Origin of the sequence: Polaribacter sp. Asnod6-C07 (assembly GCF_045063625.1) — a bacterium.
In the GTDB taxonomy this organism is placed as follows: Bacteria; Bacteroidota; Bacteroidia; order Flavobacteriales; family Flavobacteriaceae; genus Polaribacter; species Polaribacter vadi_A.
In genome coordinates, this window is the sequence record NZ_JBEFOF010000005.1 from 3,286,875 (window position 1) to 3,344,545 (window position 57,671).

The 57,671-nt window shown below is 29.6% G+C and carries 55 protein-coding genes and 1 pseudogene (2 of these 56 cut by a window edge); 8 read left to right on the plus strand and 48 right to left on the minus strand.

Features of this window, described 5'->3' with window-relative positions:
- From ACJJVK_RS14310 to ACJJVK_RS14435, 26 genes are all read right to left on the minus strand, one after another.
- Positions 1–210, minus strand: the 5' portion of a protein-coding gene (locus ACJJVK_RS14310) for a hypothetical protein (protein WP_405567112.1). 186 nt of this gene lie to the left of the window's left edge; the window shows 210 of its 396 coding nt (coding positions 1–210); the start codon lies at positions 208–210; its stop codon lies beyond the left edge, outside the window.
- A gap of 51 nt (positions 211–261) precedes the next feature.
- Positions 262–516, minus strand: a complete 255-nt coding sequence (locus tag ACJJVK_RS14315; RefSeq protein WP_405567114.1) for a hypothetical protein — start codon at positions 514–516, stop codon at positions 262–264.
- Between the two features lie 161 nt (positions 517–677).
- Positions 678–1,262, minus strand: coding sequence for a hypothetical protein (locus tag ACJJVK_RS14320; protein WP_405567117.1), 585 nt, complete (start codon positions 1,260–1,262; stop codon positions 678–680).
- 156 nt (positions 1,263–1,418) lie between these two features.
- Positions 1,419–1,922, minus strand: a complete 504-nt coding sequence (locus ACJJVK_RS14325) for a GNAT family N-acetyltransferase (RefSeq protein ID WP_405567119.1) — start codon at positions 1,920–1,922, stop codon at positions 1,419–1,421.
- Between the two features lie 13 nt (positions 1,923–1,935).
- Complete coding sequence (locus ACJJVK_RS14330; RefSeq protein ID WP_405567122.1) at positions 1,936–2,172, minus strand: DUF3303 domain-containing protein; 237 nt, start codon at positions 2,170–2,172, stop codon at positions 1,936–1,938.
- Positions 2,173–2,315: 143 nt separating this feature from the next.
- On the minus strand, positions 2,316–3,497 hold the full coding sequence (locus ACJJVK_RS14335) for a hypothetical protein (RefSeq protein ID WP_405567124.1): 1,182 nt from the start codon (positions 3,495–3,497) through the stop codon (positions 2,316–2,318).
- Positions 3,498–3,669: 172 nt separating this feature from the next.
- Positions 3,670–4,089 carry a hypothetical protein gene (locus ACJJVK_RS14340; protein WP_405567126.1) on the minus strand — a complete coding sequence of 140 codons (420 nt, stop codon included), beginning with the start codon at positions 4,087–4,089 and terminating at the stop codon, positions 3,670–3,672.
- A gap of 18 nt (positions 4,090–4,107) precedes the next feature.
- Complete coding sequence (locus tag ACJJVK_RS14345; RefSeq protein ID WP_405567129.1) at positions 4,108–4,593, minus strand: hypothetical protein; 486 nt, start codon at positions 4,591–4,593, stop codon at positions 4,108–4,110.
- A gap of 234 nt (positions 4,594–4,827) precedes the next feature.
- Positions 4,828–5,226, minus strand: coding sequence for a hypothetical protein (locus ACJJVK_RS14350; protein ID WP_405567131.1), 399 nt, complete (start codon positions 5,224–5,226; stop codon positions 4,828–4,830).
- Positions 5,227–5,520: 294 nt separating this feature from the next.
- Complete coding sequence (locus ACJJVK_RS14355; protein ID WP_405567133.1) at positions 5,521–6,315, minus strand: hypothetical protein; 795 nt, start codon at positions 6,313–6,315, stop codon at positions 5,521–5,523.
- Positions 6,308–6,757, minus strand: coding sequence for a hypothetical protein (locus tag ACJJVK_RS14360; protein ID WP_405567135.1), 450 nt, complete (start codon positions 6,755–6,757; stop codon positions 6,308–6,310). Before ACJJVK_RS14360 ends, ACJJVK_RS14355 begins: the two co-directional genes overlap by 8 nt.
- A gap of 132 nt (positions 6,758–6,889) precedes the next feature.
- On the minus strand, positions 6,890–7,897 hold the full coding sequence (locus ACJJVK_RS14365; RefSeq protein WP_405567138.1) for a hypothetical protein: 1,008 nt from the start codon (positions 7,895–7,897) through the stop codon (positions 6,890–6,892).
- Positions 7,898–8,048: 151 nt separating this feature from the next.
- Entirely contained in the window at positions 8,049–8,582 is a 534-nt protein-coding gene (locus ACJJVK_RS14370) for a hypothetical protein (protein ID WP_405567140.1), read from the minus strand.
- A 155-nt stretch (positions 8,583–8,737) separates the two neighbouring features.
- A complete protein-coding gene (locus ACJJVK_RS14375) occupies positions 8,738–9,304 on the minus strand; it encodes a hypothetical protein (protein WP_405567143.1) in 567 nt (188 codons plus the stop codon).
- 152 nt (positions 9,305–9,456) lie between these two features.
- Complete coding sequence (locus tag ACJJVK_RS14380) at positions 9,457–10,365, minus strand: hypothetical protein (protein ID WP_405567145.1); 909 nt, start codon at positions 10,363–10,365, stop codon at positions 9,457–9,459.
- A 162-nt stretch (positions 10,366–10,527) separates the two neighbouring features.
- Complete coding sequence (locus ACJJVK_RS14385; RefSeq protein ID WP_405567147.1) at positions 10,528–11,430, minus strand: tetratricopeptide repeat protein; 903 nt, start codon at positions 11,428–11,430, stop codon at positions 10,528–10,530.
- Positions 11,431–11,572: 142 nt separating this feature from the next.
- Positions 11,573–12,112: a DUF3575 domain-containing protein gene (locus tag ACJJVK_RS14390; protein ID WP_405567150.1), complete on the minus strand. Its 540-nt coding sequence runs from the start codon at positions 12,110–12,112 to the stop codon at positions 11,573–11,575.
- 199 nt (positions 12,113–12,311) lie between these two features.
- Entirely contained in the window at positions 12,312–13,553 is a 1,242-nt protein-coding gene (gene dgt / locus ACJJVK_RS14395) for a dGTP triphosphohydrolase (protein WP_405567153.1), read from the minus strand.
- 290 nt (positions 13,554–13,843) lie between these two features.
- Positions 13,844–14,206, minus strand: a complete 363-nt coding sequence (locus ACJJVK_RS14400) for a hypothetical protein (RefSeq protein ID WP_405567156.1) — start codon at positions 14,204–14,206, stop codon at positions 13,844–13,846.
- Between the two features lie 245 nt (positions 14,207–14,451).
- Positions 14,452–14,934 carry a HEPN domain-containing protein gene (locus tag ACJJVK_RS14405; protein ID WP_405567159.1) on the minus strand — a complete coding sequence of 161 codons (483 nt, stop codon included), beginning with the start codon at positions 14,932–14,934 and terminating at the stop codon, positions 14,452–14,454.
- Positions 14,927–16,024: a DUF262 domain-containing protein gene (locus tag ACJJVK_RS14410; RefSeq protein ID WP_405567161.1), complete on the minus strand. Its 1,098-nt coding sequence runs from the start codon at positions 16,022–16,024 to the stop codon at positions 14,927–14,929. Before ACJJVK_RS14410 ends, ACJJVK_RS14405 begins: the two co-directional genes overlap by 8 nt.
- Positions 16,025–16,199: 175 nt before the next feature.
- The gene (locus ACJJVK_RS14415) at positions 16,200–16,979 is read right to left on the minus strand and encodes a hypothetical protein (protein WP_405567163.1); all 780 of its coding nucleotides are present in this window, start codon (positions 16,977–16,979) and stop codon (positions 16,200–16,202) included.
- Positions 16,980–17,137: 158 nt separating this feature from the next.
- The gene (locus ACJJVK_RS14420) at positions 17,138–18,055 is read right to left on the minus strand and encodes a DUF4240 domain-containing protein (protein WP_405567166.1); all 918 of its coding nucleotides are present in this window, start codon (positions 18,053–18,055) and stop codon (positions 17,138–17,140) included.
- 158 nt (positions 18,056–18,213) lie between these two features.
- Positions 18,214–19,035, minus strand: coding sequence for a hypothetical protein (locus ACJJVK_RS14425; protein ID WP_405567169.1), 822 nt, complete (start codon positions 19,033–19,035; stop codon positions 18,214–18,216).
- A gap of 153 nt (positions 19,036–19,188) precedes the next feature.
- The gene (locus ACJJVK_RS14430) at positions 19,189–19,956 is read right to left on the minus strand and encodes a hypothetical protein (RefSeq protein WP_405567172.1); all 768 of its coding nucleotides are present in this window, start codon (positions 19,954–19,956) and stop codon (positions 19,189–19,191) included.
- Positions 19,957–20,107: 151 nt separating this feature from the next.
- On the minus strand, positions 20,108–21,289 hold the full coding sequence (locus tag ACJJVK_RS14435) for a hypothetical protein (protein ID WP_405567174.1): 1,182 nt from the start codon (positions 21,287–21,289) through the stop codon (positions 20,108–20,110).
- 251 nt (positions 21,290–21,540) lie between these two features.
- Here ACJJVK_RS14435 and ACJJVK_RS14440 point away from each other — a divergent pair.
- Positions 21,541–21,660, plus strand: a pseudogene (locus tag ACJJVK_RS14440) (IS110 family transposase); the annotation flags it as partial.
- Between the two features lie 125 nt (positions 21,661–21,785).
- Here ACJJVK_RS14440 and ACJJVK_RS14445 read toward each other — a convergent pair.
- From ACJJVK_RS14445 to ACJJVK_RS14475, 7 genes are all read right to left on the minus strand, one after another.
- Positions 21,786–22,412: a hypothetical protein gene (locus tag ACJJVK_RS14445; RefSeq protein ID WP_405567176.1), complete on the minus strand. Its 627-nt coding sequence runs from the start codon at positions 22,410–22,412 to the stop codon at positions 21,786–21,788.
- 174 nt (positions 22,413–22,586) lie between these two features.
- On the minus strand, positions 22,587–22,982 hold the full coding sequence (locus ACJJVK_RS14450; RefSeq protein WP_405567179.1) for a lysozyme inhibitor LprI family protein: 396 nt from the start codon (positions 22,980–22,982) through the stop codon (positions 22,587–22,589).
- Between the two features lie 10 nt (positions 22,983–22,992).
- Entirely contained in the window at positions 22,993–23,430 is a 438-nt protein-coding gene (locus tag ACJJVK_RS14455; RefSeq protein ID WP_405567181.1) for a hypothetical protein, read from the minus strand.
- A gap of 307 nt (positions 23,431–23,737) precedes the next feature.
- Positions 23,738–24,964 carry an adenylate/guanylate cyclase domain-containing protein gene (locus ACJJVK_RS14460; RefSeq protein WP_405567184.1) on the minus strand — a complete coding sequence of 409 codons (1,227 nt, stop codon included), beginning with the start codon at positions 24,962–24,964 and terminating at the stop codon, positions 23,738–23,740.
- 186 nt (positions 24,965–25,150) lie between these two features.
- Positions 25,151–25,804 carry a hypothetical protein gene (locus ACJJVK_RS14465; RefSeq protein WP_405567187.1) on the minus strand — a complete coding sequence of 218 codons (654 nt, stop codon included), beginning with the start codon at positions 25,802–25,804 and terminating at the stop codon, positions 25,151–25,153.
- 223 nt (positions 25,805–26,027) lie between these two features.
- Positions 26,028–26,549, minus strand: coding sequence for a hypothetical protein (locus ACJJVK_RS14470; protein WP_405567189.1), 522 nt, complete (start codon positions 26,547–26,549; stop codon positions 26,028–26,030).
- A 3-nt stretch (positions 26,550–26,552) separates the two neighbouring features.
- On the minus strand, positions 26,553–27,818 hold the full coding sequence (locus ACJJVK_RS14475; protein WP_405567192.1) for an AAA family ATPase: 1,266 nt from the start codon (positions 27,816–27,818) through the stop codon (positions 26,553–26,555).
- A 584-nt stretch (positions 27,819–28,402) separates the two neighbouring features.
- Between ACJJVK_RS14475 and ACJJVK_RS14480 the strand changes: the two genes are divergently transcribed.
- The gene (locus ACJJVK_RS14480; RefSeq protein ID WP_405567193.1) at positions 28,403–29,044 is read left to right on the plus strand and encodes a DUF6266 family protein; all 642 of its coding nucleotides are present in this window, start codon (positions 28,403–28,405) and stop codon (positions 29,042–29,044) included.
- 116 nt (positions 29,045–29,160) lie between these two features.
- Here the strand turns inward: ACJJVK_RS14480 and ACJJVK_RS14485 are convergent, their stop codons facing one another.
- From ACJJVK_RS14485 to ACJJVK_RS14520, 8 genes are all read right to left on the minus strand, one after another.
- Complete coding sequence (locus ACJJVK_RS14485) at positions 29,161–29,436, minus strand: helix-turn-helix domain-containing protein (RefSeq protein ID WP_215996127.1); 276 nt, start codon at positions 29,434–29,436, stop codon at positions 29,161–29,163.
- A gap of 442 nt (positions 29,437–29,878) precedes the next feature.
- Positions 29,879–31,099 (minus strand): ABC transporter permease, encoded by a 1,221-nt coding sequence (locus ACJJVK_RS14490; protein WP_405567196.1) that lies wholly within the window; start codon positions 31,097–31,099, stop codon positions 29,879–29,881.
- A 2-nt stretch (positions 31,100–31,101) separates the two neighbouring features.
- Positions 31,102–31,845 carry an ABC transporter ATP-binding protein gene (locus tag ACJJVK_RS14495; protein ID WP_215996125.1) on the minus strand — a complete coding sequence of 248 codons (744 nt, stop codon included), beginning with the start codon at positions 31,843–31,845 and terminating at the stop codon, positions 31,102–31,104.
- Between the two features lie 6 nt (positions 31,846–31,851).
- Positions 31,852–33,060, minus strand: coding sequence for an efflux RND transporter periplasmic adaptor subunit (locus ACJJVK_RS14500; RefSeq protein ID WP_405567198.1), 1,209 nt, complete (start codon positions 33,058–33,060; stop codon positions 31,852–31,854).
- Positions 33,061–33,071: 11 nt separating this feature from the next.
- The gene (locus tag ACJJVK_RS14505; RefSeq protein ID WP_405567201.1) at positions 33,072–34,397 is read right to left on the minus strand and encodes a TolC family protein; all 1,326 of its coding nucleotides are present in this window, start codon (positions 34,395–34,397) and stop codon (positions 33,072–33,074) included.
- Between the two features lie 315 nt (positions 34,398–34,712).
- A complete protein-coding gene (locus tag ACJJVK_RS14510) occupies positions 34,713–35,270 on the minus strand; it encodes a dual specificity protein phosphatase family protein (protein ID WP_405567204.1) in 558 nt (185 codons plus the stop codon).
- 78 nt (positions 35,271–35,348) lie between these two features.
- The gene (locus tag ACJJVK_RS14515; RefSeq protein WP_405567206.1) at positions 35,349–36,263 is read right to left on the minus strand and encodes a bifunctional metallophosphatase/5'-nucleotidase; all 915 of its coding nucleotides are present in this window, start codon (positions 36,261–36,263) and stop codon (positions 35,349–35,351) included.
- On the minus strand, positions 36,263–37,009 hold the full coding sequence (locus ACJJVK_RS14520) for a 5'-nucleotidase C-terminal domain-containing protein (protein ID WP_405567209.1): 747 nt from the start codon (positions 37,007–37,009) through the stop codon (positions 36,263–36,265). The genes ACJJVK_RS14515 and ACJJVK_RS14520 overlap by 1 nt, the downstream gene beginning before the upstream one ends.
- Positions 37,010–37,196: 187 nt before the next feature.
- On the opposite strand from ACJJVK_RS14520, the gene ACJJVK_RS14525 reads away from it, so the two are divergent.
- The 5 genes from ACJJVK_RS14525 (at position 37,197) to ACJJVK_RS14545 (ending at position 48,935) form a co-directional block, all read left to right on the plus strand.
- Complete coding sequence (locus tag ACJJVK_RS14525; protein ID WP_405567212.1) at positions 37,197–41,012, plus strand: two-component regulator propeller domain-containing protein; 3,816 nt, start codon at positions 37,197–37,199, stop codon at positions 41,010–41,012.
- Positions 41,013–41,189: 177 nt separating this feature from the next.
- Positions 41,190–44,159: a SusC/RagA family TonB-linked outer membrane protein gene (locus tag ACJJVK_RS14530; RefSeq protein ID WP_405567214.1), complete on the plus strand. Its 2,970-nt coding sequence runs from the start codon at positions 41,190–41,192 to the stop codon at positions 44,157–44,159.
- 11 nt (positions 44,160–44,170) lie between these two features.
- Positions 44,171–45,916: a RagB/SusD family nutrient uptake outer membrane protein gene (locus ACJJVK_RS14535; RefSeq protein WP_405567217.1), complete on the plus strand. Its 1,746-nt coding sequence runs from the start codon at positions 44,171–44,173 to the stop codon at positions 45,914–45,916.
- A gap of 98 nt (positions 45,917–46,014) precedes the next feature.
- Positions 46,015–47,127 (plus strand): alkaline phosphatase, encoded by a 1,113-nt coding sequence (locus ACJJVK_RS14540; RefSeq protein ID WP_405567219.1) that lies wholly within the window; start codon positions 46,015–46,017, stop codon positions 47,125–47,127.
- Positions 47,128–47,135: 8 nt separating this feature from the next.
- The gene (locus ACJJVK_RS14545; protein ID WP_405567221.1) at positions 47,136–48,935 is read left to right on the plus strand and encodes an alkaline phosphatase; all 1,800 of its coding nucleotides are present in this window, start codon (positions 47,136–47,138) and stop codon (positions 48,933–48,935) included.
- 146 nt (positions 48,936–49,081) lie between these two features.
- Here ACJJVK_RS14545 and ACJJVK_RS14550 read toward each other — a convergent pair whose 3' ends face one another.
- The 7 genes from ACJJVK_RS14550 to ACJJVK_RS14580 form a co-directional block, all read right to left on the minus strand.
- The gene (locus ACJJVK_RS14550; protein ID WP_405567223.1) at positions 49,082–50,089 is read right to left on the minus strand and encodes an LLM class flavin-dependent oxidoreductase; all 1,008 of its coding nucleotides are present in this window, start codon (positions 50,087–50,089) and stop codon (positions 49,082–49,084) included.
- A 208-nt stretch (positions 50,090–50,297) separates the two neighbouring features.
- A complete protein-coding gene (locus tag ACJJVK_RS14555) occupies positions 50,298–51,179 on the minus strand; it encodes a carbohydrate kinase (protein ID WP_405567225.1) in 882 nt (293 codons plus the stop codon).
- Positions 51,179–52,678, minus strand: a complete 1,500-nt coding sequence (locus ACJJVK_RS14560; RefSeq protein ID WP_405567228.1) for a mannitol dehydrogenase family protein — start codon at positions 52,676–52,678, stop codon at positions 51,179–51,181. The genes ACJJVK_RS14555 and ACJJVK_RS14560 overlap by 1 nt, the downstream gene beginning before the upstream one ends.
- An 8-nt stretch (positions 52,679–52,686) precedes the next feature.
- Positions 52,687–53,655 carry an ABC transporter permease gene (locus ACJJVK_RS14565; RefSeq protein ID WP_405567230.1) on the minus strand — a complete coding sequence of 323 codons (969 nt, stop codon included), beginning with the start codon at positions 53,653–53,655 and terminating at the stop codon, positions 52,687–52,689.
- Between the two features lie 24 nt (positions 53,656–53,679).
- On the minus strand, positions 53,680–55,200 hold the full coding sequence (locus tag ACJJVK_RS14570; protein ID WP_405567233.1) for a sugar ABC transporter ATP-binding protein: 1,521 nt from the start codon (positions 55,198–55,200) through the stop codon (positions 53,680–53,682).
- 17 nt (positions 55,201–55,217) lie between these two features.
- Positions 55,218–56,282: a substrate-binding domain-containing protein gene (locus ACJJVK_RS14575; RefSeq protein ID WP_405567236.1), complete on the minus strand. Its 1,065-nt coding sequence runs from the start codon at positions 56,280–56,282 to the stop codon at positions 55,218–55,220.
- Positions 56,283–56,324: 42 nt separating this feature from the next.
- Positions 56,325–57,239 (minus strand): hypothetical protein, encoded by a 915-nt coding sequence (locus ACJJVK_RS14580; protein WP_405567238.1) that lies wholly within the window; start codon positions 57,237–57,239, stop codon positions 56,325–56,327.
- 238 nt (positions 57,240–57,477) lie between these two features.
- Between ACJJVK_RS14580 and ACJJVK_RS14585 the strand changes: the two genes are divergently transcribed.
- On the plus strand, positions 57,478–57,671 hold the beginning of the coding sequence (locus tag ACJJVK_RS14585; RefSeq protein ID WP_405567239.1) for an NrtR DNA-binding winged helix domain-containing protein. Its footprint extends 544 nt past the window's final position; only the first 194 of its 738 coding nucleotides appear in the window; the start codon lies at positions 57,478–57,480; its stop codon lies off the right edge, out of view.

Here is a 57,671-nt window from a genome sequence, read left to right on the forward strand (position 1 = left end):
TATAAAGTTCAGATATGCAATTCCCCAATCATAGTCAGTAAATTGTCCATCGAATGCAACGTATTCAGTTCCGTTTAATTCAATCGTATGTTTCCAATAATTATCTGTCTGCTCACTTTTTACATTCGCATAATCAAGTTTTAATCCTAATTTTTCGAACGATGATTTGACTTTATCCAAATATTCAGTTAATCCATCCGTTTCAAACAATGTTTCGCAATCGACAGCAAAAAATCGGTTGTCAGTATAATCTGTTGTTTCTCAACGCATTGTACTAGAAAAGAAATTCCATTTGTCTTTAGATTCCGCAAATTCTTGCTTAACGGTTTCTAATTCCGATTCGTCAGTTAGATTGAAAAACTCAAGTTTATCTAATTCGGATACGATTTCTTTTCCCGAAATTTTTACTACGATTTCTGATTTATTTTGTTCAGGCTGAACATTATTTTTTTGTTCTTTCTTTTGAGAATTACAGCTCAAAATTCCAATAAAAAGTAGAAATATTAATTTTTGCATAATGTTTTTCTCAAATTGCACACAACGTTGTTGTATAAGCTTTGTTGCGTTGTTTAAGCAGTGAATTTAGTAAATAAAACACGAACGGCGAAATTCCGAAGGAATTTCCCAAGTGAGCCAAAACTAGCAATAAAGTTTATACGGTGTTACCTGTAGTTTTTTTATTCCTCTATAACTTCTGTATAATTAACGGGAATTATTTCAGTTAATTCATTCCACTTTAGATTGTCATTTTTTTCATTCGATTTCATTAATTCATTTAGATTTTTTCCAAATTTTTCAATTGCAAATTCATTTTTCGTTTCGTTATAAGCTGTATAGATTTTGTTCCTAATTTTACTGTACTTTTTATAATTCAGTTCTTGGTGATACGAAGCTGAAATAATAACGTATTTATTCATAAGAATTTTTCCAGAATAAGTAAATTCCTTTTTGATAGTGGTTGGCATTTCCTCATTTTCTGAATTCGGGGATAAGTATTCCTTCAGTTTTTTAACTATCAAAGTGTCATTTACTATTTCTCCTTCAATTTTAACTTCTCCATTTTGATTTACGTTAATTTCAACAATATTCCTTTCCTTAATAATAAATGGTTCAGATTTATTCCTAATATTATTTATATAATTGTCAAAATTGTAATTCAATTCAACAACTTTAAAGTCAGGTTTCAAAGCTTTTTCAACATTTTCCTTACAAGAAAGAAATATTAAAATAAATACTAGTAAGTATATTTTCGGGATTTTCATTTTTTTTAATTACAGGTAACGTTGTTGTGTATGGTTAGTTGCGTGTTTAAGCAACTAATTTAGTAAACAAAAACGAACGCGAGAAAATTCCGAAGGAATTTTCCAAATAAGCAACGACCAAAGCAATTAATTATACACGGTGTTGGCAAATCGTTTTTATTCCGCAATCAATATTTTTTCCATTTTATAATCCTCTACAGAATGTCCATTCGGGAACGAGTTAATAAGCGATTCCACTATTATAAATCCATTTTTCAGATAAATGTCAATCGTATTCTGGTTATGTTGGTTAACAATTAGCTCAATTTTTTCAATTCCGTTATCCGTCGCAAATCCGTTAACATATTCCAACGCTGTTTTTCCGATTTTCAACCCACGAAACGATTTTAAAATATAGAGTTTGCTCAAAATTAGTTTTTTATTCAGTTTTTGAATTCCTAAATATCCAACATTTTTAGTATCAAAATTTAAGAGAAAATAACTAAAATTCTCATTTTTAATTTGTTTTCCAATTGCATTTTCCGATTGGAATTCTGTCAAAAAATAATCGGTATGTTCAGCAGGAATTATTGGGTCATAAACTTCGTGCAAAATCTCTTTTGCTAATTTTTCAATGATTTTAAATTCAGACGTGTTATTAGCTTTGTTAATTTCAATCATTTTGTAAAGGCACTTAATCTATTGGGAAGATTTCAAAATCTGTATATTCTTTCCAATTATTCGTCCATTCATCAAATAATTCAGGTTTATTTGTTTCCATAAGTTGGAAACAAATACTCTGTTCTTTATTAACCCAAGAATTTAAATAGTAAAGACCCTCAGGAAGCATTCTTCCTTTCTTATTCCATAATTCATTATTTTTCTCAAGGCAATTAGGTTTGAATTTTTCAACAACCATAAATTTTTTCATTATTCTCTGTTTTAATGTTTGCCAACGTTGTTGTGTATGATTTGTTGCGTAAATTTAGCTAAAAATAACCAATAATTACAGACTTTTATGCGAGCGAGGTTTTTCGCAAGAAAAACTTAGTAAGCAATAAATTATACACGGTGTTAGGGCACGTTTTTTATTTCAGGCAATAGTTTATTCAATTCAGAATATTTTTTTAAGCTTTTTAAACTATCACTTACTCTAATTAATTGTTTTACAAGTTCAATGTTAACTTTTGGTTCCAAATTATTTATTCGCTCATATATTTCATAATTATTTAATTCAATTTTTGATTTATTAACTAAAATTATTTCTTCCTTTAGAGTTTCAAATAATTCTTTTGTTTCGTTAGAATCACACTCAAAGTACATAATTTGTTTTAAAATATTTTCAGGTAAAGCATATTGCCAATTATTAAGTGGACGTGATTTAGAATGGTATCTATATGAACTATATATTTTATGATTATGAATAATAATTTTTTGAAGGATGATAGTATCAATTGATAATTTCCCTTCTTTTGAAAATATTTCTTTAATATCTCTAACTTGTTTTCTTGCGCTTTGAGTTCGCCATTGTTTGAGTATTTCTATTGTCGTTTTATTGTATTTAACTCCATATTTTTTTTTGGCTTTAGACTTTTCTAATTCAACATAATTATATTCTTTTTCATATCGTGTGAAATACATATCATTTAGTTTATTTTGGTCAACTGTAGTTGTTTTATATAAAATTAGAGTTGTTATGACTGAAACAAATACTGAAATAAATATCCACTTTCCTGTTTTATAAATAAGTCTAACTAAAAACCAATTTTGGGCAAAAATCACAATTGGAATAAGAATGAACAAAATCGAATGGTCTTCGTATAAGTTTATAGAATGACCATAATTAGTTGAGTTTTTCGCCAAAATTAAAAATAAAAAAAGGCAACCCAATTGAGCTATTAGAAATAAAACTAACCAAAAAATTAGTTGAGTATTAGTTCTAACTTGTTGTTTGTAAAGTTTATGTTTTTTCCTTTTATTTATTGAACCTCCCATCCAAACCCAAATAGTAATAGAAAGGCCTAAAACTGTAGAAAGGGAAACAAAAAAATAATTGAAGAAGGTTAATTCTTTATTCTCAAAAGTTAATAAGTCTTCTGATATACTTGTTAAATATCTAATAAGTTCTCTTGTCTTATTAATAATTAAAGAAATTGTTATTGCAGATATAAAACCAGAGATAATTCCAAACCAAAATCGTTGTTTTCCTATATTTTGAATTGAAATTTTATCTTTTTTGAAGTCTATTTTTTTCATTCAATTTTTAAGTTCAAATTTCGATTTTATATGTGCCCTAACGTTGTTGTATAAGCTTTGTTGCGTTGGTTAAGCAGTGAATTTACTAAATAAAACACGAACGGCGAAATTCCGAAGGAATTTCCCAAGTGAGCTAAAAACAGCAATAAAGTTTATACGGTGTTGTGCAACGTTATTCTCTATATAATTTTTCAATTGTTGAGTAATTTCCATTCACAAAATGTTCTAAATATTTCAATGAATTTTCAAAATTTAATGACCAAAAATCATCGACAACCATTTTTTCTTTTTCTCCTAATAGACCAAATAGGACTTTAACCTTTTTTGGCCTGCTATACCACAATGAAAACTCTAATTTTCCATTTTTATCATAACCAGCTGTTAAACAAAAACTCTTTTTATTCTCAATATTGGTGAAATCTAATGATGGACTATATTGTACATTCTCTTGCTTTAAAGTATCAGAAAATTTTAATTTTTCAATCCAAGGATAATTCTCGGCAATCTCCAAAACTTCTTTTTCCGAAATTGGACTATTTATGTATTCAATATCTTCTTTTTCTGGATGACAAATTGAGTATTTAAAATTCATTTTTTTGTTTTAATTATGTTATTTTTTAGTCATTTTTTTTATTTCAATTATTTCAATTATTTCAATTATTTCACTCAATTTATTGATTCCGTTTTTTGAGGCAAGTTTAAATCCTAATTCGAGAAAAATAAATCTCATAACTAAAATTGTCATTGCAAGGTTAAATATTAATTCCCATTCAGTTTTGATTATCGCTGTAATTATTCCCAAAAAAGCAAACAAAACGATCGCTACAAAAATAATTTTAATAATTTTTCCAGTCCGAATTTCCAACGTTCCTTTTTGGTTTTCTAATTTTCCTTTTATAACGCAAAATTCTCCGATTATTTTTTTTGAAATTTTTAATTCAAATTTATTCTTTTCAACTTTTCCTATAAATGATTGATTATTCCAATTAACAACAAATTGATCTTTAGATAAAGTTTGATTTTTCAAATCTGTAATAGCCGATAAACTATCTTTATTTAATTCGATAGAATAATCTTTATTAGGAAATATTTTCATTCAGCTCAGAGTTTTTTGCCAATGTTGCACAACGTTGTTGTATATGGTTTGTTGCGTGTTTCAAGCAACTAATTTAGTAAATAATTACGGACAAAGAAAGTCCGCGAGGACTTTCGTAAGTAGGCGAGAAGCTAGCAATAAATTATATACGGTGTTGGCAATAGTTTAAGTTTCATTCTTTTCTAATATCATATACAAGTATTCAATTCAGTAGACCGAGTTAGAAAATTGATGTTATTTACAAACTTCAAGAATTATTAATTCAGCTGCTTTACTAGGTACAGGAACAGCCGAAGTACTATTACCAATAAAAATATTACCTGGCTCGTCAAAGTAAATTTCGCTTGTTGCTTTTAATTTAAATTTGGGTTCTGGTAAAAAATGTGTTCCGGTTTCAGTTTCATAAACTAATACCTGACCTAATTTTAAATTTTCATTATAAGTAAGTTCTAGTAAATATGGCCTATTTAAATAAATCAGTTTAATTATTATTTCATCTTTATAATAAGCAATATCTTCTGTGTTTAGAACTTCTTCTTTATGAAAATAATTAAGTAACTGATTGAAAATTCTTTTTCCGTTTTCAATATTCTTTTTAAATGTGTTGATTCTGTATTCTTCTTGATGTGTCATTTTAAATTATTTATTAAAAAAATTATATTATTTAGCTTTAAAAGTTATAAGTTTAAATCCTTGGTTTTTCAATTATGGATAATCTAGTTTGGCGTATTTGTCTTTTTTTTAATTTAGTCTTTATGATAGTTTCCCTCGGCTAATTCAAATTATTGCCAACGTCTCTGTGTATGAGTTGTTGCGTTGTTTAAGCCTGTAATTTAGCAAATAAAAACCGAACAGAAAATCCGCTAGGATTTTCCAATTACACACAGACCAAGCAATGAATTATACACGTTGTTGTAAGTAGTTTTTTTAAAATGGTATTGGTGTTAAATTTCTATATTCTTTTGATTCTTTTGAAAGATATTCCATTTTACCATCTAAATTGTGATAGTAAACTCCATCATTGTCTACCATAGCAAGTTTTCCTAAATGTTTATGGTTTTTCGTATTGTCAAATAAATCCTCTCCAGATTCTATTTCAGTTCCATTTAAATTATACCTTAATTTAGACAAACTATTATTAAACTTTCCATTCATTTCGATTTTAGAAAGGCGCTTGGATAAATCTTGTAAACCATCAAGAATTAAATTTGATTCTTTAGATATTTCGTAATTCTCAGGATAGGTAGCTGGTTGTATTGATAATAGTTGTAATAATGAATTGACTTCATCGTTGCTTGATTCATTAGTCGCTATTAACGTATCTGATATTTTATTTATTTTTTCTTGTACGTCATCTATTCTAAGATTTTCGTCATAATCTATTGTTCTTAGGCCTTGAATGTCGAATACTCTAGATGTTTTGTTATCTTTTATTAGTACAGTTTTTTTATTGAAAGCTTGTCGAATTCCTAATTCGTACATGACGTTTGGATTCTTAGAACTTAAATCACAAATCACAATATCTGAATTAAGAATTTTTTTTATTATATCTATGACAATGTGATTTGTTTTTATTTCATCATCTGCTCGAATAGGTTCAAATCCTGCTTTTTTACATGCTGGAATAATTAAGTAATTATAAACACGAGTAAAATGACCTTTATCGTAACCATCTTGGTCAGATATTGGCATAATTACAAAACATTTTTTTTCTTTACTCATATTTTCTCGTAGTTACTAATTTCGTTAATTTATCCAGTTTTATTTTGTCAATTTTATTCCAATCATCTTTATCAAATTCTAATGTACTAAACTTTTTTAAACTTCGATACATTGGTAAAATTATAGACTTAAAATTTCCAGTCAGTTTATATTCCAGAATTTCGTTTTGAGATGTTTCGCTACTTTTTGAAATTAAAATATCGATTCCTTTTCCGCTTGGTTTGAATTTGAAAAAATAACATTCAGGTTCCAAATTCCAACATATTTCTGATTCAATTCCATTAATAGTTAAAATCAGAGATTCACAAAGTTTGTCAGTCGGAATTTCAGGTATATTTGAGGCGATAAATTCCAATTCAAAGTCAGCCGATTTTAATTCAATCGGAAGCCATCCATTTTTCGGATTGCCTAAATTTAGTTCTATTTTCGTTGGTTTGGTCAAATTACTTACAACGTTGTTGTATAAGCTTTGTTGCGTGGTTTAAGCAGTGAATTTACTAAATAAAACACGAACGACGAAATTCCGAAGGAATTTCCCAAGTGAGCTATAACTAGCAATAAAGTTTATACGGTGTTACCCAACGTTTTTTTTCCATCGTTTCATTTGTTCGCAAAAATTATCTTCAAATAGATTTATGATAAAAAACTTTCTTTCATTATTATTCTGATTCGAATAATTTGCTGCCATTCCAAAATATGATTCACATTTTTTTACTCTTTTTCTATATAAATTTTCCGACATAACCCAAGTTTCACATCTGAACATTAAAAGGTTAGTTAACTGCCTTAAAAATCTTTTTTCACTTTCTTTAATGAGTGTATTTACATAACTTTTCACATCCGATTCGTGAGTCTTTTTGTAACCTAATATTATTGTTGTTTTATCGTTATATGGAAAAACATTAATAAAAATATCTATAACATCTTCTTTGTCTTTTCCATTTTTCTTTCTGTAAGTTTCTAATTCTCTAGTAGTTTCATAATTATAAAATCCAGTCAAACACAATTCAATTCGTTTTATTTCTCTTGTCTCGAAAACAAAACTTTCCGAACCTTCATTAATATCTTTCCAAATAAGATTTTCTGTTTTTTCGATATCTGATAGTCCAAGATTTTCTCCTTCGTTTTGAATATTCAAAAAATCAATGTCAAATAAATTGGAATGTTTAGCGATTAATAATTCGCGCATTCTAACGTTTACTTGTTTTCTGAACTTTTCGTTATAAATAGTTCTTAAAGTAAATAGAATTAAATGTTTATAATTCGAAAAATCAATTTCTTTTGTTTCAATTTCTTTGAATAAATCAGTATCGTGTGAATTACAAAAGCAATTAAATGAAAACGCATTCTTAATTCCAATTCTATTAAAGTAGTGAATTTCAGTTTTAAAAGGGTCTATTCCCATTTGCATTACGTGTCCATCTTTAATTAATGTAGATAGAATTCCGTTTTTCTGAAGTATATGCGAGTTTATAGATTTTTCTTTACATTCAGGATGAAAACAAATACTAATTTCATTTATAGCCTTTAATTTACATTTTTGAAATGCTGCTGCTCTTTTCTTTTCCTGCGTTGTTTTCATAAATGTTGGGTAACGTGCTTGTATAAGCTTTGTTGCGTTGGTTAAGCAGTGAATTTACTAAATAAAACACGAACGGCGAAATTCCGAAGGAATTTCCCAAGTGAGCAAAAACCAGCAATAAAGTTTATACGGTGTTGTGCGTAGGTATTTTTCATTCCGCTTTTTTCAATTTTATTTCATTCAGACTTTTTGGAAATCCAATTAGTTTATTTTCAAATATAAACATTTTGTACTTTCCGTCTGTTAATTTTATACTGTCTCCAATTCTTTCATATTTTCCAAAATAGAGTCCAGTTGTAGTTCCATTTTTTTGATTTGTGTTGTCAGAAATTGAAAAGTAATCAGAAGTTTTTGATAAACTAACTTCAAGTTTTCGATTGTCAATTCCAAAAGAGTATTCCTCATAATTCCTTTCAGCCCAATTCATAAACCACAGATTCCAAAATGCGTAGAAAATTAACGGACAAACTATTGAATTAACAAAAAATATTTTCGATAAAGGTTTTTTCAACAAGTAAAAAATAATTCCTAAAATCAAATTTATTCCAAAAAGTATAGGAATAATTAAAACAATTCCAATTGATATACTTGGGTCAGGTTTTAATTCATAAATCCATAATCCAAGAAGAATAATTTCAAGGATAAGAATTCCAATTCCGTATTTTAATGTTATTTTCGAGTTCATTTTTTACTTACGCACAACGTGATTGTGTATGGTTAGTTGCGTGGTTAAGCAGCTAAGTTAGCAAACTTTTACGAACCCGTGAATATTCCGCAGGAATATTCGCAAGTAGAGAATAATACAGCAATTAATTATACACGGTGTTGGCAACAGTAATTTTAACAATCGTTCACGTGATATAAAGTCAGATACCATTGACCATCTTTTTTTTCAAAACCTAAAATTCTAAAGGTTCCAACTTCTTTGATTACATATTCAAAATAAAAAATCGAATCAGAAAAGTTAAATGTATTTTCCATTTCATCATCAATTCCGACAAAGTTGATAAAATCCCAATCATCAAAAACCCAATTTTTTCTGCTCATTACAAAGGTTTCGTCGCAACCATTGTCCACAGCCACTAAATTGTCAAAATCGATATGTTTTTCTTGAAAGGAAATGTCAGATATAAACTTTTTTGAAAACTCAAGAAAGTCTTTTGGTATATTGTCTTTGGTAGAAAATTGTTCAGAAACAGAGTTGTATTTTTCAGCACGTTCAGAAATCAAGTTCCAATCATAAGATTCTACTTGTCCTAATTTATATCTTTCGTAAATAGAGTCAGAGTCAGTTGCGATAACTTCCGTTTTTTCTATTTCGACAGGAAGTTCAACTTTGGTTTTTTCTTTATTCTCTTTACAAGAAAAGACGATAATAAAAAGTAAAATCAGTTTCGGTATTTTCATTTCGCTTATTGTTGCCAACGTTGTTGTATATGGTTTGTTGCGTGTTTTAAGCACTAAAGTTAGCAAATAAAAACCGAATAGAAAATCCGCGAGGATTTTCGTAAGTAGGCTAGAACTAGCAATAAATTATATACGGTGTTAGGCAACGTTTTTTATTCATAATAACTATATTCATAATCAATTATTTCTTCTTTTTTTCTATTTGAAAAAGCTTTTGAGTTGGTTATTCGTTTATTTATTTGACGAATTAATAAAGTATCTTTATATAAATATTCATAAGTAAATGCTAAATCATTATCGTGATAAAAAAATGTTTTAATTAGTTTGTCATTATCGTAATTATGCACTTTTCTTTGAAAACCATCACTTTCAATGTCATATTTTTCTAATTCTTCAATTAGTTGACCATTTTCATTATATTTAAAATTATTAATTCCTTCATTATATCTTGTTCTTTTATATTCAGATATTAAAAGATTTTGGTTATTATATTTTTCGATAGTTTTTGAAATTTCAATACTGTCGATAATTGTCCAAAATTCTTTTGTCAAATTCCCGTCTTTATCTTTATAGTTTAGATAAAATTTTTCCTTTTTCCTTTTTGAGTTAACGGTTTTTCTTAAAGTATCTAAAATTACTAATCGTGAATCAATATACTTTTTTAAAGAATCAGAACTATTGATTCCATATATTTCTCTATAATGGTTACGTTCTTTGTTTTCAGGTCTTGGAACACTTAAAGTGTAATTTTCACGAAGATTGTTTTCCTTATCGTAATCATAAATAGTTTTATTAAGTGTTAAGTTTGAATGTGCGTAATATCTAAATATTATTCTATTATTTGAGTAGATTTTGGCAGTCATCCAAGACATCAAATCATTATTCCAATTCTCAATAATTTGTGTTGTTTTATTGAAAGTTAATCTTCCTTTTCGGTCGTAGTTTTTTACTCCAACAATCGTATCGTTTTGCTTTGCGATTTCGGATTTTAATATCTTTTTTTTCTCATTACAAGAAGCAAAAATTAAAATTATTAAAACTAAAAATATTGGTTTATTCACGATTTTTCTCAAATGTTGCCTAACGTTGTTGTATATGGTTTGTTGCGTGTTTTAAGCACCTAATTTAGCAAATACAAACCGAATAGAAAATCCGCGAGGATTTTCGTAAGTAGCCTAGAACTAGCAATAAATTATATACGGTGTTGTAAACTGTGCTTTCTTTTATTCGCAATGTTGTTCAATTCGTTCTTGAGCATATTCAGCTCCTAATTCCTTTGCTTTTTTCCAATTCACGCAAGCCTCTGTTTTTTTCTCTTGATTATATTTTGTGTTCCCAATATTAAAATAAGTCATTGCGTCATTAGGTTCTAATTCCAATGCTTTTTCATAATCTTGAAGCGCTCCTTCATAATCTCCATTTTCATCTTTTACAGTTCCTCTATTTGTGATTGCAGAAATAAAATCAGGTGCTATTTCAATTGCCTTGTCATAATCCGCTATTGCCGATTTCCAAGTGTAAAGTTCATTTTTTACAATCGCTCTTGAATAGTATGAATTCGGTTCTTTTGGATTAATTACTAACACAATAGTCCAATTCGCAATTGCTCCACTCAAATTATTTGAATTATATAAATCTATTGCTTTGTTGAAATAATAGTCTTCTTTCGATTCTGTAAATTCTGGTAGTATAGGTTCTTTGTCAACTTCAGCTCCATAAGCATCGAACTTGCAATCAAATTCATATCCTCTTTTTGCCATATCCAAAGCCCAAAACATTAAATTGTCCTTTGTAATTGGGAATAAGTCCGTTTTTCCTCTTAACTCAAAACTACCTTCCCAAGTTGTATATTTCTCAAATGAATATCCATAATTGCTTTTCAGATATTCATTCAGTTTTTCAAGTTTTTCTTTTTTGTCAGATATAAAGTGAAAATCGAGTTTGGTATATGCAAAATCAGTTAATTCACTTTTTTTCATATTCTCATAAACGTCTTCGGCTGAGACCATTTCTTTTCCAAAATTGTTTACGAAATCGTCCCAAGTAAAATAAGTATTCTCCATTTCTTGACTATAAGAATTATAAATTGAAAGTGTTAATATGAATAGTAGCAGTTTTTTCAGCATTGTTTACAACGTGTTTTTGTATGGTTTGTTGCGGGGTTAAGCAATAAAGCTAATAAATATTAACTAACCAAGAAAATCCGATAGGATTTTCGCAAGTAAGCTATTTGCAAGCAATAAATTATACAAGGTGTTGTATGTAGTTTTATATTTTCAATGATAAATTCATATTCAGCATAGGATATGGTTTAATATCTCCTTTTATTGCTTTGTCTCCACTAATTACATAGCCAGCTCCTAAACCAATACTTGGTTCGAAAAATAAGTTATTTATTATTTTAAATTGATATCCATAATTGAAATCTATGCTTAAAATATTTTCTTTTGGATTTCCTACATATCCAATAAAATCCATATTTGAGTATCTCAAGTTTGCTTGATAAAAAGATGAATTTTCCAAATTACTTTTTGTATAGTATCTTATAAATGGAGAGAAAGAATGACCTCTTTCTGCTTCGCTACTTTCAGGAGGTGTTCCAACTACCATTAAAGAAATATCAATGTAAGTATATCCAAAACCATAAGATAATTTTTCCGATTTAAAGTATTCTCCTTCTATTTGATACACTCCAAAAATCGATTTTAAAAGGTCAATTTTTATAGAATAGTCTTTTTGTGAAAATGATAGAGAACTATTTAAAAATAAACATACAATTAAAATTTTTTTCAGATTATTTTCTTTCATAGTATTTTTTTATTAGAGAGTTGTTCATTTATTTTCCAATTTTGGTTTCGCACGAAATTACATACAACGTTTTTGTATATGGTTTGTTGCGTGTTTAAGCACCTAATTTAACAAATAAAAACCGAATAGAAAATCCGCTAGGATTTTCGTAAGTAGGCTAGAACTAGCAATAAATTATATACGGTGTTACCTGCAGTTTTTATTTAAAGTAGATTCCTTTATTTTCTAATTTTCCAAAATACTTTTCATATTGTTGGATAGCATATACATCCATCATTCCTCCAATATAGTCTTGTACTTTTCTTTCCCATTTATTAACATTTCTATAATTAGCAGGAAGTAAAACCATTTCTCTATTGTAATCTTTATCTGTATATAATTCATAAAGTTTTGTCAGTACGTGCTTTCCTAATTGTTCATATTCAATTATGTCGGGTTGTCTTTTTATAGCTTCAAAAGTTAGTTTTTTCAATCCATGAACTAACTTTCCTAAATTTTTATAGCCTAATTTCCCATCTACTAAATCAATATCTCTAACGAAAGCATTAGCTAAAATTGATGTTAGTTCTTTTCTATAAAGCATAGCGTATTCTTCTGACGATTTATAGATATGAGCTTTTTCAGCAAATTGTCTTGCAAGTACATTGAATTTTTTAAATTCTATAACGACTTCTTTATATTCACTTCGAATTGAAAACTCATATAATAATTCATCAATTGTGAAATATTTTAAGCTTAAAGCATCTTCTAAATCGTGAATTGCATAAGAAATTTCATCTGACAAGTCCATGATTTCACAATCAATGGTTTTATGTTCTATTTTATAATCAGAGAGCCAACTCTCAACAAGTTTATAATCTTTGTTATATAAAAACTTTTTGTTTTTTTTATTAACAACCTCAGATTTGTCATTAGTAGTTTCTTCTGTTTCAGGTTTAAAGTATTTAACAGTACCTAACATTGTTCTAATAGTGAGATTCAATCCATTAAAATCATGGTGTCTTTCTTCTATTCTATTTAAAATTCTAAAGGTTTGAGCATTTCCTTCGTAAGGACTATTATTACATACTTTACTGAGAAATATTTCTCCTGCATGACCAAAAGGTGGATTTCCAATATCATGTGCTAGTGAACAAGTCTGAACAGTTAAAGTATCTTGTAATTTTAACTTTCTAGCAACTGTTTTTGAAATTTGCGCAACTTCGTGGCTGTGAGTTAAGCGATTTCTGTAAAACACTTGACTTTTAGGTACAAATAACTGCATTTTTCCTTGTAAACGTCTACAAGATGATGAATATAAAACACGAGAATAGTCTATGTCAGCATTAGTTCTAAAATAATCAGTAGTCCCTGGAAAAGAATTATCAACTCGTATATCATTTACTTTTCCAAGTTGTTGTTCTTTTTCTTTACAATAGTTTTCTAATTCTTTTGATATCATAGATTGGTTTTTAATTGCAGGTAACGTGTTTGTACAAGATTAGTTGCGATGTTTAAGCACTAAATTTAGTAAATAATTACTAACAAAGAAAATCCGCGAGGATTTTCGTAAGTAAGCAAAAAGCAAGCAATTAATTTTGTACGGTGTTGGCATTTCGTTTTTTTTGAATTTAATTTGTTGTTTACAGTTTTCAGGATTTGATAGAATTTCATTTTTTAATTGTAAAACGATTTGAAGGAAATTCAATAATTCCGTTTCATAAACTAATTCAAATTATGTATTAAATAAATTTAATTGTTTATCTTAAAAAATCTGATTTTATTTGGTCTATATTTATTATAATCTCCTAGATCAATTTCATTATTATTTGGGTTTTTAGATGAGTAAAAAACTTTAATTGTTTTTCCAACACAACCATAAATTCCATTTTCACACTTAAATGGATAAACTCTTTCTTCTCCTGTATACTTTTTCCTATCTACGTAAAAAATATATTTTATATACGTTTTAGCTCCAATATAATAATAGTCAGAAATCTTTCCTTCTGTATATGATTGATTTTCCGAAAGTTCTTTGTGTTCTTTTATATGCTTAAAAGAAATTAAACCGATTATAATAAAAACAATTATAATTGCTATTTTATCTTTATTCATATTTATGCTCGTAAATGACGAAACATTTTTATTTTTTTTGATTTTTCCTGTTAATGAATGCCAACGTTCAGTATAAGAAACGTAGGGCAGGTGATAAGCGATACGTTTCGGTTTGGTACTAAGCCAAATATAATATTTTGCTTTTATCTTTTTTGTTGAAAATGCCAAATTTTATATTTGGCGACTTTGTAAATAAACATAGACCTTTCGGAAAGCCGAAATTGCCCTATGTTTTTTATACACTGTTAGGCACTGGCAATTATATCTTGTTCTATAAATACAAATACTTCAACAACTTTTGAGAAGTATTCTTCAATTCTTCTGATTGTTATTTCAGAGTCTTTTCCGTGAGCAATTTTATGTCTATCTTTAATAATATAATTTATTGCAGAAGCTTTATCATTTTCTTGCATAAAAACGTTTAGTCTTTCTTTCCAAGTAGTACTAAATATTTCCGCTGTTTCTCTAATTTTTTTGGCATTTGGATTATTTATTCTTTGTAATTGTGATTTTACATATGCCAAAACCATTTCATTATCTGTTTTATCTTTTGCAAAATCAGTTAACGTAGATTTAATTGCATTTTCTAAAAATCCAGAACAAAGGATGCATAAGTATTTTGCCATATGCGACTGCATTTCGTCATCTGGTTCAAATCTCTCTTTTGTTTCAGCAATTAAATTATTAAGTTTAATATATTGCCTTTCTAATTCAGTGTTGTTAAACATTGTCATTTATAAATTGATCAAACATTAAATGTCTTTGTTTAACAACTTTGTCATCAGATGTGGCTCTAGTTATTGCATCTATATATTCTTGTTTGTCATATAGTTCTCTAATATTTGAAGCAACTTTAGAAAAATCAATTTGAGAATCAATTCTTTTTGCAATTCCAACCATTAATACCTCAAAAGCTGAAGCGTTAAAAACACGGTCAGGTCTAAATGCGTTTTTACCAAAATGTTCTAAAATAACATCAGTTGTTTTCTTGAAAATATTAGATAATCTTTCGATTTCTTCCTCTTTTGGATTTCTGTATTTTCCATTGAATTTGTTTAAAAACTCTTTTAATGGTTTAGTATAATTTTCTACTAAGTGATAAAATGCAAAAAACCTTAAAATCATTTCTTGGTCTTTTAAACGATTATTTTTCTTTCCAAATAATTCTCTCCAAGAATGATGTTCGTTAAGTTCAATTATTAAGTCATTCAATTTTCCAATATATATTGCAGAGCGAATTTCTTGTGGTGTTAATTTTCGTCCACCAGTATTTAACCTTTCAAATACGTGATAAATACTAGTGTTATCATCGTTAGGCGTTTCTTGTTTAATAATTGTAGAATGAATTATTGAATCGTCTAAATTGATTCTATCTTCTTCTTCAAGGTCTTCGTAGGTTTTTCCCTCAAATTGAGGTTGAACATTTTTTAATCTAAAAACTTTTTTACGAGTATCATTCTCTTTAGGATTAAAGAAACCTTTGTAGAAAAACAGTAATGATTTTAGTCTTTGTTGTCCATCAATTACAGATAGTTTATTAGAGTCATTATCTTTTGCTAAAAATACTCCAGGAACAGGAAGTCCCAATAATAAAGATTCAACTAATCTCGAGGCTTCTACTTGATTCCAGACATAGTCTCTTTGAAACGAAGGAATAAAAATATCTCCTCTGTCTAATCTTTTTACAAGACCTTCAACATCATAGTCAGCACCATAACTTGATATGTCATAAATTACTATTGCTTGAGATTCATCTTTTTCATCAACGTCAATTACTTCTTCGTCAACTTGATTTTCAGCTATTTCATTTCCATTCATTATTCTATGTTTTTTTCTTTGTTGTACTCTGCTTGTGCCTAACGTTGTTGTATAAGATTAGTTGCGTGTTTTAAGCACTAAAGTTAGCAAATAAATCACAGATAGAAAGTCCGCGAGGACTTTCGTAAACTGGCTAAAACCAGCAATTAATTTTATACGGTGTTAGGCACAGATTTTATTCAATTATTGTTGTTCCAAATTCAATTGCATTTCTATTGTCAGATTTCAAAGGGTCTTCTCCAATGAACAAACTATCACTATAATAACTGTTGATATTATTTATTAATGCGTTTCCAAATTCATTAACAACATTGTCCATTAATTTTATTGATGAATTCGGATAAAAAATAGTGACATTTGTAATGGATAATTTGGTAGTATCTATTTGTTTCAATTTGGGGTACTTTTCCGTTCTTTGAACAACGCCTTGAATTATTATATCAATAAAATCCTGTTTTAATTCATACTTTTCAAAAAGGGCTTTGCAGTTTTGGTTAAAATCATTTCTTCTAATTTGTATTAATTCAGTTGTTGATATTGGTTTAACAGATATTATTTGTGAATCTTTAATCTCGAAATAGTCATTTAAAAATCCTTTAGAACCAGTTAATGGGTTCTTTAAATGAATGTGGTAGTCCCAAACATTAAGTTCTTCAATAAGTCTTTTAACAACTTTATTGTAGTTTGAATTACTTAAGCTAAAATTGCCTGCTCTTAAAAAGAAAAATCGCGTATTCTCAACAGATTCAATAATTTCATTTAATGTGCTTTCGATTTCAACTTCCTTATAGGATTTTTCTCCAATACTTTTCTTAAAAGCCGTTATAAGAAAGTTCTTAACTCTTTTATTCAATCTATTCCTAAATATATAAATTAACGAAAATGAACTAATACCAAAGATAATAGCAGCAATCAGGTTATTTAATATTGAAGAAAAGTCTATTAGTTCTTTCATTTTTTTTTATTTGTGCCTAACGTTGTTGTATATGGTTTGTTGCGTGTTTCAAGCAACTAATTTAGTAAATAATTACCGACCAAGAAAGTCCGCGAGGACTTTCGTAAGTAGGCAAGAAGCCAGCAATAAATTATATATGGTGTTAGCCACAGTTATTTTTATTCCATTCCGAATTTTGCATATAATTTCGGAAATCTATTTTTCAATTCATTTTCATCTTCTTCCCATTCTTCTCCAGTAATTTCAAAATTTTCTTGAATTCCATTAGGCATATCACTTCCTGTCTTTTTTTCATAAATGTCAGTTGCAATATAACTTAAACCTTCCCAATCTCCATCGTTTGTTTCTTTGAGTTGGGAAAGTGTTTCAATATTCTGAACTGCACTTTCAAATACTGATTTACCTTGTCCAATTAACCAGCCTCTAAAATCAGAGAAACAGTCATCAGAGCAACCTCCATTTATTATATAGGCAGCAGCCCAAAAATCCCAAGTATAGATTTCTCCTCTTAATGTTCTAAATTTATTGTCAAATTCTAAAACTTCTTTTGCAGTTAGTTTTAATAATTCTCTTTCAAGTAGCGATTGTTGTTTTTCATAATCTCCAGAACTTTCAGATTTTGTAATCTCAATAATTTTCCAAAATTTTTCTGATTCCATAATTTCTTTAGAGTCTTGAATTGATTCTGTGATTTCAGTATTTTGAAATTTGAAAAACTCTTTAAAACTTTTAGCAAAACCAAAATGATAAATTGTCATTGAATAGACAAAAATCATAACTAATAAAGGGATTTTATTCATAAATGGTGTGTCTAAAGTTCCTAAACCAACTAATGCTCCTAGAAGTGCTAAAGAAAATAAAATTATGGAAACAATTTTCGCCCAATTCTTTCCTTTATAAACCATAATTAAAAGTCCGATTGTCAATGAAAACCTTATTAATTGTTGAATAAGTTTTTTTGACTCAATTTCTGGTTTCACAGAATGATAAAAATATATCGTATGAATTGAAACTAATAAAATACTTATAGAAATTAGAATTGTTCTTTTTTTTCCAATTTTAGTTAATTCGTTCATTTTTTGGTTTAATTGTGGCTAACGTTGTTGTATATGGTTTGTTGCGTGTTTTAAGCAACTAAATTAGTAAATAATTACCGACAAAGAAAGTCCGCGAGGACTTTCGCAAGTAGACAAGAAGCCAGCAATAAATTATATACGGTGTTGTACATAGTGCTTTATTCAATTTTTATTAATTCGATTATTTCATTTCCTAAAATATTGTCATCTGTAACATATTTTTTTCCTTTATAAATTTCTTCTTTTGGAATAAAGTTAGTTAGAATAAGTTTGTTGTTGTCAAATTTCCAGTTGTAAGGTTTAAATTCATTTTCATTTGTTAAGAAAATTACATCGTAAGGATTAAAAGGATGAGATGTTCCGAAATAATTGACGATACGATAGTTTTCAAAGTCTTTAAAGTTCCGAACTTTTCTATTTTTACCAAAAATTATTGTATCTTTTTTATTGATGTATTTTCCAAATATTATTTTTTCATTAAAATAATCTGTAGTAGATTTCCATAAATCAATTTTATTTTCAGAATCTTTTTCTATTAAAAACTCCAAATTTTTCCTTTTCTCAAAAGTGTAAGATGTTGTGTCAACTAGATATTCGTTTGGTAAATGATTTAAAATTAATGTTTGGTCTTTTTTTTGTAAAATCCAATCTCCAGCAACACCAATTCCGCTTAATATTGCTAAAGTGTCCGACTTAAAATTTATTTTTTGACTGTCATTTATAATTGATCCATAATTATGTATTGAATCATTCGAAATTTCAATTATTAATGCAAACCAAGTTGGTGTTTTCATTCTATATTTTGAGATTGTTCTATTTTCAACAATACTGTCAAAATAACTTGTCATTATCCAAACGCCATTTAAGCTTTTATTTTTGAATTCCGTTTCAGTTTTTAAGTTCTGTTCATCTTTTTCCTTTTCAGTTTTGCACGAAAGATGGCTTAAAATCAATAAGAATATTAATATGTAATTCCTCATTTTTTGCATTATGTACAACGTTGTTGTATAAGCTTTGTTGCGTTGTTTAAGCAATGAATTTACTAAATAAAACACGAACGGCGAAATTCCGAAGGAATTTCCCAAGTGAGCTAAAACTAGCAATAAAGTTTATACGGTGTTGTGTACAGTAATTTATTTAATTTCCCATTCATAGTTATCTTCCTCACTCAATATTTTATAAATTTGAAATCCAAATTCGGATAAATAAATTAAAGATTTATTTAATAGCTTAATATCAAATTCGATTAAAATTGTTTTTCCTTCAAGTTTGTTTTTATTAAATAAAAATTCGAATAGGTTTTTGTAATATTTATCATTTGGAATTTTGGAAACCTCTAAAAAACCTTTATTATGAGTTACACAATGTCTTACTTCACTAAAAATTGTAAAAATTTCCTTAAACTTGAAATTATTGTTATTATTTTTAGAATAATTAATTAATCTTTTTCCTCCTGCTTTTTTTATTAGTTTATAGATATTGTCTCCGCCTTTTAATTCCTTTCTTGAGTAGTTCTCATTAAAACCAATTCTTTTTTTATATTCAGCGTCATTTTTGATTTTTGAATCTACACAGTCTTTTAAGAATTTTTCCAACGCTTCATAACATTGAGAAAAAGCTAAACAAAATTCCCTTGATAAGAGGTTATTTATTTCAACGGGATAATTTTCTTTTTCAGTGATTTTATCAATTCCAGTATGAAATGGTAATTTCCAGCCATTTTCCGTTGGACCTGTCCAATCTCCAATTACTAAAGCTGTCATTGAAGAATAGACGGAACTTTCAGTTTTATATTTTTCAACGTCATTAAGTAAGACTTTATTCAACCTATTTGCTGAATGTTTAAAATCTGTTATTGTTTCAAAATATAAATCTAAATTTTTCCTATAAATGTTCTTCATTTTTATTGTACACAACGTGTTTGTGTATGGTTAGTTGCGTGGTTCAGCAACTAAGTTAGCAAACTTTTACGAACCCGTGAATATTCCGCAGGAATATTCGCAAGTAGGGAAGAACCTAGCAATTAATTATACACGGTGTTACCCAACGTTTTTATGTTCCGTATAATTTTCCTTTTTCAATGTAATATTCTTGAGGTTTTTCAATTTCTCTTATAAAAATATCAAGCAATTCATTTTTTTCTTTAAAAATATCTTGACTTCTTGTTATCAATTGGTCAATAATGATAGTAGATTTCGACAAATTCTCAAGCTTTTCCGTTTTTGATTTTTTACTCCCAACCCAACTTCCGAAAAAGAGTTTATTGTCAAGTATTGTATATTGAACGGAACTTTTTAAAGAATTTATTTTCTCGTTATTCTCGTTGAAAAATTTTACATAATCTTTTTGTAAATCATCAAATTCGGATTGTAAAATAGTTACTAAATCTCTACTATATTGATTTGCGTATTTAAATTCTAAAATTTTACCAAAAACATATAATTCTTGTAATGAAAGTAAATAGTTTAAACTGTTTGAAAGTTTTTTGTCTTTTACTTTATCTATTGTGTTTATTGCTTTTTTATAAAACTGAATTAACTCGTAAATCTCAATATTTTTATTTACTATGTTTGTTAGTATTGCATTTCTATAATTGTCATTATCATTAATCAAATCAAATTCTGTGAATGCTTTTCTGAAAAAGAAAATAATAGACTGAATTTTGACTTCTTTCTTAATAAATTCTAACTCAATTAAACTCTCAATGTTTTCATTAATCTTTTCTAAATTGTCATTAATTTTCGAAAGATAATGTTCTTTTATGATTGCATTAGCTATTGATAACCCAATAAAAGGTAACGCTATTGCAAAGTTTGAAATGTAATTTCCGTGTGCTAATATTTTTCCGCTAGCATCTGTTATTGCTGTGCCTTGTCCTTCTGCCATTTTCATAACATTTCCAGAAACACCTTTTGGAAAGTTGAATCGGAATGATTGAGATAAAAGTCCAGCACTTACAAATTCGGGAATGCTTGAAATTGCTCGAAGTATTTTACTTGGATTACTATCAATTAATTTTTTTTCTTGAATTGGAATTATTTGGTCAAATTTTTCAAAGCTAAATATGTTTGTTTCAAGTACAGGATTTAATAAATTTAGACTATTAAAATTTTGAACTTCATTCTCTTTGCTTTTCTTTTCAAAAGATGAAATCAGAGTATCATTATTCTTTTCAATCCGAGTTAACTTGGACTGTATATCGTCAATTCCGAGAAGTTTCTTAATCCAATTCACAGTTTTTCTTAAATGTTGGGTAACGCTTCTGTATATGGTTTGTTGCGTGATTAAGCACCTAATTTAGCAAATAAAAACCGAATAGAAAATTCGCGAGAATTTTCGTAAGCAAGCTAGAACTAGCAATAAATTATATACTTTGTTATGCCCTGTTATTTTTCAAAGTCAGATATTTTCAATCCGTCTTTTTTTATTTTATCTAAATCTAATATTCTGTCAAACGGAATTATATTTTTAGTTTTTAACTCNGGAAGAGTAAAAAGTTAGCATTAATTGCCGTTTCAAACAAGTTATTAAAACAAGCATTTGCGATTGCAAAATCAGGCAAGCCCTATGATGCAAATCATATATCAGTATTAAAAACTGAATAAAAAAAAAGATAATAATGATAATTATAGCTTGTTGAATTGGAAATAAATCGACCAAAGGAAATTTATTCTACTTCAACAATGCCAGAAAACTATTGCCTAATTTTAATGAAGAATTTATTTGTTTTTTAACTCAGTTCTTTGTTGGCAGTAGTGTTTTCATTTCCCGCCATTTTATTAATTTTCGGTTGTATAATCCAAATTCCGATAAAGTAAAACCATAACATAAAAAATTCACCAGCAAATTCTCCAAAACTCACCTCTTTTTGTAATTCAACTGTCTTAAATGTCTTTGCAACAAAATACAAAGAGTAGAACACTCCAAACATAGATAGTAAATGAAGTGGTAGAATTATTCCAACTATTCCAACTCCAAATCCGCCACTTGGTTCAGTTCCATTTTGCATTATTCCGCTGAACATTCCACCAATAAAAAGAGAAATACAGAGTATATAAACTAATGGGATAAAGAAAAATATTTTAAATTTCTTCGTTTTCATTGTTACGTTTTCAGGTACTCTTTTTTGTAATCCAATTGCAATTGACCAAAACCAACCAAAGAAAATTCCCATATAGATTATCATTATTATTGGAAAAAATTTAAACATATTAAACATTTTCGTTGGGTCAGGATTTGTTTCGGAATTCATATTCGAAAACATTGTTCCCATCATTACTATTTGAAACAAAATTGGAATTCCAAACATTAGAGTGAAAAGTTGCCAATGTTTTGCTTTTAAAAATTTATCTATCATTTTGTTCTTCGTTTCTCGGTTTCAGCATTACTGCCAACGTGTTTATATATGGTTTGTTGCGTGGTTTAAGCAACTAATTTAGTAAATAATTACAGACAAAGAAAATCCGCGAGGATTTTCGTAAGTAAGCAAAAAGCCAGCAATAAATTAATATATGTTGTTGGCAACTGACTTTTAATTCGTTTTAACTGAACCTGAACACAAATCACCTTCTTCAATTCCATTTAACCAAATCCGTAATTTTTCAATTCGTTCTTCAGTCAGTTTTTTTAAATACAAAGAAACACACATTGGATAAACACTTCCATATTCAGCTTGCTTATTTTTAGCAGGGAATTTCATTTCCAATTCAGAATCTCTATAAGTAATCCAAATTCTTTGTGTCTTTTTTAGTTGGTTAATAAAAGCTGAGTCAGATTTATATTCAGTCAGAATTTTTTGATAGACGTTATTTAATTCAAAATCAGATTTTTTATATTCTTCACTTGCTTCTTTGTGCATTACGTGTTGAGTTTGTCCAAAAGCACAAAAGTTAAAAGTCAGAAATAATATTATCAGAATTCTATTCATTTTTTTCTGTTTATAAATCTCCTTTACTTTCTGGAACTATAACAAATCCGTATTCAACATCTTTAGGAACTTTATATTTTTCCCAATATTCACCTCCAATTCCAGCTAATTCACCTTTTTTGTCATCTACTTCAAGTCCATTTTCTCCAAAATAAATTTTTGGTCCAATGTCAAAAGAAATTGAATCTGTATCCATAAATTCAATTATTTTCTCTTCATTCGACTTTAAAGTAAACTTGTCTTTAATTTTCACAGGTTTTCCAGTTTCATTCCGTAAAAAGATTTTATATGATGCTCCAGTCTTTTTATATTCTGCAGGGATTATAAATGTTTCATCTACTTTTTCAATGATTTCATTTCCGTGTTTATCTTTGTATTTTTTTTCGTTTTTACAACCAAATAAAAATGATAAAATTCCCATAGTCAATATTATAGTTTTCAATTTCATTTTTTCAAAATATTCTTTTTCCTACGTTCAGTTATGTGCTTGTTGCCAACTACTGGTTATACCCACTTTTTCTAAATTAATAACAATCCTCTCCCCTTTCAGTTCAAGAATTTTACAAAAAATAAATCTAGCACTTAGTTTAAATTTTAGTTTTATTTCTTTTGACAGGTTACCTACGTTGTTGTATAAAATTAGTTGTCTGTTTTAAACACTAAAAATAGTAAATAAAACACAAATAAAAAGTCCGCGAAGACTTTCGTAAATTGGTTAGAACCAACCATTAATTATACACAGTTTTAGCTACAGTTTAATTCACAAAATACATTTCCAATTCCCCTTTTCCTTTTGCAAGGATCTTTCCACGAGAAAGGCATGCAAATTCATTTTTAATCAGTTCATGGGTAGATGAAGATATATTTATTTTACCTACTTCACCAGCAGATTCTATTCTGCTGGCAGTATTTATAGTGTCTCCAAAAAGGTCGTATGCAAACTTCTTTTTGCCTACAACACCTGCTACTACAGTTCCTGAATGTATCCCAACCCTCATTCTCCATTTTATTTCATGGCTTTTATTCCGCTTCTCAAGGTAGGATTGCATCATTTGTGCTGCTCTAATACAGTTAGCAGCATGATTTGTCATTTCTTTTTCAAGGCCACATGCTGCCATATAGGCATCACCAATCGTTTCAATCTTTTCAACTTCCGTTTCTTCCATTATTTCATCGAAACGACCAAAAATATCATTGAGTTCATTGACTAAAGTGACTGCTGATATGGATGCTACAAGCTCAGTAAATCCTTCAAAGTCAGTAAATAGAACAGTTACATTATTATGTCTTTTAGGAATTGTCTTACCGCTTTCTTTTAAGTCTCTGATTATGTTTGCTGGTAGAATATTGCGCAGAAGATCGTCTGATTTTTTCTGTTCTGCTATTAAAGATTCCTCTGATTTATCAATTAGAATAGACATACTTGCTATGAGTATAAGGCAAATGAGTCCAGTAAAGCTGATATTAACTATTTGCGATAAGTAGGGATCTAATCCTTTAAAATGAGATGTTATATTTGATTGAAATACTACAGTAACAATCAAAGTCAGGCAAGCTAGAATACTAAAGACATGAGCTATATTCCTTGCCTTTTTGGGGAAAGTCATGTATGGTAGAATAATAATTAGAAAACAAACAACTGCAACCCCTGAGGAATATCCCAACAAATAAAGAAACAAGAGAACAGACATATAAGAGGCTAGAATAAGCCATATGGAAGCCAAGACTCGCCACCCTTTCCTGTTGAATATCAACGCCATTAGAAACATTAATCCCAAGAAAGTATTGCTCCCGTAAATCACTAGTGCGTCTGTGAGAAACAATGCAATTAGTATCCAAGTTACATTATAAATTACTCCTAAAACGGATGCAATATTCGTTACACGCAAATATCTGATTTCAGTGATTGAAGAGTTATAGTCAGCGCCAATGTTAACCATTCTTTGAAAGAATCTATCCTTGTTTTTATCATGAGTTGACATAAGAGCTTCTCAATTTCTTTTAATTATTAACTTCATTTCTATTGTAGTTAATGTTGTTGTGTTGTGAAAAGTTGCGTTTTTTGTGAACGAGGAATTTCCGTAAAGAAATTCAGAAGTTTGCAAAAATGCAACTGACTTTTGTTTTAGCTAAAATTAGCAATTTTTTATACATGTTGTTGTACAACGTTATTTTACCTTTTTTATAATTCCGTAATCAGTTTTTTCTTGAAAGTTTGCTTTTGATCTGTAAACATAATTTCCATCGTCAAGTATATCAATAATTTCAACGTGTATTTCTTTTCCAATTAAATGTTTTAGGCGTGGTTCAGTCATACGCTTATAAGTCAAAACATATATGCAACCAGAAAGCCATTTTATATAGTAAATTTGTTTGTCTTCTTTTCCAATTTCTCTTTGTACTTTTCTTTTCCGTTTGATTTTAGTGTCTTTGTATAATACATGCTTGTATTCATAAAGTCCAGTTCTAAATTTTTTACAAGTGTTACATTCGTCTTTATTCAAACTCTTTTTTTCGTAAGAGGAATTTATAAATTCAAAAGTCGAATCATAACAATTATTTTTTAATTTACTTTCAGGATAATATTGAACTCCAAGAAGATATTGTCGAAGTTGCTCAATATTATATTCATTTTCATATGTAGTTTTGTCTGCAACAATTGTTACTTCGTTAATTTTCGCTTCATCATTTACACAGAAATTCACAGTAACATATTCAACACTTTTTACACCTTCTACAAAGAATGTTTTCTGCACTTGACCGAATGTGTTTGAGAAAACTAAAAGTGCTAATAATAATAATAATAATAATAATTTGTTCAAATTTTGAAGTTTTTGGTAATGTTGTACAACGTTTCGGCTATGGTTAGTACGGGAATTAAAATTACTGAATTTCCGATTAAGCACTTAGCCAAAACTTTTTATTTTGTTTTATCTTTTTTGTTCTAAAGCCAAATCAAAAGATTTGGCGGACTTAGTTAAAAGCTCTAAACTTTCGATTAAGCACCAAAACCCGTATTAATTATAGCCTTTGTTGTACCACGTTTTATTCTATCATTTTGGTTAATTTATCTGCATACCTTTTATTAATACGATAAAGAGGTTTTAATGAATCATCAACATATTTATCACATAATAAATTTTTATTTCTTGAAGAAGTATAATATACGGGTGTTTTTATACCTTTTGGATAATATTTTGAATCAGTTACGTAAGGAATAGAGCGCGTATCCTCTGAACAAATTATTCTACATCTTGTATCAATAATAATAGCCGGTAAGTGAGGGTCATCAAAATCTTCATTATCCCTTAACTCTTCAATTCCCAGTTGATGCTCATCAATTTTTGCTTTATCTCCACTATAAACCTTACCAACTTCTCTTAAAAATCGTATTATCGTATTATACTTGTTAAGTTTTTTTAGTTCTGATTGATATTTCGAACCTCCAATTATCATAATTCCTTTTCCTCTTACTATCCATTCAAATATTGGTTCAAATTCAGAATGTTTTTCATTACTTTTTGAAAAAACATTTGCTATACAATTAGCGTCAATAATAACTGCCATAAATTAAAGTTCTAGTAAACGTAATTCTTCATCAATGAAAAAATCTCTATAAGTATCGGGTAGAAACTGTTCATAAACTCCATCTTTTTTTATGTTTATGTCAGTTATTTTATTACCACTTTTAGTTCGCTCAAAGAATAAAATTTTTGAAGATATTTTGTCATTCCCCTTTTTATTTAATTTATGTCTGAAACGATTTATTGTAAAATCACTATGAGTTTCTATAATGAATTTGTTATCATCATTATAAGCAGAATTGAAAAGAAAACTTCCAAAAGCAGATTGGGCTTTAGGATGTAAATGTACTTCAGGCTGTTGTATAGAAAAGCAAGTTTGTTCTGAAGATAATATTTCTATTATTAAAGGAAGTGATTGAGAGACACCATACCCAACATTTGGTAATTTAACTTCAATGTCATTATATTTTACTATTATTTCAAATGGAGAACTATTTTTCTTTCCTAAATCTTTTATTTCGATTTTATCAAAAAGATTACTGTCTTTACCGAAATGTTCTAATACATTTATAATTCTATTTTTCTCTTTCGTTGATTTACTAGAAAGAATTTGTCTTAATAATGATGGTATATGTTCTCCTTCTGGAGAGAATTTTATTTTATAAGATTCATAAGTTCGCTTTGCTTTGGCTCTAATAGGTGCTAACCATTTATAATTGTTATATAATCTTTCATTTCCAAAACGATTACGAATTGATTTCTTGCTCTCATTGGGATTAATTTCACTACTAATTAATTCAATCAGAATAGAAATAGGAAAAGAGGTATAAGGTAAGCCTAGTTTTTTGTATGTTTTCGGAAACTCATAATCTTGAATCCAATCAGCAAATGGAATTGTTGAACCTTTTTTTACACGATAAGTTATTTGCTTTTTGGTAAATTTTATTAAAACATCCGAATCATTTACATTAGCCTTAATTGTTGATAGGATTGGTATTGAATTTTGCTCAGTAAATTCGCAGTTTATTCTAAAAATAGTTTTATTATCATTATTGATTAACTCTTTCTCTATTCCTAACTGAAAGAATTTTTCAGTACTTCTCTTATCAATAATTTCTTCAAAATAACCTAATTCTACTTCATTATTATTAAACTCATAATTATACCAAAATTCTGCACTTGATAGCAAATTAATAATTTTCAACAAAGATGTTTTACCTGTACTATTTTCTCCAACAAGAAAATTCACATCCATTAAGTCAATTATTTGATTTTTGAAACCTTTGTAATTTTTCAAAAATATTTTTTCCATTCTTTATTTTTTTAATGTGGTACAACTAGTGGCTATACCCACTTTTTCTAAATTATTAATCACCTACCCTTTCAGTTCAAGAATGTTGCAAAAATAAATCTAGATCATTAGATACATTTTCATTTTCTTTCACTAGTATTCAATTTTTACGTTAAATATATAAAAATCTTTAGGTAAACCACTTAAAAAAAAGAAAAATTAAGATTCCTATTGTTATCAATAAAGGGTTTAAACACAACAATCTTACTAAAAAAAACACTTTTCTATAGGTTTTGTTCTAGTCTGCTTGGGGTTTGCTTCGTAAAAGCATCCATTTTAAAAAAATACACCCTACCTGTACCCGAAGAAAACCCGAACAAAACTCGAACAAAACCCCCTAAAAACCTAAATTTTGATTCATACAAAATCAATGGGGTTCATTTGGGGTCTAAGTGTGTCACAGAGTGTCATATAGTGTCAGTAAAAGTTAACTAAAACCATTTAAAGTTAGTTAAGGTTAATTAGCGTCAACTAATGTCAAGGTATTGGTTTACAGTTATTTAAATTTTAGTTTTGAAGTCTAATAATCTTAAAAACATTTAATTATGGCAACATTTGAAAAAGGAATCCTTGGTGGATTTTCTGGAAAAGTAGGTAACGTAGTAGGTTCTCGTTGGAGAGGAAAAAACATTATGCGTAGTTTACCTCAACGTGGTAAATATACCCCAAGTACCAAACAAGAAGAACAGCGTGAAAAGTTTAAAATAGTCATCTCCTTTTTGAGTCCTATTGTAAATATCTTAAGCCAGTATTTTGGGAGTCCGCAAGGAGATAAATCGCGTTCTAATTTGGCAACCTCTTATCACCTTAAAAATGCAGTAGTTAGCACTGCCCAAGGTATGGTAATGGATTTTGAAAAGGTATTGATTAGTAAAGGAGATTTAAGGGGCTTAGATGGCGCTACTGCTGCTGCAGCTACTGGGCGTATTTTAAACCTAAATTGGCAAAACAATAGTGGCCAAGGTAAAGCCACAAACACAGATGCTTTAATGGCAGTAATCTATGCACCCGATCTTAATTTGTTTTATAGTAATACCAGTGTGGCTACTAGAGATGCTGCTACAGCAAGTATTACCTTGCCTGAGTTTATGCTTGGTTTTGAGGTAGAAGTTTGGGCTTCTTTTTACAAACCAGATACTAACTATGCTGCGAATAGCACCTATTTAGGCACAGTAACTGTATTGTAATTAAAAAAACAATAGTGGCAGATGTTATCAACGGATAAGTATAAGCGTGTTAGTAAATTATATTAAACTTATGATATACTAACACACTTTTTATCTAACTTTAGTTGTAAAGCTATTTAATCTAGATTGTAATTGTTAAAATCTTTAATGTTTTTTAACGATTGGGTAATAAATATTCTGTTTATTAAGTTCTTAGGATACATACGCATATTACCCAACTTATAGCTTGGTATTGCATGTTTTTTACTTAAACGATATACAGTACTTTTGCTTATTTTAAAATTCTGCATAACTTGTTGAACAGTAAGCCATACTTCATTATTCATATCATTGGCATTGTAGTGTAAAAACGGATGATTAGACAATGGTTTGTCTATTTTGTTCTTTTTCATAATAATTGATTTTTAGTTAATTTAAAACCCTTGATTAGAGCTAATTGCGTTACAATATAGGAATTTTTTATGAATTCGATAATTTTTACATAAAATTCACTTTTTTCATACCCTACTGACTGGCTGGTTGTTACAATTAATTTAACACAGTAGTACTAAATTTGGTAGGTTTCGTTTTATCAAGATAAACATCTTACAATACCAAGAATAATATAATAAAATTGCCAATTTTTACCAGATTAATAATAAATAGAAATTAGGCTTTTTGGGGTTTTGATAGTGCATAAAAAAGGTCGACCTATATGATAAGGCCAACCTTTTACAAATCAAATTAATCAAAATAAAAAAAAAGTTCTAATGTATAGTTCTTACCAAACGTACATAATTCTTTATCCTTAAAGAATCTGCAGCATTAACAGATTCCATTAAATAATCTTTAATATTACTCGTAACGTAATGCTGTTATAGGGTCTAATGATGATGCTTTTCTTGCAGGATACCATCCAAAGAAAATACCTGTAACCGCACATACTGCAAAAGATATAACAATGGAATATAAAGCTACACTCGTAGGCCAATTTAAGAATTTTTCTATAAAAATTGTGGCACCTAATCCTAAAATAACACCTAGTAAACCACCTGTTATACTTATTAAAATAGCTTCTATTAAAAACTGCATTAAAATATCTGAGCCTTTACCACCAACTGCCATACGCAAACCTATTTCTTTGGTTCTTTCTTTTACAGACACATACATAATATTCATAATACCTATACCCCCAATTAATAAAGAAATACTGGCAACAGCCACAAGCAATAACGTAAGCATTTCACTGGTAGAACTAAAGGTAGAAATAAGCTCTTCCATAGAACGAACAGAGAAATCATCGTCTTCATGATCTTGTAATTTGTGTTGTGTACGTAGAATTTCAGTAACTTGAGTTACAGCCTCAGGTGCATCATCTTCACTAACTGCAGATGCCATAATCTGATTTAAATAATCAATTGCCAAAATACGTTTTTGTACAGTAGTATATGGGGCAATAACTACATCATCTTGATCTTGCCCAAAGGTATTTTCTCCTTTTTCTTCTAGCACCCCAATTACCTTAAAAGGTATGTTGTTAAATCGAATCATTTTACCAACAGGTTCTTGCCCATCAGGAAAAACATTATCAACCACAGTTTGCCCAATTAAAGCAACTTTAGCTGCAGATTTTACTTCTGCATTGGTAAACATAGAGCCACTCTGCAAATCGACTACTTTAATATTTAAATATTCTGGGTTTACTCCATAAATAGTACTAGGCCAGTTGTTAGACCCATTAATTACTTGGCCACTTCCGTTTACAACAGGTGTACTGTAACTTAACAAATTAGCTTGTTCTTTAATTACTTCGTAATTTTTAAGAGTTAAGGTTTGTACATCTCCACCACTACCTCTTGCAGGTCCTCTAGTATCTGTACCAGGTCTTATAGTTATCATATTAGACCCCATACTAGAAATAGTAGAACGAATACTTTCTTTAGACCCCTCTCCTATGGCTAACATTGCAATTACAGAGGCTACCCCAATAATAATACCTAACATGGTTAACAAAGTTCTGGTTTTGTTAAGTATAATGGCTTTAAAAGCAATTTTAAATAGATTTAATAGTCTCATAATTAATGGTCTTGTTGTGGTAGTTTTGCCAACTCTTGTGCCGCAGAAAGTACCTTATTGTTTTTATAATCTTGAATAATATTACCATCTTTTAACACAATAGTTCTATTACTAAAAGTGGCAATATCTGGTTCGTGTGTAACAAATGTTATAGTAATTCCCTTTTTATTTAGTTCTTGAAACAACGCCATAATTTCGTAAGAGGTTCTGGTATCTAAATTACCTGTGGCCTCATCTGCTAATATCATTACTGGGTTGTTTACTAAAGATCTGGCTATAGCTACACGTTGTTGCTGACCACCAGAAAGTTGTGATGGTGTATGATCTAAACGATCTGCTAAACCTACCATTTTTAAAGCATTTATTGCACGTTCTCTACGTTCTTCTGTAGATACTTTAGAGTTATATAATAAAGGCAATTCTACATTTTCTATAGCAGAAGTTCTTGCTAACAAATTATAAGATTGAAAAATAAAACCTATTTTTTCGTTTCTTATGGTTGCCAATTGATTTCTGCTTAAGTTTTTAACTTTTACTTGGTCTATTTCATAATTACCAGAAGTAGGTTGATCTAAGCATCCTAAGATATTTAACATGGTACTTTTACCAGAACCACTAGAACCCATTATGGTTACAAATTCACCTTCATTTATCGTAAAATTAATACCTTTTAATGCGTGTACAGTTTCACTACCCATAGTAAAGGCACGCTTTAGGTTTTCTATTTTTATAATTTCTTTAGTCATGGTTTATTATTTTTTTCCTGGTGGTTTAGGCATAAATGGACTTTCGTTAGCGCCTGAAGGGCCTGATGGTTTACCTTCTGATTTAGAAATAGCTTTTAAACTATACACTAATTCATCACCTGCATTTACTCCACTTAAAATTTGAACATTTACACCATCACTAGCGCCCAAGGTTACCGTTTTTTCTGTTATACTTCTGTCTGCACCCAATACCCAAAGTGTTTTAGTTTTAGAAGAAGTAATTGCTGTATTTACTGGTAAATTATGATGTAAATTATAAGTTGATAATGTAGTTGCTTCTGGTTTAAAATTAATTGCTTTTGCTTCTGCAGATAAAACATTTTTTAACTCTAAAGTATAAACAGAGATGGTTGCTGTTAAGCCTGGTTTTAGTTTTAGGTTTTCGTTATCTGCTTTAATTACAACTGTATACGTAACTACATTTGAAGTAATAGTTGGGTCTAAACGAACCTGTGTAACAACACCATTAAAGATTTCGCCAATGTAAGCATCTACCGTAAATTCTACTCTTTGGCCTTCTATTACTTGCCCAATATCTGCTTCATCTACATCTGCTTCTACTTGCATTTCTTTTAAATCTTGTGCAATGGTAAATAAGGTAGGTGTGCTGTAACTTGCGGCTACAGTTTGCCCTTCTTCTATATCTTTAGACAATACTACCCCATCTATTGGCGAGTAAATATTTGCATAACCTAAATTTGTAGTTGCAGATTGCAGGTCTGATAAACGTTGTGTTACTGTACCTTTTGCTGTTGCATAATCATAAGTAGCAGTATCAAAATCTGATTTACTAATTACTTGATTGTCGAATAACGATTTTTGTCTGTCGTAAATCGTTTTCATATAATTTCTTTGAGTTATTGCATTGTCATAAGCAGCTTGTGCTTGTGTTTTAGCTGCCATTAAATTTGTTTTGTCTAATTCTGCAATTAATTGCCCTGCTTTAACCTCTGAATTATAATCTACATATACTTTTTCTACTACACCAGATACTTGTGTACCTACATCTACTTGATTTATGGGTTCTATAGTACCTGTTGCTGTAACCATTGTTGTTACATTAGATTTTTTAGCTGTTATTGTTTTTGCTTCTATAATAATAGCATCATTGCCTTTTATTAAAAAAAAGTAAACTGCAAAGGCAATAGTAGCAATTACTACACTGCTTATTATGATTGTTTTTTTAGTTTTCATGAGAGTATTGATTAAAGTTTAATGTCGTTTCCTTGATAAAATTGTAATAATTGATGGTATAAAATATTTAAGTATTTGGCTTGCAAATAGTTTTGTTGTGCATTGGTATATGTATTTTGACTTATCACTAAATCTGTAGTACTTAAATCACCTAATTCATATTTCTTTTGTGCTAACTTATAGCTCTGTTCTGCAGCCTCTTTAGATGCTTCTGATGCAATAACTTGTTCTTGAGCAGAAAGTGCATTTTGATAGGCTGTTTCTACTTTTTTATAGATTTCTTTTTCTGTTGATTGTTTTTGAATTTCTGCCTTTTTAATATTGATGCTTGCTGTTTTAACTGCTGCCTTAGTTTGATTTTTATTAAAGATGGGTATGCTTAATGAAAGCCCTATTTGTTGGTTAAAATTAACATCAAATTGATCTGAAAATGTGTTATCGCTAATGCTTGTATATCCACTTCCTATACTTCCGTTTAAAGCTAAAGTTGGTAAAAAACCTCCTTTTGCAATTTCTAGTTCTTTTTCATTAGCAGCTATGTTTAGATTACTTGCTTGTATTTCTGGTAAAAATTTTAAAGCATTATTATAAACTGCTATTTTGTCTAGTTCTAGATTTATTAAATCGCTGTTTTCATTAATGGTTTCTACCTGCATTTCATCCATAGGAGAAAGTTCTAACAACTGTTTTAATTGAATAATGTATTGTTGGTAATTGTTTTTAGCAGCAATTACATTGTATTTATTAGTTGCTGCCTGGCTTTGTGCTTCTGTATAATCGCTTAAAGCAATAGTCCCTGCATCTAAACGTGCTTTTGCTCTTTGTACCTCGTTTTCTGAAGCCTTAACATTATTCTGTGCAATAACAATACTTTCTTTGCTATAAAGTGTTTGTAAATAGATTTCTAAAATGCTTAGAGCAATACTGTTCTTTTCTACTTCTTCTTGAAAAACACTTTGTTCTAACAGTAACTTACTTTGTGCTATTTCGTTGTTAATTTGATTTCCTTGAAATAAGGTAATAGAACTATTAAAACTCATGTTTGTACTATGAATTTGATCTGTTACATAATCGCTTGTAATAGGATCTATAGTACTACCATTAGAAAAATTCTGATTGGCACTACCAAATAAACTAGGTAATCTAGATGATTTTGATTTGTAATACGCTACAGCTGCATTGTCTTTGTCTAAAGCTGCATCTTTAACAGTAATATTATGTGCAATAGCATAATCGATACATTCTTGTAAAGACCAAGTTTTAGGGTTTGTAGTTGTTTCTTGCGCTGCTAAAAGTTGTGCAAAGAATAAACCAATTAAAATAATATATAATTTCATTTTTTCGGTGTTTTTAAATAACACTTCAAAGGTGATGTTATATGTCTTATTTATAAAGAGTAATAGAAGTTTGGGAAGTATGACTATACTAAAAGGGTATTTTTATCGATGGGAAATTTAATGGTAGTTTGATGTTGGGTGTTGGATGTTAATTTTTAAGGACTTAGTTTAAAATTAGAAAAGAGAATTAATTGTAAACTACTGACTAAAAATTGTAAACTTTAGTGATAAGGAGTTATTGTTTGGTATTGAGTTAAGAAAATACAATTATGAGAATTGACTATCTATTTAATTAACGACTAAAGACTTATTTTATTAATTGGAAGGTTTAATTTTTAATTGTTGTTGTATTTCTTTAACATTTAAGTTTTGCAATAATACCAACAAGTTGGGATACATTTTTTCATGATAACCAAAGGGTTTGTATCTAAATTCTGCAATAGCATCTTCTTTTGACCAATTTTGAATTACCATTCTATAAGCTGCAACAATAGTTCCTGTTCTATCAGAACCATGCCAACAATGCACCAAAACAGGTTGTTCTTCATTTTTGATGATTTTTAAAGACTTAATAATATCATCTTCATCTAATATTTTTGTTTTAATAGCAATATGTTCTAATTTTAAATTGGTGGCTTTGGCTTTATTGTTATCATTTCTTAATCGTCTTAGATTTAAAATGGTCTTTATGCCTAAAGCTTCTAATTCTTTAAAACCTTTTTTACTGGGTTGTTCTGCCCTGTATAAATCATCACTAATTTTATAAAAATTATTAAAGTTTTTAGAAGTTACTTTTTGATATTTATTTACTTGTGCCTGTGTAATCTGTAGCATTGAAATACAGCACGCAATACATAAAAGATATTTTTTCATACATCTGTTTTTTGTAAAATTATCAATAATGATGCTACACCAAAGTTTAAAAGAATAATTAATTGTTAAACTATAGCTTTACACTAAAATAGTAGTGCTTTTGGTTGATTTTTCATTGGCTTCATCAAAATAAAAATCAATTCTACCTAAGTTTAAACCATAAGCACCTACTTGATTTATAAGTGTGTTTTTGCCATCACTATTTTTTACAATGGTTGGTTTTGGTAAAAACGTATGGGTATGACCACCAATAATTAAATCGATGTTTTTTGTAGCTTTGGCTAAGTTTAAGTCAGATATTTTATTCGGATTGCTTTTGTAATAATAGCCTAAATGCGATAAACAGATAATTAAATCGCACTTTTCTACATTTTTAAGTTGATCTGTAATGTCTTGAGTAATTTCTATAGGGTCTAAATAGCCAGTTTCTTTGTACATCTTTTTATTTACTAAACCTTCTAATTCAATTCCTAATCCGAAAATTCCGATTTTAACACCCTCTTTTACCATGATTTTATATGGCTTTACATGAGTGTCTAAAACTGTGTTTTTAAAATCGTAATTGGCAGAAACAAAATCGAACTTTGCATTTGGCAATTGTTTGTATAAACCTTCAATAGAATTGTCAAAATCGTGATTACCAATGGTAGCAACATCATATTTTAACATGCTCATCAGTTTAAATTCTAATTCGCCACCAAAATAATTAAAATACGGAGTTCCTTGAAAAATATCTCCAGCATCTAACAATAAGGTATTGCTATTTTCTTGTCTTATTTGCTGAATTAAAGTCGCTCTTCTTGCTACTCCTCCTCTATTGGGATTTCTACTATGATTTGCACTAAAAGGTTCTATATGACTGTGTGTATCATTGGTATGTAAAATTGTAATATGCTTTTGTTTTTTAGCAATCATTGAAGGTAAAACCAAACCACCTGCTAATGCTAAAGTAGAAACTGCTCCTGTACGTTTTATAAAATCTCTTCTTTTCATTATTTTAGTTTTATGCGGTTATCAATTGCTGCTTTTAAAGTATCTACTTTTTTAAAATAATCAATAATACAATCTCTCATTTTATAATCTAATACTGTTAATTTTAAAGGGTTTTTAAAGAAGTTCATTCGATCTCCACCACTCTGTAAATAATCTGTGGTTAATACAGTATAAGTTTTATTTTTATCAAAAGGTTTTCCGTTTATTTTTAAAGTATAATCATCTTTATTAATGGTTAAATCAATGTTTTTAGACAAAGGATGTGCTGCCTTGGTTTTTACAAAATACTGAATTAACTCTTCCATTTTATCCCCAGAAAGGGTAACCACTACCAATTCATTTTCAAAAGGCATTACTTTAAAAGCACGTTCTCTTGTAACTACTCCTTTAGGGATTATTGCACGAATTCCACCAGAATTAAACATAGAGAAATCGATATTTGTCTTTGTTTTTTCTAGAAAAACAGGGTTTGCCATTTCTATACATAAATCAGCTAATAAATTACCTAAGTTACTTTGTTTCCCTTTATTTTCTTTGGTTAAATCAATTGGGGTAAACGTTAAAGGTTCTTGCATATCGCCTGTAAGTTCTTCTTTATAAGGTTTTATCATTTTAGTAATCTCCTCAGAAGCAGCAATAGTAGTATCAATTGCAATATTTTTTCCGGTTATTTTTGTTAGGTTCTGTTCTGTTTTTTTACAGGAAACAAACAACAGAAAAAGACAAAGAAAATGTGTAAATTTCATAATGGTGTAATTTTGTTCGAAAGCTAATAATTTATCGATAAAAACAACTGTTAATTTTCATAAAATATCTTTAACATTATTTACCCTATCTAGTTTATAATTCACTTAGATACTTACCCATTACTTAACGCATCATTCACATTTAATTAATCTAGTTGTTGTACGCTTGTAAGTTTAAATATACAAGATGACAAGAGCTACTTTTATCGCTTTTTTTATATTACTACAAACATTTGGGCAAGAAATAAAGTTTGAAAACTTTTCTGTAAACAAAGGGCTTTCTAATAACTCTGTAAAAGACATTGAAAACGATATTAATGGTGGTTTATGGATTGCTACTTGGGATGGTTTAAATTACTTTGATGGTTACACATTTACCATTTTTAAAAATGATATTGATGCTAAAAATAGCATTGCTGGTAATTTTATTACTAAAATAAAACGTGACGTAAAAAATAGAATTTGGATTATTACTGAAGATGCAAAAATTAGCAGATATATTGGGAATAAGCAATTTAAAAACTACACTTTCAAAGAAAAACCAAACGATATTTCTATTTCTAACAACGGAAATATCTTAGTTTATACTGCAAGTTCTTGTTATGAGTTTATAGCTGACCAGTTTCAAAAAAAAGGCAGATTAGCAGATACATCAGAAAATGAAGCATTAAAAAACATTCTTTTAGCCAAATATCCTAATCTAATTATTAATGATGTTTTAAAAGATAAAAAAGGTAACATTTGGTATGCTACACTTAAAAATGGTTTGTTTATTATTAAAAACAAACTCGATAAGACAAACAAATATCACATAGAAAACTACTTAAAAGATCCTTATTCATCTTCTAGTTTTAATAGCAATGAAATAGAAACATTACACGAAGACCTTTTTGGTAATATTTGGTTGGGTGCAAAAGATGGTGGTATTTGCATGGCGTATTCTAATTCTGATAAAATTCTTTCAGTTGCACCTCATCCTCTAGAATCGCCAAACATACCTAATGAAACTTTACGTGCCATAACCAAAGATATAGAAGGCAAACTTTGGTTAGGATATTACACAAAAGGGCTGTATTGTTACAATGCAGAATCTAAAAACTACAGAAAATTTAATATTAAAGAAGCCAAACATCAACCAGATTGGAAGCGTATTCGATCTTTATTTACAGCTTCTGATGGCACCATTTGGGCAGGAACTTATGCTGGTATTATTAGAATACAAAAAAATGGAAGCTATCTTTTATATAAAGCTAACGATTTTTCTAATTTCACTAATAATCGGAATTATTCCATTTACGAAGACAACCACAAACAATTATGGATTGGTTGTTGGGGTGGAGTTGCTAAATTTAATTTAATCAGCAATAAATTTGAAGCTTTTAAAGGGCAAGGTTTATTAGCAAAATATCATATTAGAGATTTAAGGTTTATAGACAACGAACTTATTTTAGCCACAGAAAATAATGGTTTACAATTATTAGACATCAGTAAAGGAAAACTAAAAACTATTGAGGTACAAAAAGAACTTTCTAATTACCATAAAGAAGATAAAAATGTACAAACTAACAGTAAAAACGTAAAATTAATTGATATTAAAAATGGCGAATTACAAACCATAAATACAAACAAAGGGCTTTTAAGTAATAGCATTTATGCTGTATATAAAGATAAAAATACAGGTTATTACTGGGTAGCTACATTAGGTGGTTTAAGCATTTTTGATAAAGAAAAAGGAATTATAAAAAATATTACAGAAAAAGAAGGTTTACCCAGTCAATTGGTTTATGGTATTTTAACTAATAACAAAGAAGTTTGGATTAGCACTACAAAAGGAATTGCAGTAATCAATAAAAATAACTTTTTGGTTAAAGCATTTTATCCTAAAGGAGGTTGGCAAGTTTCTGAATTTTCTGAAGGAGCGTATTATCAAGATGCAAAAGGCGATTTGTATTTTGGTGGAATTAACGGATTGAATTACTTTAATCCGAATAACATTCAGTTTAACACAGCCAAAGCAAAACTGAAATTGTTGGTAGATTATAATGAGAATTTTACCTCAACTATTGTAAAAAGCCACAATCATAATCATATTGATATTGATTTGGTGCCAATTCGATTTCCTATAAAAGTAGAAAAAAACATTTACTACAAACTAGAGAATCATGATAGTCAATGGGTTTTATTAAACGTAAATAATGAAATCAGTTACAGCAATTTAATTCCTGGAGACTATGAGTTTTTAGTAAAAGAAGGCAAAAACACCCCAGCAAAACGTTTATTTTCTTTAAAAATTCAGAAACCATTTTACCAAACTGTTCTCTTTTATGTCTTACTAACTGCATTAATTCTAATTAGTGCAATCATTTTTATTTATGTTAAAAATAAAGCTGCTATTGCACAAAAAAAGAAATTAGAAGATAAAATTATATTAAGAACAAAAGTTATTGAAAATCAGAAAAAAGATTTACAACTTATTAATAACAAGCTCGATGAAAAGAATAAAGAAATTATACAACAAAAAGAAAAATTATTAGCACTACACAACAACCTTAAAAATGAAGATTTCGAAATCGAAAAATTCAAAACCTTTGTGTTATCCGAATTCCAAGAACCGATTTCTAAAATCATTAAAAAAGCGAATTCGTTAAACGAAAATTCAGACAATAAGAAAAGTATTCTTCAAGAATCTAACAAACTAGTAACACAAATTTCTGAATGGAATTACCTAAGCCATATTAAAGATATTGGACCTATAAAAACTTCTGCAATTCATTTATTTGCAGTTTTAAAAAACAGTATTCATAAACTAGAAAAATCTTTACACAGCAATAAAGTTGATTTTAATTTTACTATTGATGCAAGTATAAACTGGGTAGAAATTGATGTTTTACGCTTTCGATTACTGCTTCAATATTTGTTTAATGATGTTAGTAAATATTCAGATACAGGTAGTAAATTAGAAGTATATATCAATACTGTAAAATCTAATTTAGTCATAGAAATTGCTTCTAATAGCAGTCTTTTAATTAACAATTGGTATAGTGTTTTACATTACAGCCCTTATTTTAAAGCTTTACAAACTTTATTGATTGATTTAAAAGGAAAGTTCATTAACCATAATTTAAAAACAAAATTTAAGATTGCTTTACAAATTCCGATTACTAAAATAAATACAGATGATACACATGTAGAAACCATTTCTTGGAAACATTTTAAAGCGCAAGAAAACTTAGCTAACGATAAAAAAAACGTCTTAATTTTTAGTGATGAAGATAATTTTGCAACTGCCAATCAAATCTTAGCACAAAATGATTATAATTTAATCTTCGAAAATTTGGCAAGTAATTTAAACTCTGCTACCAAACAAATTCCCATTCAGATTATTGTTTTATATCAAGTAACTTTTTCTAAAGAACTCTTATATTTTATGAATCATTCAGATGAAATCCGAAGAAAAAGAATTCCGATGATTTATATATCCGAAGATATTAATTACGAATTAAGAGAACAATCTATAGAATTTGGCATAGACACTTTGGTGCAGCTACCTGCTAGTGAATCTTTTATTCAGAAAAAGATGGAATCACTCATCAACAAAAAACATATTTCTACAGAAGAAAATCAATTTCAGCAAAAGATATTCGACATTTTAACAGACAAAGAGCAAGTATTAACAGCTAATGACAAACTGTTGAAAAAAAGTTTAGAAATCATAAAAAAGGAAATTCATAATCCTGCTTTTAATGTAGAAATGTTGGTGGATATTTTAGACATTTCTAGGGTAAAATGCTATCGTTTGTTTAAAGAACGTTTAAAACAATCGCCTTCTGATGTCATTATGTCTTTAAGATTACAAAAAGCAGAAGCTTTGTTAAAAACTAAGAAACTAAACATCTCAGAAATTAGTTTTGAGTGTGGTTATAACGATCCAAAATACTTTGCAAAGACTTTTAAGAAGCATTTTGGTAAAAGTCCTAAAGAATTTAAACAACAATTTTTATAAGCCTGCTGTTAATGTAGGATTTTCTTAATGTTAGAGAATTGTTACTGTAACCAAACAACACCTAATCTGTTTCTTTTTTATACTAATTTGAACGTTTTTTCCACCTTGTGGAAACCAAATTACCCCATCAGGTTTTAAGGGCAAACTACTTTTATGCCAATCAAAAACTTAAACTAAATGAACAAATTTTATTTATTATTAATACTTGCTATAGGGTGCCTATCTTATACAAATGCGCAAGTACAAGTATCAGGAAACGTAGTTTCTGATACTGAAGGAGTACCAATACCAAATGTTTCTGTGGCTTTAAAAGGAAGTCTTAATAAAGGAACAACCACAGATTTTGATGGTAATTTTGTAATGAAACTTAATGTTGAAAATGGAGTTTTAATTTTTTCATATTTAGGGTATCAAACAAAAGAAGTATCGTATTCTGGTAACCAAACCTTAAAAGTGATTTTAAATGAAGACGAAAATTCTTTAGACGAAGTTGTTATTGTTGGGTATGGTTCTCAAAAAAGATCTGATGTAACAGGAGCCATTTCTTCTGTAAAAAGCGAAGATTTTAACCAAGGAGTTGTAGCAAATGCAGGGCAATTATTACAAGGTAAAGTGGCTGGTGTAAATGTTTCTTCTGCAAGTGGAGAGCCTGGTGCTTCGCAAGATGTAATTATTAGAGGTGTGGGTAGTTTACGTTCGGGTACAACTCCTTTGTACATTGTAGATGGTTTTGCCTTAGACAATTCTGGTAATGGAGTAGCTACAAATCCATTAAACTTTATCAATCCTCAAGATATCGAAAGTATCGAAGTTTTAAAGGATGCTTCTTCTGCTGCCATTTATGGTTCAAGAGCTGCAAATGGGGTAATTGTAATTACAACAAAAAAAGGGAAAAAAGGAAAAACAAAAATTAATTTAACCTTATCTAACGGATTTTCTACGCTAGCAAATAAAGTAGACGTTTTTACTGCAGATGAATTTAGAACCAACGTAAATGCCGTTAACGGAACTTTGGTTGATGGTGGTGCTAATACAGATTGGCAAGATGAATTGACAAGAACAGCAATTTCTAAAAACATCAACTTTTCGATGAGTGGTGGTACAGAAAATTCTTCTTATGCAGCTTCTTTAGGGGTTGATGATCAAGAAGGAATTTTAAGAAATAGCAATTTAAAACGTTATTCTGGTCGTTTAAACTTAACGCAAAAAGCAATTGATGATAAATTGAATGTAACTTTTAATTTAACAGCCACTAAATTAGACAATACTAGACCAAACTCAAGTTCTGTGGTTGGTAATATGTTAAGTTTAAATCCTACTGATTCGCCTTATGTTAATGGGGTTTTACAAGGGAATTTAAGTAACGACGTTTTAAATCCTTTTATTGCAGAAACCATTTACGGAGATTATACCAACAACAACCGTATTTTGGCAAATATTTCTCCTTCGTATGAAATTATAGACGGTTTAACTTACAAACTAAATGTAGGTGTAGATTATTCTATTACAGAAAGAGATATACAATATATGCCATATGCTACAGAAACCAATACTACTTTAGGTAGCGTAAATACTGCCACTACAAAAAACAGCAATACACTTGTAGAAAATACGTTAAACTATAATTTATATACAGATTCAAGTAGTTTTACTTTTCTTTTAGGGCATTCTTATCAGCAAACAGAAGTAAGTCAAAAGCAATTTTACTTAGAAGGTTTTCCAGATAATGGTGTAGAACCAAGATACCAATTAGAAACTGCAAATCAGCAAACTACACAGTCTGCTTATGCTACTAAAAACGAGTTGCAATCATTTTTTGGTAGAGTAAATTATACATATAACGATAAGTATTTGGTAACTGCAACTATGCGTGCAGATGGTTCTTCTAAATTCGGAGCAAATAATAGATATGGTTATTTTCCTTCTGTGGCTTTAGGATGGAACATCAGCAAAGAAAGTTTCTTAGAAAACTCAGACCAGATCAACAACTTAAAATTAAGAGCCAGTTGGGGGCAAACAGGTAGTCAAGAAATCCCTTCTAAAATTACACAAGCGAGTTATACAGAAAGTAATACTGAGAATGATACTTACCCTTTAGATACTGCTGCAACTGATTTAAGTGGTTATCCTTATGGCTCTATTTTTACACGTTTGGCAAATCCTGATATTCAATGGGAAGTTTCTACACAAACCAATATAGGTGTAGATTTTGGTTTATTTGGTAACAAATTAACTGGTACTGTTGATTATTTTTACAAAGTAACAGACAACATTTTATTAGAAGTAGCTCCTACAGATCCTATTGTTCCTGTTTCTAGTTATTGGACCAACATCCCAAATATGGAAATTAAAAACAATGGTGTAGAAATTGCTTTAGATTACAACAATTATATAAATGATAATTTTTCTTACAACATTGGTGGTAATATTTCAATTACCAATAACGAAGTAAACAACTCGCCTTACCAAATTTTAACAACTGGTGCTGCACAAGGTTCAGGACAAACTGGTGCTACCATTAACGGTGTTTTAAATGGCGAATCTATTGGTGCTTTTTATGTTCAAGAGTTTACAGGGATTGGTGCAGACGGATTAAATGAATTTGCTGATACCAATAATGATGGAGAAATCTTAGATGATGATCGTATTGTAGCTGGTAATGCTTTGCCTGATTATATTTATGCATTCTACCTAAACTTTAACTACAAGAATTTTGATTTAGGTTTAAACTTTAATGGTGCTGGCGGACATAAAATTTACAATCACGTTGCCATGTCTTCTTTTAACAAAGGGAATTTAGCCAACTCTTTTAATACTACTGATAGAGCTGTTGAATTTTTAAATGAATCTGCAACCAACTCCAATTTAGTTTCTACACGTTATTTAGAAAATGGTGATTTCCTAAGATTAAACAATGCCACTTTAGGTTACAATTTCGATTTAGCCAAATTAGGACTATCAGAAAGCATTAAAAACCTTCGTGTATCAGTAACAGGTCAGAATTTATTTGTGATTACTGATTATAATGGATTTGATCCAGAAATCAATACAGGTAGTGCAATTGGAGGTATTCAAACTTTTGGTATCGATTATTTCAGTTATCCAAAAAGTAGAACACTTCTTTTAAGCTTAAATGTAGAATTTTAATAAAGACAACAATGAAAAATAGAATAAAAAGTATCGTATTTGCCATCAGCATATTATGTATATATAGCTGTAGCGATTTAAAAGAAGAAGTTTTAGATGAGTCTTTAACAGGTAGTGGACAAGCAGAAGCCATTAGTGGTGCCATTGCTCCTGCTTACGGACAGGTTTCTTGGACATGGAGACACACCAATTATTATGGTTTGCAATTGATACCAAGTGACGAAGCCATTTTACCTTACAGAGGTGGAACAGATTGGTATGATGGAGGTAAGTTTTTAGCAGCGCACACCCACTCTATTACTCCTACAAATGATTTGGTAAAAAGTGCTTGGACAGAATTAACCATCAATATTTCTAGAACCGTAACTGCCATAGAGGTTTTAAGACCATTAGCAGAAGCTGGTAACACTGAAGCAGAAGGAGCTTTATACGAAATGATTGCCTTAAGAGCTTATTTAAACATGTTAACTTTAGATAGTTGGGGTATTGCATTTAAAAAAGAATCTTCTAGTTTAGATTCAGAAATATTAAGAACACAAGAGGCTATCGATTATATAGAAAGCGAATTGTTATCGGTTGCAGAGGTTATCAATACCAACAAAGGCCCTGGAAGAATGACACAAGCTGCGGTTTATGGATTCTTAGCTAGATTGCACTTAAATGCTGCTGTGTATAGAGATCCTTATGGTACTCCAAACTTTAGTTCAGAAGATTTAGATAAGGTAATTGAGTACACAGACAACATCATCAACTCTGGTCAGTTTTCTTTATCTCCAGAATATTTCGATTTATTTAATGATGATAATAATACCAATCCTGAATTAATTTTTGCTTTAGATCAACGTGGTGTTTTAAATAGAGAACACAGTCGTTGGGCATATTGGTCTATCCCTGGTTCTATGTTTCCAAGACCAGAATTTACGAGTGCAGATGGTACAGATGGGCCTGCAATTACTTCAGATTTTTACCAAACTTGGGTTGCGGCTTATAGTAGTGTAGATCCTGCAGATGCAGATCCAAGGTTTTTACAAAAAAACACACAAGAAGTTGCTAATGGTGTAAATGATCTTACAGGGCTTTCTCCTTTAAATGATGAAAATAATTACTACTGTGTAGAAGCAGAAGATTTTGAAATAGACAGAGGTATTTTAAGAGGTGTACCTTGGGCTGCTCGTAAAGATGAAAATGGTGCTTTTTATACTTGTGCTGATGGATATAGAATTTATCCTGTAAAACAAATTAAAGGAAATGGTACAGACAAAAATGTAGATTACGTAAACCTTACTTTAAATGTAGATTTCACAAACGAAGGTAGAGCGCATCACACAGGATATCGTGTTTCTAAATATCAATTTAGCCATACTTCACCTAATGGTAACAATTACAGTAGTGTAGATTTGGTATTAATGCGCTATGCTGAGATTTACATGATGCGTGCAGAAGCAAAATTAAGAAAAGGTGATGCAGCTGCTGCTTTAGCTGATGTAAATACAGTAAAAACAGCTAGAAATGCTCGTGAACCATTGCCAACAGCTTTAAGTACTATTGATATGGATGTTTTATACAGAGAGCTTGGTTTTGAGTTTTATTGGGAAGGTTTGCGTAGAACCAATCAAATTCGTTTTAGTCATTATGAAGATTCATGGACAGAAAAAACAGATGCTGATGTTAACAACAGATTATTTCCAATTCCACAGGTAGCCATTGATGGTGCCTCTAATACCCCTGATTATTTAGTACAGAATAAAGGATATTAGTTTTTTTGTTTATTGCTTTGGGAGCTTTTCTGTAAAAGAAGGCTCCCTTTTTTATTAGATACAACATCAAAAAACGAATTCAACTTTTAAGAATTAGAATGAATAGATTAACAAAAACAATACTACTGAGTTTAATGGCTATATGTTACATGAGCTGTGAAGAAAAACCAGTACAAAACACTCCTGAAAATCCTATTAATATTATTTTAATGATTGGGGATGGTATGGGTCTTACTCAGATTTCAACTGCTTTTTATTTTGGAGAAGAAACACCAAATTTTGAACAATTTAAAGACATAGGTTTTATAAAAACACCAAGTACAAGTCATACAATAACAGATTCTGCTGCTGGCGCAACTGCTTTTTCAACAGGTCAAAAAACTTATAAAAGAGCTATTGGCATGTCTAAAGACAGTTTGCCAATTCCTACTATTATAGAAACTTTGCATAAAAAAGGCTATCAATCTGGTTTGGTAAGCTTAACACCTATTACACACGCTACTCCTGGTGCTTTTTATGCACACGTAAAAGACCGAGATTTGCATGAAGATATTGCTTTAGATTTGGTAAAATCTAATATTGACTTTTTTGCAGCTGGTGGGTTAAAATACTTAAAACACAGAACAGATCAAAAAGACTTGTATACAGCATTAATTGCTAAAAACTATAAATTAGACTCTATAGAATTATCGAAATACGACATTAATAAGAAAAACGGATATCTATTAGCACATGAAGGTTTGCCTTCTAAATTAGAAGGTAGAAAAGCCTTTTTTCAAGAAGCAACACAACTAGGTCTAAATTATTTGACCGAAAAAGAAAAACCTTTCTTTTTAATGCTAGAAGGTTCTTACATAGATTGGGGTGGTCATGCTATGGATGCAGAATTACTAAAACAAGAAGTTTTAGATTTTGATAAAACCTTAGGTGTTGTTTTAAAGTACATCAATAAACACCCAAATACGCTTTTAGTAGTTACTGCAGATCATGAAACTGGTGGTGTTAGCATTGGCAAATCTTATGTAATTGACGAAGCAACAGGAGAAAGATCAGAAGAAGTAGATAATGTAACTATCAATTTTAATAACGATCAACACAGTGGAACTTTAATTCCGGTTTTTGCAAAAGGAAAAGGTGCTGCACATTTTAGAGGTATTTATGAAAATAACGAAATCTATCATAAAATCCTCAAAGCCATCCATCAAAAATAAATAATACTATGAAAAATAATTGTAAACTATTACTCGCTTTTTTAATTCTTTTAACAGGATTAAACAACAAACTTGTGGCACAAAAAAATGTCACCATCCATTCTCATAATGATTATAAACAATCTGTACCTTTTTGGAATGCTTTTGCAAACGGAGCTACTTCTTTTGAGGCAGATATTTTTTTAAAAGACAGTCATCTATTTGTAGCTCATGATTTAGAGGATATTAGACCATCTAAAACATTAGTTAACTTATATCTTAAACCTATAGAAAATGCTTTAAAACTTGAATATCAAAAGGATAAAAAAATAATCCTTTTAATTGATATAAAATCGGAAGCAGAAGCTACTTTAAATAAATTGGTTACTATATTAAAAAAACACCCTACCATTATCAACAATAAAAACATACAAATTATTATTTCTGGAAACAGACCAAAACCTGAGGAATATTTAAATTACCCTGATTTTATCTTTTTTGATTATCAAGAGTTAGGTGCTGATATTGCCTCAGAAATATGGAATAAAATCGGAATGGTTAGTTTGAATTTTAAACGTTTTTCAGAATGGAATGGAAAAGGTAGATTAACACACAATGATGAAAAACGTGTAGCGAATGTAATCGCAAAAGCAAAGAAAACGAATAAACCTTTCCGTTTTTGGGCAAGTCCAGATTCTAAAAGAGCTTGGAGAGTTTTATCGGATATGGGTGTAGATATCATTAACACAGACCATCCTTTTAAATGTGTTACTTATTTTAAAACGCTATCTAATAGAGTGGTTATTTCTGATACATTTTCTGATGTATATGACCCCACATTTAAAGCAGATCAAAAAGATTTACCAGTTAAAAACATCATTTTATTAATTGGTGATGGTAATGGATTGGCTCAAATATCATCTACAGCCTTAGTAAATAATGGTGAATTATCATTAACCCAATTAAAAAGTATTGGTTTTATTAAAACCCAAGCTGCAGACGATTTTACTACGGATTCTGCTGCTGCTGGTACAGCTTTGGCTACAGGTGTAAAAACCAATAACAGAGCAATTGGTACAGATGTTCATCAAAAACCGATAAAAAACATCACAGAAATTTTAAACGAACAAAAGTTTTCTACAGCTTGTATTAGTACCGATAATATTTTGGGTGCAACACCTGCTTCTTTTTATGCACATGCTATAGATAGGTCTGATGATCCTACAATTGCAAAAGATTTAATAAACAGTAAACTCAACCTTTTTATTGGTGGTGGTGCTGCTACTTTTAAAGATTCAAGTATTCAAGATAATTTTAACATCTTATCTTCAATTAGCGATTTAAAAAATACCACAAATGATAAAGTTGGTATATTTATGTCTGAACATGGAATGAAATCGATTAGAAATGGTAGAGGTAACATGTTAGCAGATGCAACAAAGTTTGGATTAGAATTTTTAAAGAAAAAGAATCAACCATTTTTTGTTATGATTGAGGCTGCTAAAATAGATCATGCAGGGCATTCTAATGACACAGCAGGCATTTTAGCAGAATCTATAGATTTTGACAAAGCCATTACTGAAGCATTAATTTTTGCGGATAATAATCCAGAAACTTTAGTAATTATAACAGCAGATCATGAAACTTCTGGATTTAGTATTCCACAAGGTGATGTTAAAAAACACGAAATTGAAGGTTATTTTGCCTCTTATGATCATACAGCTATTATGGTTCCAATTTTTGCTTATGGTGCTCAATCAAACGAATTTCAAGGAGTGTATGAAAACAATGAGGTTTTTCATAAAATACTAAAAGTCTTAAAAAAATAAATCCCCTTTCCCCTTCTTTTTATTTAAAAACCCCAAACTTAAGTTTGGGGTTTTAATGTTTTTATCCATAGAAATATTACTCCTTTTTTGGATTCTGTTGAGTTGATTTACAAAGACTTTATTATTAGGTTGTTATAAAACAAGTATTAAGCATTTAACTCGTCCATAATTTCAGCAAATAATTGATACGATTTTATTCTATCATTAATATCATAAATATTGGTCACAGCAATCAGTTCATCTGCTTGAGTATATGCTAAAAACTCTTTTACTTGTGCTTTTACTGTGGCTTTACTCCCAATAAAAGAGTATTTTAACATTTGATGTACTTGTGGATTATTTAGTACTTCTTTGTAGTAATTACTCATGGCAGTTGGTGGTTGTACTGCAGCTCGTTTGCCTGTAAATAATCCTACAATTAACTGAATTAAAGAAGTTGATAAACGTTCTGCTTCTTTATCTGTATCTGCTACAATAATGTTTACACCTGCAATTACATAAGGTTTTTGTAAATCTTCTGAAGGTTGAAATTCTTCTCTATAAATTTTTAATGCACTACCTAAATATGCAGTTGCAAAATGACTCGCAAAAGCATAAGGCAACCCTTTTTTGGCAGCCAAATGTGCGCTATCTGTGCTCGATCCTAAAATATATAGAGGTACATCTACACCTTCTGCAACTGTTGCCCTAACTTTGGCAACACTATTATCTACTGAAAAATATTGCTGTATTTTTTCTACTTCACTCGGAAAATCTTGTGCAGCTTCCATAAAATCTGATCTTATAGCTTCTGCAGTTTCTTTGTCTGTTCCTGGTGCTCTACCTAAACCTAAATCAATTCGATTTGGGTATATGGAAGCTAAAGTTCCAAATTGTTCTGCAATAATTAAAGGCGAATGATTAGGTAACATAATTCCACCAGAACCAATTCTAATGGTATTTGTGCCTTGAGCAGCATAACCAATTAAAATAGCTGTAGCACTAGATCCAATATTTTCTGAATTGTGATGCTCTGCCAACCAATATCTTGTATAGCCTACTTTTTCTGCACTTTGCACCAGTTTTAAAACATTATTAAAAGTCTGTTTTAAAGGTTGATCTTGAGATACCAAAGCCAAATCTAAAATAGAATATATAGTGTTATTTGATTTCATACTATTATTACAATTTATGAGTAAACTGAAATAGCTTACTTTTAAGGAAAAGCAAATTTACAGAACACTTTAAATCTATTACTCTAATTTATTGTTAATTCTAGTTATAGAACTATCAAATTAAACAATACCAACAGCACAAAAAAATGTTATCTTACTTACCCTTTTTAAAAAAGATAAACAAAATAACATTTACTAACAAGCCCACTTATTTTTTTAGTATTTCTAGTATTTGTTCTTTAGTAATTTTAGGATTTGCTCCTTCTGAACCCACAACAATAGCACCCACAGCAGATGCATAATCAATTGCAAATTGTGGATTATTATCCTTTAACAACTGGTCTATTAATGTTGCTAAAAATGAATCTCCTGCTCCTACAGTATCTACCACTTTAACAGAATAACCTTTGTTGTAATAAAAGTTACCATCCTTAAAAAGCACTGCACCTTCTTTGCCTAAAGTAACACAAATGCAAGCGGTATTTGTTTTTGTGGCCATCCATTTAATGGTTGTTTCTAAACCTACAATGTTTGCTTCTAAAGCTTTGGCTATTTCATAAATTTCATCGTCATTAAATTTAATAAAATCGGCTTCATTCATCAATTCTAATAAAACGGGTATGGCATAATGTGGTGGTCTTAAATTGATGTCTAAAATTTTATATTTTGCCCATTTTAAATATTCATTTAAAGAGGCTCTAGAAACTGCATCTCTAGCTATTAAACTACCATACACAAATGCATCTGCATTGGCTATTAATAGTTTTGCATCTTTATTGATATCTATTTTATCCCAAGCTCTAGGATGTTGAATGGTATAAGATGCACTTCCGTTTTTATCTAAAACTACATCTACTGTCCCTGTTTTTAAACTAGTATCTATTTGAACCCCTTTTTCACTGATGCCTTGTTTTTTAATAAAATCAGCAATTTCTTCACCTTCTTTGTCTTCGCCAATTTTGGTAATAATTGATACTTTATTGTTTAATGATTTTAACCTAGTAGCGACATTTAATGGTGCTCCACCTATTTTTTTATGAGTTGGAAAAATATCCCATAAAACTTCGCCAAAACAAACTATATTTTTCATTAAGCTTTTGTTTTATCGTATTTATTATTTAGAGTAATTACACAGGCTTCTACCCCTTTATTTTGAATGTCTTTATACGCTTTAGTATAACTGTTTACAAAAGTACTATTGGTATTTAAATCACCAAAAACACTATCTATTTCTAAAAATATTACTGGTTTTGTTTGTGCTTCAATCGCCTTAGATTGTAAAGTTGTTTTTAAAGCATCTTTAATTGCTAAAGGGTTTCCTTTTTCATCTTCGCCAAAACTATAAATTGCCCAAGCTGCTGTTACAAAAGCGGCTAATTCTATAGCGCCCTTATTTGCCAATTGATTATTAATTGTTGGTAATATAAAAATTGGGAACTTTGCAGAAGTCTCAGAACAAATACGGTCTATCTGATCTTTAATATTAATGTTTCCAAAGCGCTCTAATAATGATTGTTTGTAATCGTGTAAATTAATGCCTTCCAAATCGCCTAAAGTGGGTGTAACTTCTACATCCATATAATGATTTAAAAAAGTTCTGATATTTGTGTTATTTATAGCTTCATCAATGGTATTGTATCCTACTAAAGCACCTAATAAACCAATTACAGAATGCCCTGCATTTAGTAAACTTAATTTCATTTTTTCGTAAGGCACCACATCTTCTACAAACTGTGCCCCTACTTTTTCCCAAGCTGGTCTACCAGCAATAAAATTATCTTCTATAACCCATTGTTTAAAAGGTTCGCAAACTACTGGCCAAGCATCATCTATACCTGTAGTTTCTTTTAAATAGCTAATATCTTCTGGTGCTGTAACTGGTGTAATTCGATCTACCATTGCATTAGGGAAAGATACATTATTGTCAATCCAATCTACCAATTCTGGTGCAGCTTCTGCTACATAACTCAATAACATATTTTGTGTCATATGTCCATTACCTTGTATATTATCACAAGACTGAATTGTAATTCCTTTTAAGCCACGTTCTTTTCTTAATTTTAAGGCTTGTGTTAAATAGCCAAATATGGTTTTTGGAGCCTGTGGATTTTCTAAATCATGAATGATTAATGGGTTCGTAAAATCGAATTGTTTTGTTGCTTCATTATAATTATAACCTCCTTCTGTAATAGTTAAAGAAATAATCTTAACCTCTTCACTTGCCATTTTTTCTATGACTTGCTTCGGATTTTCTGGTGCAAATAAACACTCTACAATAGAACCAATAATATGTCTTGTATGGCTACCATCTAATTCTTTTACAATTAGGGTGTATAAACCATCTTGTTCTTGCAGCGTATTATAAATTTTAGTGTCAAAATCTAATAAGGCAACACCACAAATCCCCCAATTTTCTAAAGCTTCTTTGTGCAACAATTGATCTGTATAAAAGGCTTCGTGTGCTCTATGAAAGCCTCCAATACCTACATGTACAATGCCAGTTTTCACCTTAGATCTATCATATTGGGGGATAGAAGCTTGTTGAGAAAATTGAGAGAATGTGTTGTTATTTAATTTTATATTTTTCATGATTTTTTTTATTTACTGTCAAAACGTTGTAATAATACTGCAAAAATAATGATGGCTCCTTTTACCACTTGTTGCGGATAAGAAGGCACATTTAATAGGTTTAAAATATTACCTATTAATCCTAAAATTAGTACGCCCATTAAAGTATTAATGGCTGTTCCTTTTCCACCATTTAAACTTGCTCCACCAATTACTACTGCAGCAATGGCATCTAACTCCCAAGCCATACCCATATTTGGCGATCCTAAATTGGTTCTAGAAGCAACAATAATTGCAGCAGTTGCAGCCAAAGCCCCAGAAATTGCATATACTAAAAACTTGTATTTATTTACTTTTATACCAGATAAACGAGAGGCTTCTTCGTTACTACCAATGGCAATTACTAATCTACCAAAAACATTGTAACGCAACATAACCATAGCACAGATTACAATGATAAAAAATACAATAGCAATATTAGGAATACCTAAAGTGGAATTATTTGCAAAATCTGACATAAATTTACCACCAACAGTTGTAAATGTAACAGGCGAACCTTTAGAGTAAATAAAACTTAACCCTCTTGCAATTGTCATTAAAGCTAAAGTAGCCACAAATGGAGCCATTTTTTGGTACGCAACCAAATAGCCAGAAATACTTCCTAAACCAAAGCCAATAATTATTGTCATTAAAATTGCCAATGGTAATGCAAAAATATTAACTAAAATAGCAAAGGTAACCGCTAATAAAGCTACCATAGAACCTACAGATAAATCTATACCACCTGTAAGAATTACAATGAGCATACCAATACTGATAATACCAATACCAGACACTTGTTTTAATAAGTTAGAAAGGTTTACAGAGGTGAAAAATACATCTGAAATTAGTGCCGAAAAAATTACTAATAAAATAAAAATGAATATAGTATTATACTTTACTAAAAACTTAAGAATGCCACCAGGACTGCTAAGTTGTTCTTTTATTGTTAAAGCCATAATTTGTAAGTTTAATTAGTTTAATTATATTGTTTTTAATGGTTCTCCTATTGAGTAACGCAAAATGTTTTCTTCAGAAAATTGTTCTTTTTGTAATTCGCCATAAAATGTACCTTCGTGCATAACTAGTATTCTATCAGAAATACCCATAATTTCTGGCATGTCTGATGAGATTACAACCACACCAACACCTTTTTTGGCAACTTCATTAATAAGGTTATAAATTTCAATTTTTGCCCCTACATCTACTCCTCTTGTTGGCTCATCAATAAAAATAACTTTACTATCAATACTCAACCATTTGGCTAAGGCTACTTTTTGTTGATTACCACCACTTAAGTTTTTTACATCTACCTCAGAGTTTGGTGCCTTAATGTTTAGTTTTTTAATTAAACTCAACACTTTTTTGTATTCGTTATCTACATTTATAAAACCTAGTTTACTAGAAATAGAATCGAAGCTGGTAACACTAATATTTCTTCGGATAGAAAGTGGTAAGAAAACACCTTCTTCTTTTCTGTCTTCGGATACAAAACCAATTTTATACCCTGCAGCATCTACAGGAGAATTCGTTTTAATTTCTTTACCTTCTAAAAGTAAGGTTCCTGATTTCTTTTTATCAGCACCAAAAATCAATTTTGCAGTTTCTGTTCTTCCACTTCCTCCTAAACCTGCAATACCCAATACTTCACCTGGTTTTACATCAAAAGAAACATCATGCACTAGTGTTTCTTTAGCAGTTAAATCTTTTACTTCAAAGATTGGCACTTCACCAATTTTTATATCTCTTTTAGGATACAATTCGTTTAACTCTCTACCAATCATTAAATGAATTACACCATCTTTATCAGTTTCTACAATTGGCATACTCCCTGTATCTACACCATCTCTAAGCACAGTAACTGTATCTGAGATTTTAAAAATCTCATCTAAATGATGTGATATATATATTATAGAAACTCCTTGATCTCTTAGCTTAAATAATATTTGAAAGAGTTTTTTTACATCTTTTGGGTCAAAAACAGTAGTTGGTTCATCTAAAACTAACACTTTGGTGTCTTCTGATATTGCTTTCGCAATTTCTACAACTTGTTTTTGTACAATACTTAGGTTTTTAACTTTTGCTGATGCATCTATTTTAAAATCTAATGAATCTAATAATTCTTGTGCATCATTGATTAAACCTTTCCAGTTCATCCAAGTTTTATTTGCCCCTAATTTATGTAGGTATATGTTTTCTGCTACTGATAAATCATTTACCAAAGACAATTCTTGATACACTACATTAATACCTAACACCTGACCTTCATGCGTGTTTTTTGGTGTAATTTCTTCACCATTTAAAACCACACGTCCAGCATCTTTTTGGTGTACTCCACTTAATATTTTAATTAAAGTAGATTTACCTGCACCGTTTTCACCTAGTAAAGCATGAATTTCGCCAGACTTTACTTTAAGATTCACATTCTTTAATACAGACACAACACCAAAATTTTTTGATATTCCTGTCATTTTTAAGCGATATTCGCTTGCTGAATTTTTCATGTTAAATCTTTTAAAAATTAGAATATTGCATTTGGGTTGTAATACTTAGCTGCATTTTCTTTGGTAATTAACAAAGGTGCTGTGTACGATTTTTTATCAAAATCAGTTTTACCATTCATATACATAACTGCATATTCTACTGCATTTTTACCAATTTGCACAGGACTATTCATGGCAGTACAACCATAAAAATCAGTTTCCATAATGTATTTAATAGCTTCTTTTTGTCCGTCTGCACCTGCAACAATTAAAATATCATCGGTTTTACCAGCTTGTTTTATGGCTTTAATTGCACCTAACACACATACATCAGACTCTGTAATAACCACATTTACATCTGGGTGAGCCACTAAAATATCTTCCATTGCTTTTAAACCACCTGCATAAGACCATTCTGTATACGCTTGGGTTTTTACATTTAAATTGATTTTACCTTGTGTACGTAACTGCTCTTCTGTAATACCTTGTAATAAACCTTGTTTACGAGTACGCCCAACAGGGTTACCAGCATTACCACTTAATAAGGCAATATTCATAGGTTTGTTACCAAACTTTTTAGCCAACCACTCTCCTGCTAATTCTCCGTTTGCTAAATTGTTAGACTGTATAGTTGTTACAAATTCTGCTTCTGGGTTTATAGAACTATCTATAATAAAAACAGGAATACCAGCAGCTTTTGCCATTTTTGTAACCCCAACTAGAGCATCAGGATCTTTAGGGTTTAATAACAAAGCATCTACCCCTTTTGTAATTAAATCTTCTACAGCTGCAATTTGTTTGTTAATATCATCTTGGCCATCTGCAGATAAAAACTGCATGCCATTTTTTTCTGTAGTAGCTTTTATACTTTGCCATAATGCTTGATAATAAGGTGCATTTAATGTAGGCGAACAATAGCCTATTTTTTTACCAGTTAAATCGATTTCGCTTTTAAAAACATCACCTACTCCTTCTGATGAAGTTGATGTTGCCTCTTTATCATTTAATTGTTCTGCACAACTTATAAAATTGAATACAAACAACAGCAGTGCAATTGGTGTTATTAGTTTGTAATAATTGAATTTTAAAGATTTTGTTTTCATATTTTGATGTTTATTATTGAATGAAAGTTAAGAATATCTATTTTAAAATAAGGTTATATCTACCTGAAGTACTGTTCTTTCTTGTTCTGGGTTCCACATTAAAGTTAAATCTACAGGTATTTTATACTTATTAATAGCCAATTGTTTATTGTAGGTAGCCCCAACATTAATAATGTTTCCAGCGCTTTGAGTGTAAAAAGTTTTATCAGTAATAAAAGACCAAGCACCACCAGCAAAAAGTGATAAACTTTCTGTTTTATTTTGCCAAATCTTACTATTAATTTCAAAATAATGAGTCCAAGAATCTTTTAAACTACCATCTGCTTGCACTTCGTAATCTCCAGAACCACCATTAATAATGGTTGCTAAATACAATAAGGTATTTGGGGTTACATTATAACCAAAGTTTACATCAACAAAATTATAACCTTGTGTTTTGTCATAACTCCAATAGCTTAATTTATCTCCTCTTTCCTCTACTCCTGTATAGTTATTGTGTGTTACTGCTTCTATAAAAAATCGATCAGAAAATCGGTATTTTGTATAAATAGATAACTCTTTATAATATGCACTTATGTTCTCGTCAGTATTTACGTTGTTTACATCTACAGGACTAAAACTTGCTCCACCCCAAAAACCAAAAGTAAATTTCTTGTTTTTAGAATTGTATTCTAAACTCGATGCAAATAATGCACCTGGATGTACGACAAAACCATGCCATGTATGCATATTTTTCACGTGTGCACTAATACTAAATGGTTTGTAGTCTGTATTGTTTTCTGTGTTTTTTTCTGTGTTTTTTTCTGTGTTTTTTTCTGTGTTTTGTGCATTTAATAAGTTTGTAAAAAAAACTAAAACCAAACAACAAACAGTTGCTAAATGTTTTCTTTTTTTTACTTGTAAGTGATATCTTACAGCATAAAAATTATCTTTAATAGATGGTAATGTAGATTTCATTTTGTAGTTTTTAGTAAGATTAAAATATATAACGTCATTTTTACGTTTATTTTTCAAATGTATAAAAATATTTTTTACAAAAAGCTGTTTTTAACAAAATAAATATATTTTATTACCAATTATATAGTCAATATTAACCTAAAACACCATAAAAACTAGGAATAGCACAATATATTATATACGTTATAATAACGTTTAATAATATATTTTATGTAAATTTGTAACTGAAAAGAGATTTATGAAGAACAACTTAATACAAAACTTATCTGTAGATTGTGTAGTTTTTGGTTTTGATACCAACACAAAAAGCTTAAACGTATTATTAATTAAACGTTTTTTAGCAGATGAAAAAACAAATTCTCCATTAGTAGATGATTATGTACTTACTGGGTACCACGTTTATGAAAATGAAAGTTTAGATGATTCTGCAAC

Coding starts and splice junctions, on each gene's coding strand:
- ACJJVK_RS14410 (WP_405567161.1), bottom strand. CDS start 16,024: ATGAATGGAAATGAAATAGCTGAAAATCAAGTTGACGAAGAAGTAATT.
- ACJJVK_RS14400 (WP_405567156.1), bottom strand. CDS start 14,206: ATGAATAAAGATAAAATAGCAATTATAATTGTTTTTATTATAATCGGT.
- ACJJVK_RS14390 (WP_405567150.1), bottom strand. CDS start 12,112: ATGAAAGAAAATAATCTGAAAAAAATTTTAATTGTATGTTTATTTTTA.
- ACJJVK_RS14455 (WP_405567181.1), bottom strand. CDS start 23,430: ATGAAATTGAAAACTATAATATTGACTATGGGAATTTTATCATTTTTA.
- ACJJVK_RS14480 (WP_405567193.1), top strand. CDS start 28,403: ATGGCAACATTTGAAAAAGGAATCCTTGGTGGATTTTCTGGAAAAGTA.
- ACJJVK_RS14560 (WP_405567228.1), bottom strand. CDS start 52,678: ATGAAAAATATAAAATTAAATAACAACACATTCTCTCAATTTTCTCAA.
- ACJJVK_RS14530 (WP_405567214.1), top strand. CDS start 41,190: ATGAACAAATTTTATTTATTATTAATACTTGCTATAGGGTGCCTATCT.
- ACJJVK_RS14545 (WP_405567221.1), top strand. CDS start 47,136: ATGAAAAATAATTGTAAACTATTACTCGCTTTTTTAATTCTTTTAACA.
- ACJJVK_RS14535 (WP_405567217.1), top strand. CDS start 44,171: ATGAAAAATAGAATAAAAAGTATCGTATTTGCCATCAGCATATTATGT.
- ACJJVK_RS14575 (WP_405567236.1), bottom strand. CDS start 56,282: ATGAAAACAAAATCTTTAAAATTCAATTATTACAAACTAATAACACCA.
- ACJJVK_RS14555 (WP_405567225.1), bottom strand. CDS start 51,179: ATGAAAAATATAGTTTGTTTTGGCGAAGTTTTATGGGATATTTTTCCA.
- ACJJVK_RS14540 (WP_405567219.1), top strand. CDS start 46,015: ATGAATAGATTAACAAAAACAATACTACTGAGTTTAATGGCTATATGT.
- ACJJVK_RS14525 (WP_405567212.1), top strand. CDS start 37,197: ATGACAAGAGCTACTTTTATCGCTTTTTTTATATTACTACAAACATTT.
- ACJJVK_RS14345 (WP_405567129.1), bottom strand. CDS start 4,593: ATGAAAATATTTCCTAATAAAGATTATTCTATCGAATTAAATAAAGAT.
- ACJJVK_RS14430 (WP_405567172.1), bottom strand. CDS start 19,956: ATGAAGAACATTTATAGGAAAAATTTAGATTTATATTTTGAAACAATA.
- ACJJVK_RS14570 (WP_405567233.1), bottom strand. CDS start 55,200: ATGAAAAATTCAGCAAGCGAATATCGCTTAAAAATGACAGGAATATCA.
- ACJJVK_RS14350 (WP_405567131.1), bottom strand. CDS start 5,226: ATGACACATCAAGAAGAATACAGAATCAACACATTTAAAAAGAATATT.
- ACJJVK_RS14335 (WP_405567124.1), bottom strand. CDS start 3,497: ATGAAAAAAATAGACTTCAAAAAAGATAAAATTTCAATTCAAAATATA.
- ACJJVK_RS14450 (WP_405567179.1), bottom strand. CDS start 22,982: ATGAATAGAATTCTGATAATATTATTTCTGACTTTTAACTTTTGTGCT.
- ACJJVK_RS14420 (WP_405567166.1), bottom strand. CDS start 18,055: ATGAACGAATTAACTAAAATTGGAAAAAAAAGAACAATTCTAATTTCT.
- ACJJVK_RS14340 (WP_405567126.1), bottom strand. CDS start 4,089: ATGAATTTTAAATACTCAATTTGTCATCCAGAAAAAGAAGATATTGAA.
- ACJJVK_RS14515 (WP_405567206.1), bottom strand. CDS start 36,263: ATGAAAAGAAGAGATTTTATAAAACGTACAGGAGCAGTTTCTACTTTA.
- ACJJVK_RS14495 (WP_215996125.1), bottom strand. CDS start 31,845: ATGACTAAAGAAATTATAAAAATAGAAAACCTAAAGCGTGCCTTTACT.
- ACJJVK_RS14445 (WP_405567176.1), bottom strand. CDS start 22,412: ATGATAGATAAATTTTTAAAAGCAAAACATTGGCAACTTTTCACTCTA.
- ACJJVK_RS14510 (WP_405567204.1), bottom strand. CDS start 35,270: ATGAAAAAATATCTTTTATGTATTGCGTGCTGTATTTCAATGCTACAG.
- ACJJVK_RS14520 (WP_405567209.1), bottom strand. CDS start 37,009: ATGAAATTTACACATTTTCTTTGTCTTTTTCTGTTGTTTGTTTCCTGT.
- ACJJVK_RS14415 (WP_405567163.1), bottom strand. CDS start 16,979: ATGAAAGAACTAATAGACTTTTCTTCAATATTAAATAACCTGATTGCT.
- ACJJVK_RS14385 (WP_405567147.1), bottom strand. CDS start 11,430: ATGCTGAAAAAACTGCTACTATTCATATTAACACTTTCAATTTATAAT.
- ACJJVK_RS14475 (WP_405567192.1), bottom strand. CDS start 27,818: ATGGAAAAAATATTTTTGAAAAATTACAAAGGTTTCAAAAATCAAATA.
- ACJJVK_RS14485 (WP_215996127.1), bottom strand. CDS start 29,436: ATGAAAAAGAACAAAATAGACAAACCATTGTCTAATCATCCGTTTTTA.
- ACJJVK_RS14330 (WP_405567122.1), bottom strand. CDS start 2,172: ATGAAAAAATTTATGGTTGTTGAAAAATTCAAACCTAATTGCCTTGAG.
- ACJJVK_RS14320 (WP_405567117.1), bottom strand. CDS start 1,262: ATGAAAATCCCGAAAATATACTTACTAGTATTTATTTTAATATTTCTT.
- ACJJVK_RS14470 (WP_405567189.1), bottom strand. CDS start 26,549: ATGGCAGTTATTATTGACGCTAATTGTATAGCAAATGTTTTTTCAAAA.
- ACJJVK_RS14565 (WP_405567230.1), bottom strand. CDS start 53,655: ATGGCTTTAACAATAAAAGAACAACTTAGCAGTCCTGGTGGCATTCTT.
- ACJJVK_RS14425 (WP_405567169.1), bottom strand. CDS start 19,035: ATGAGGAATTACATATTAATATTCTTATTGATTTTAAGCCATCTTTCG.
- ACJJVK_RS14500 (WP_405567198.1), bottom strand. CDS start 33,060: ATGAAAACTAAAAAAACAATCATAATAAGCAGTGTAGTAATTGCTACT.
- ACJJVK_RS14325 (WP_405567119.1), bottom strand. CDS start 1,922: ATGATTGAAATTAACAAAGCTAATAACACGTCTGAATTTAAAATCATT.
- ACJJVK_RS14315 (WP_405567114.1), bottom strand. CDS start 516: ATGCAAAAATTAATATTTCTACTTTTTATTGGAATTTTGAGCTGTAAT.
- ACJJVK_RS14355 (WP_405567133.1), bottom strand. CDS start 6,315: ATGAGTAAAGAAAAAAAATGTTTTGTAATTATGCCAATATCTGACCAA.
- ACJJVK_RS14490 (WP_405567196.1), bottom strand. CDS start 31,099: ATGAGACTATTAAATCTATTTAAAATTGCTTTTAAAGCCATTATACTT.
- ACJJVK_RS14580 (WP_405567238.1), bottom strand. CDS start 57,239: ATGAAATCTACATTACCATCTATTAAAGATAATTTTTATGCTGTAAGA.
- dgt (WP_405567153.1), bottom strand. CDS start 13,553: ATGATATCAAAAGAATTAGAAAACTATTGTAAAGAAAAAGAACAACAA.
- ACJJVK_RS14405 (WP_405567159.1), bottom strand. CDS start 14,934: ATGTTTAACAACACTGAATTAGAAAGGCAATATATTAAACTTAATAAT.
- ACJJVK_RS14550 (WP_405567223.1), bottom strand. CDS start 50,089: ATGAAATCAAATAACACTATATATTCTATTTTAGATTTGGCTTTGGTA.
- ACJJVK_RS14505 (WP_405567201.1), bottom strand. CDS start 34,397: ATGAAATTATATATTATTTTAATTGGTTTATTCTTTGCACAACTTTTA.
- ACJJVK_RS14365 (WP_405567138.1), bottom strand. CDS start 7,897: ATGAAAACAACGCAGGAAAAGAAAAGAGCAGCAGCATTTCAAAAATGT.
- ACJJVK_RS14460 (WP_405567184.1), bottom strand. CDS start 24,964: ATGTCAACTCATGATAAAAACAAGGATAGATTCTTTCAAAGAATGGTT.
- ACJJVK_RS14370 (WP_405567140.1), bottom strand. CDS start 8,582: ATGAACTCGAAAATAACATTAAAATACGGAATTGGAATTCTTATCCTT.
- ACJJVK_RS14375 (WP_405567143.1), bottom strand. CDS start 9,304: ATGAAAATACCGAAACTGATTTTACTTTTTATTATCGTCTTTTCTTGT.